General features: G+C 68.3%; 60 protein-coding genes (2 of these 60 running past the window's edge). 35 read left to right on the plus strand and 25 right to left on the minus strand.

Features of this window, described 5'->3' with window-relative positions; translation table 11 throughout:
* Nucleotides 1–1368, plus strand: partial view of a ribosome biogenesis GTPase Der gene (gene der / locus BMX96_RS02455; RefSeq protein ID WP_091843916.1) — the 3' portion only. The gene continues 96 nt to the left of window position 1, outside the view; the window shows 1368 of its 1464 coding nt (coding positions 97–1464); the start codon falls outside the window, past its left edge; it ends in the stop codon at nt 1366–1368.
* A gap of 145 nt (nt 1369–1513) precedes the next feature.
* On the opposite strand, the gene BMX96_RS02460 is transcribed toward der, so the two are convergent.
* Genes BMX96_RS02460 through serS form a run of 4 tightly spaced genes read right to left on the minus strand, consistent with a single transcriptional unit; the run spans nt 1514 to nt 4879 of the window.
* Nucleotides 1514–2209, minus strand: a complete 696-nt coding sequence (locus BMX96_RS02460; RefSeq protein WP_091843918.1) for a tryptophan-rich sensory protein — start codon at nt 2207–2209, stop codon at nt 1514–1516.
* A gap of 2 nt (nt 2210–2211) precedes the next feature.
* Complete coding sequence (locus tag BMX96_RS19120) at nt 2212–2718, minus strand: SLATT domain-containing protein (protein WP_139209928.1); 507 nt, start codon at nt 2716–2718, stop codon at nt 2212–2214.
* A 3-nt stretch (nt 2719–2721) separates the two neighbouring features.
* Nucleotides 2722–3597 carry an SMODS domain-containing nucleotidyltransferase gene (locus BMX96_RS19125; RefSeq protein WP_139209930.1) on the minus strand — a complete coding sequence of 292 codons (876 nt, stop codon included), beginning with the start codon at nt 3595–3597 and terminating at the stop codon, nt 2722–2724.
* Nucleotides 3598–3610: 13 nt separating this feature from the next.
* Nucleotides 3611–4879, minus strand: coding sequence for a serine--tRNA ligase (gene serS / locus BMX96_RS02465; RefSeq protein ID WP_091843920.1), 1269 nt, complete (start codon nt 4877–4879; stop codon nt 3611–3613).
* Nucleotides 4880–5163: 284 nt separating this feature from the next.
* Here serS and yajC point away from each other — a divergent pair, with 284 nt between their 5' ends.
* The 10 genes from yajC to BMX96_RS02515 all read left to right on the plus strand — a co-directional run bounded on the left by yajC (nt 5164) and on the right by BMX96_RS02515 (nt 12061).
* Entirely contained in the window at nt 5164–5487 is a 324-nt protein-coding gene (yajC, locus tag BMX96_RS02470; protein WP_073126221.1) for a preprotein translocase subunit YajC, read from the plus strand.
* Nucleotides 5488–5532: 45 nt separating this feature from the next.
* The gene (gene secD, locus BMX96_RS02475) at nt 5533–7194 is read left to right on the plus strand and encodes a protein translocase subunit SecD (RefSeq protein WP_091843922.1); all 1662 of its coding nucleotides are present in this window, start codon (nt 5533–5535) and stop codon (nt 7192–7194) included.
* Between the two features lies 1 nt (nt 7195).
* On the plus strand, nt 7196–8164 hold the full coding sequence (secF, locus tag BMX96_RS02480; protein WP_091843924.1) for a protein translocase subunit SecF: 969 nt from the start codon (nt 7196–7198) through the stop codon (nt 8162–8164).
* A gap of 7 nt (nt 8165–8171) precedes the next feature.
* Nucleotides 8172–8924: a TSUP family transporter gene (locus BMX96_RS02485; protein WP_091843926.1), complete on the plus strand. Its 753-nt coding sequence runs from the start codon at nt 8172–8174 to the stop codon at nt 8922–8924.
* A gap of 13 nt (nt 8925–8937) precedes the next feature.
* Nucleotides 8938–9294: an Mth938-like domain-containing protein gene (locus tag BMX96_RS02490; protein ID WP_073126213.1), complete on the plus strand. Its 357-nt coding sequence runs from the start codon at nt 8938–8940 to the stop codon at nt 9292–9294.
* Complete coding sequence (ccmA, locus tag BMX96_RS02495) at nt 9291–9926, plus strand: heme ABC exporter ATP-binding protein CcmA (protein ID WP_091843928.1); 636 nt, start codon at nt 9291–9293, stop codon at nt 9924–9926. The genes BMX96_RS02490 and ccmA overlap by 4 nt, the downstream gene beginning before the upstream one ends.
* Nucleotides 9923–10579, plus strand: coding sequence for a heme exporter protein CcmB (gene ccmB, locus BMX96_RS02500; RefSeq protein WP_073126209.1), 657 nt, complete (start codon nt 9923–9925; stop codon nt 10577–10579). Before ccmA ends, ccmB begins: the two co-directional genes overlap by 4 nt.
* 72 nt (nt 10580–10651) lie before the next feature.
* Complete coding sequence (locus tag BMX96_RS02505; protein WP_091844384.1) at nt 10652–11380, plus strand: heme ABC transporter permease; 729 nt, start codon at nt 10652–10654, stop codon at nt 11378–11380.
* Complete coding sequence (ccmD, locus tag BMX96_RS02510; RefSeq protein ID WP_407944646.1) at nt 11380–11529, plus strand: heme exporter protein CcmD; 150 nt, start codon at nt 11380–11382, stop codon at nt 11527–11529. Before BMX96_RS02505 ends, ccmD begins: the two co-directional genes overlap by 1 nt.
* On the plus strand, nt 11522–12061 hold the full coding sequence (locus BMX96_RS02515) for a DsbE family thiol:disulfide interchange protein (protein ID WP_091843932.1): 540 nt from the start codon (nt 11522–11524) through the stop codon (nt 12059–12061). Before ccmD ends, BMX96_RS02515 begins: the two co-directional genes overlap by 8 nt.
* Nucleotides 12062–12863: 802 nt before the next feature.
* Here BMX96_RS02515 and BMX96_RS02520 read toward each other — a convergent pair.
* The 3 genes from BMX96_RS02520 to BMX96_RS02530 are packed head-to-tail and all read right to left on the minus strand — an operon-like array spanning nt 12864 to nt 14924.
* On the minus strand, nt 12864–13658 hold the full coding sequence (locus BMX96_RS02520) for a metal ABC transporter permease (RefSeq protein ID WP_091843934.1): 795 nt from the start codon (nt 13656–13658) through the stop codon (nt 12864–12866).
* Entirely contained in the window at nt 13658–14458 is an 801-nt protein-coding gene (locus BMX96_RS02525) for a metal ABC transporter ATP-binding protein (protein WP_091843936.1), read from the minus strand. The genes BMX96_RS02520 and BMX96_RS02525 overlap by 1 nt, the downstream gene beginning before the upstream one ends.
* A complete protein-coding gene (locus BMX96_RS02530; RefSeq protein ID WP_091843938.1) occupies nt 14448–14924 on the minus strand; it encodes a Fur family transcriptional regulator in 477 nt (158 codons plus the stop codon). The genes BMX96_RS02525 and BMX96_RS02530 overlap by 11 nt, the downstream gene beginning before the upstream one ends.
* Nucleotides 14925–15008: 84 nt before the next feature.
* Here BMX96_RS02530 and BMX96_RS02535 point away from each other — a divergent pair, with 84 nt between their 5' ends.
* Nucleotides 15009–16055, plus strand: coding sequence for a zinc ABC transporter substrate-binding protein (locus BMX96_RS02535; protein WP_091843940.1), 1047 nt, complete (start codon nt 15009–15011; stop codon nt 16053–16055).
* A 29-nt stretch (nt 16056–16084) separates the two neighbouring features.
* On the opposite strand, the gene BMX96_RS02540 is transcribed toward BMX96_RS02535, so the two are convergent.
* The 3 genes from BMX96_RS02540 to BMX96_RS02550 are packed head-to-tail and all read right to left on the minus strand — an operon-like array spanning nt 16085 to nt 19174.
* Nucleotides 16085–17161, minus strand: a complete 1077-nt coding sequence (locus BMX96_RS02540; RefSeq protein WP_091843942.1) for an ABC transporter substrate-binding protein — start codon at nt 17159–17161, stop codon at nt 16085–16087.
* Complete coding sequence (locus BMX96_RS02545) at nt 17158–18510, minus strand: sensor histidine kinase (protein WP_091843944.1); 1353 nt, start codon at nt 18508–18510, stop codon at nt 17158–17160. Before BMX96_RS02545 ends, BMX96_RS02540 begins: the two co-directional genes overlap by 4 nt.
* Entirely contained in the window at nt 18503–19174 is a 672-nt protein-coding gene (locus tag BMX96_RS02550; RefSeq protein WP_091843946.1) for a response regulator transcription factor, read from the minus strand. Before BMX96_RS02550 ends, BMX96_RS02545 begins: the two co-directional genes overlap by 8 nt.
* Nucleotides 19175–19325: 151 nt before the next feature.
* On the opposite strand from BMX96_RS02550, the gene BMX96_RS02555 reads away from it, so the two are divergent.
* From BMX96_RS02555 to BMX96_RS02565, 3 genes are all read left to right on the plus strand, one after another.
* Nucleotides 19326–20318, plus strand: coding sequence for a Bug family tripartite tricarboxylate transporter substrate binding protein (locus BMX96_RS02555; protein ID WP_091843948.1), 993 nt, complete (start codon nt 19326–19328; stop codon nt 20316–20318).
* Between the two features lie 63 nt (nt 20319–20381).
* On the plus strand, nt 20382–20891 hold the full coding sequence (locus tag BMX96_RS02560; protein WP_091843950.1) for a tripartite tricarboxylate transporter TctB family protein: 510 nt from the start codon (nt 20382–20384) through the stop codon (nt 20889–20891).
* 1 nt (nt 20892) lies between these two features.
* Nucleotides 20893–22434, plus strand: coding sequence for a tripartite tricarboxylate transporter permease (locus tag BMX96_RS02565; protein WP_091843952.1), 1542 nt, complete (start codon nt 20893–20895; stop codon nt 22432–22434).
* A gap of 69 nt (nt 22435–22503) precedes the next feature.
* On the opposite strand, the gene BMX96_RS02570 is transcribed toward BMX96_RS02565, so the two are convergent.
* Complete coding sequence (locus BMX96_RS02570; protein ID WP_139209931.1) at nt 22504–24354, minus strand: hypothetical protein; 1851 nt, start codon at nt 24352–24354, stop codon at nt 22504–22506.
* 1331 nt (nt 24355–25685) lie between these two features.
* Between BMX96_RS02570 and BMX96_RS02575 the strand changes: the two genes are divergently transcribed.
* From BMX96_RS02575 to BMX96_RS02610, 8 genes are read left to right on the plus strand one after another with little or no spacing between them, the layout of a single operon-like run.
* On the plus strand, nt 25686–26021 hold the full coding sequence (locus BMX96_RS02575; RefSeq protein ID WP_236736930.1) for an NADH-quinone oxidoreductase subunit A: 336 nt from the start codon (nt 25686–25688) through the stop codon (nt 26019–26021).
* On the plus strand, nt 26012–26920 hold the full coding sequence (locus tag BMX96_RS02580; RefSeq protein WP_091843959.1) for a condensation domain-containing protein: 909 nt from the start codon (nt 26012–26014) through the stop codon (nt 26918–26920). Before BMX96_RS02575 ends, BMX96_RS02580 begins: the two co-directional genes overlap by 10 nt.
* Complete coding sequence (locus BMX96_RS02585; protein WP_091843961.1) at nt 26917–27780, plus strand: complex I subunit 1 family protein; 864 nt, start codon at nt 26917–26919, stop codon at nt 27778–27780. Before BMX96_RS02580 ends, BMX96_RS02585 begins: the two co-directional genes overlap by 4 nt.
* On the plus strand, nt 27777–28388 hold the full coding sequence (locus tag BMX96_RS02590; RefSeq protein ID WP_214606823.1) for an NADH-quinone oxidoreductase subunit J family protein: 612 nt from the start codon (nt 27777–27779) through the stop codon (nt 28386–28388). The genes BMX96_RS02585 and BMX96_RS02590 overlap by 4 nt, the downstream gene beginning before the upstream one ends.
* Nucleotides 28385–28690 (plus strand): NADH-quinone oxidoreductase subunit NuoK, encoded by a 306-nt coding sequence (gene nuoK, locus BMX96_RS02595; RefSeq protein WP_091843965.1) that lies wholly within the window; start codon nt 28385–28387, stop codon nt 28688–28690. Before BMX96_RS02590 ends, nuoK begins: the two co-directional genes overlap by 4 nt.
* Nucleotides 28687–30591, plus strand: coding sequence for an NADH-quinone oxidoreductase subunit 5 family protein (locus BMX96_RS02600; protein ID WP_091843967.1), 1905 nt, complete (start codon nt 28687–28689; stop codon nt 30589–30591). The genes nuoK and BMX96_RS02600 overlap by 4 nt, the downstream gene beginning before the upstream one ends.
* A 4-nt stretch (nt 30592–30595) precedes the next feature.
* Entirely contained in the window at nt 30596–32068 is a 1473-nt protein-coding gene (locus BMX96_RS02605) for a complex I subunit 4 family protein (RefSeq protein WP_091843970.1), read from the plus strand.
* A gap of 1 nt (nt 32069) precedes the next feature.
* Nucleotides 32070–33461 (plus strand): NADH-quinone oxidoreductase subunit N, encoded by a 1392-nt coding sequence (locus tag BMX96_RS02610; RefSeq protein WP_091843972.1) that lies wholly within the window; start codon nt 32070–32072, stop codon nt 33459–33461.
* A gap of 53 nt (nt 33462–33514) precedes the next feature.
* Here the strand turns inward: BMX96_RS02610 and BMX96_RS19830 are convergent, their stop codons facing one another.
* From BMX96_RS19830 to BMX96_RS19840, 9 genes are all read right to left on the minus strand, one after another.
* On the minus strand, nt 33515–33793 hold the full coding sequence (locus BMX96_RS19830; protein WP_091843974.1) for a copper-binding protein: 279 nt from the start codon (nt 33791–33793) through the stop codon (nt 33515–33517).
* A 16-nt stretch (nt 33794–33809) separates the two neighbouring features.
* A complete protein-coding gene (locus BMX96_RS19835) occupies nt 33810–34289 on the minus strand; it encodes a cupredoxin domain-containing protein (RefSeq protein ID WP_091843976.1) in 480 nt (159 codons plus the stop codon).
* Between the two features lie 31 nt (nt 34290–34320).
* Nucleotides 34321–35691 (minus strand): multicopper oxidase family protein, encoded by a 1371-nt coding sequence (locus BMX96_RS02625; RefSeq protein WP_091843978.1) that lies wholly within the window; start codon nt 35689–35691, stop codon nt 34321–34323.
* Nucleotides 35688–37100 carry a TolC family protein gene (locus BMX96_RS02630; protein ID WP_091843982.1) on the minus strand — a complete coding sequence of 471 codons (1413 nt, stop codon included), beginning with the start codon at nt 37098–37100 and terminating at the stop codon, nt 35688–35690. Before BMX96_RS02630 ends, BMX96_RS02625 begins: the two co-directional genes overlap by 4 nt.
* The gene (locus tag BMX96_RS02635) at nt 37097–37315 is read right to left on the minus strand and encodes a hypothetical protein (protein ID WP_091843984.1); all 219 of its coding nucleotides are present in this window, start codon (nt 37313–37315) and stop codon (nt 37097–37099) included. Before BMX96_RS02635 ends, BMX96_RS02630 begins: the two co-directional genes overlap by 4 nt.
* Nucleotides 37316–37370: 55 nt before the next feature.
* On the minus strand, nt 37371–37748 hold the full coding sequence (locus tag BMX96_RS02640; RefSeq protein WP_091843986.1) for a hypothetical protein: 378 nt from the start codon (nt 37746–37748) through the stop codon (nt 37371–37373).
* Nucleotides 37749–37878: 130 nt separating this feature from the next.
* Nucleotides 37879–38580 (minus strand): TVP38/TMEM64 family protein, encoded by a 702-nt coding sequence (locus BMX96_RS02645; protein ID WP_091843989.1) that lies wholly within the window; start codon nt 38578–38580, stop codon nt 37879–37881.
* Nucleotides 38577–39011 carry an ion channel gene (locus BMX96_RS02650; RefSeq protein ID WP_073126158.1) on the minus strand — a complete coding sequence of 145 codons (435 nt, stop codon included), beginning with the start codon at nt 39009–39011 and terminating at the stop codon, nt 38577–38579. Before BMX96_RS02650 ends, BMX96_RS02645 begins: the two co-directional genes overlap by 4 nt.
* 179 nt (nt 39012–39190) lie before the next feature.
* Nucleotides 39191–39742 carry an EF-hand domain-containing protein gene (locus BMX96_RS19840; RefSeq protein WP_091843991.1) on the minus strand — a complete coding sequence of 184 codons (552 nt, stop codon included), beginning with the start codon at nt 39740–39742 and terminating at the stop codon, nt 39191–39193.
* A gap of 170 nt (nt 39743–39912) precedes the next feature.
* On the opposite strand from BMX96_RS19840, the gene BMX96_RS02660 reads away from it, so the two are divergent.
* From BMX96_RS02660 to BMX96_RS02670, 3 genes are all read left to right on the plus strand, one after another.
* Nucleotides 39913–40632 (plus strand): response regulator, encoded by a 720-nt coding sequence (locus BMX96_RS02660; RefSeq protein ID WP_091843993.1) that lies wholly within the window; start codon nt 39913–39915, stop codon nt 40630–40632.
* The gene (locus BMX96_RS02665; protein ID WP_091843995.1) at nt 40632–42041 is read left to right on the plus strand and encodes an ATP-binding protein; all 1410 of its coding nucleotides are present in this window, start codon (nt 40632–40634) and stop codon (nt 42039–42041) included. Before BMX96_RS02660 ends, BMX96_RS02665 begins: the two co-directional genes overlap by 1 nt.
* 106 nt (nt 42042–42147) lie before the next feature.
* On the plus strand, nt 42148–42339 hold the full coding sequence (locus BMX96_RS02670; protein ID WP_236736931.1) for an SHOCT domain-containing protein: 192 nt from the start codon (nt 42148–42150) through the stop codon (nt 42337–42339).
* Between the two features lie 37 nt (nt 42340–42376).
* On the opposite strand, the gene BMX96_RS02675 is transcribed toward BMX96_RS02670, so the two are convergent.
* The 3 genes from BMX96_RS02675 to BMX96_RS02685 are packed head-to-tail and all read right to left on the minus strand — an operon-like array spanning nt 42377 to nt 45649.
* Nucleotides 42377–44497: a protein-disulfide reductase DsbD family protein gene (locus BMX96_RS02675; RefSeq protein ID WP_091843999.1), complete on the minus strand. Its 2121-nt coding sequence runs from the start codon at nt 44495–44497 to the stop codon at nt 42377–42379.
* On the minus strand, nt 44491–45261 hold the full coding sequence (locus BMX96_RS02680; RefSeq protein WP_091844001.1) for a DsbA family protein: 771 nt from the start codon (nt 45259–45261) through the stop codon (nt 44491–44493). The genes BMX96_RS02675 and BMX96_RS02680 overlap by 7 nt, the downstream gene beginning before the upstream one ends.
* Before the next feature lie 58 nt (nt 45262–45319).
* On the minus strand, nt 45320–45649 hold the full coding sequence (locus tag BMX96_RS02685; RefSeq protein ID WP_091844003.1) for a DUF2933 domain-containing protein: 330 nt from the start codon (nt 45647–45649) through the stop codon (nt 45320–45322).
* 257 nt (nt 45650–45906) lie between these two features.
* On the opposite strand from BMX96_RS02685, the gene BMX96_RS02690 reads away from it, so the two are divergent.
* The 9 genes from BMX96_RS02690 (at nt 45907) to cueR (ending at nt 53888) form a co-directional block, all read left to right on the plus strand.
* Nucleotides 45907–46365 carry a c-type cytochrome gene (locus BMX96_RS02690; protein WP_091844005.1) on the plus strand — a complete coding sequence of 153 codons (459 nt, stop codon included), beginning with the start codon at nt 45907–45909 and terminating at the stop codon, nt 46363–46365.
* Between the two features lie 26 nt (nt 46366–46391).
* Nucleotides 46392–46706 (plus strand): hypothetical protein, encoded by a 315-nt coding sequence (locus tag BMX96_RS02695; protein ID WP_139209933.1) that lies wholly within the window; start codon nt 46392–46394, stop codon nt 46704–46706.
* 43 nt (nt 46707–46749) lie between these two features.
* Entirely contained in the window at nt 46750–47340 is a 591-nt protein-coding gene (locus tag BMX96_RS02700; RefSeq protein WP_091844009.1) for a c-type cytochrome, read from the plus strand.
* Nucleotides 47341–47342: 2 nt separating this feature from the next.
* On the plus strand, nt 47343–48296 hold the full coding sequence (locus BMX96_RS02705; RefSeq protein WP_091844011.1) for a c-type cytochrome: 954 nt from the start codon (nt 47343–47345) through the stop codon (nt 48294–48296).
* Between the two features lie 56 nt (nt 48297–48352).
* Entirely contained in the window at nt 48353–49753 is a 1401-nt protein-coding gene (locus BMX96_RS02710; RefSeq protein WP_091844013.1) for a multicopper oxidase family protein, read from the plus strand.
* A gap of 56 nt (nt 49754–49809) precedes the next feature.
* Nucleotides 49810–50217: a c-type cytochrome gene (locus BMX96_RS02715; RefSeq protein ID WP_236736953.1), complete on the plus strand. Its 408-nt coding sequence runs from the start codon at nt 49810–49812 to the stop codon at nt 50215–50217.
* A 43-nt stretch (nt 50218–50260) separates the two neighbouring features.
* Nucleotides 50261–50569 carry a hypothetical protein gene (locus BMX96_RS02720; protein WP_091844017.1) on the plus strand — a complete coding sequence of 103 codons (309 nt, stop codon included), beginning with the start codon at nt 50261–50263 and terminating at the stop codon, nt 50567–50569.
* A gap of 375 nt (nt 50570–50944) precedes the next feature.
* The gene (locus BMX96_RS02725; protein ID WP_091844019.1) at nt 50945–53449 is read left to right on the plus strand and encodes a heavy metal translocating P-type ATPase; all 2505 of its coding nucleotides are present in this window, start codon (nt 50945–50947) and stop codon (nt 53447–53449) included.
* A 13-nt stretch (nt 53450–53462) separates the two neighbouring features.
* Nucleotides 53463–53888, plus strand: coding sequence for a Cu(I)-responsive transcriptional regulator (gene cueR / locus BMX96_RS02730; RefSeq protein ID WP_091844021.1), 426 nt, complete (start codon nt 53463–53465; stop codon nt 53886–53888).
* A 125-nt stretch (nt 53889–54013) separates the two neighbouring features.
* Here the strand turns inward: cueR and BMX96_RS02735 are convergent, their stop codons facing one another.
* Both BMX96_RS02735 and BMX96_RS02740 read right to left on the minus strand, forming a co-directional pair.
* On the minus strand, nt 54014–54688 hold the full coding sequence (locus BMX96_RS02735) for a hypothetical protein (protein ID WP_091844023.1): 675 nt from the start codon (nt 54686–54688) through the stop codon (nt 54014–54016).
* Nucleotides 54689–54799: 111 nt separating this feature from the next.
* Nucleotides 54800–55194 carry the 3' end of a DEAD/DEAH box helicase family protein gene (locus tag BMX96_RS02740; protein ID WP_175481636.1) on the minus strand. The gene runs 1774 nt beyond the window's last position, so 395 of the gene's 2169 nt are visible here — the last part of the coding sequence; its start codon lies beyond the right edge, outside the window; the stop codon is at nt 54800–54802.

Below are 55194 nucleotides of genomic sequence, written 5' to 3' on the forward strand. Positions count from 1 at the left end.
CAGCCCGGCGTGACCCGCGACCTGCGGGAAGGCGACGCGCGGCTGGGCGACCTGCGCTTCACCGTGATCGACACCGCGGGGCTCGAGGATGCCACGGACGATACGCTTCAGGGCCGCATGCGGCGCCTGACCGAGCGTGCGGTCGACATGGCCGACGTTTGCCTCATGCTGATCGATGCGCGGACGGGCGTCACGCCAGTGGACGAGACGGTGGCCGATATCCTGCGCAAGCGGGGGCGGCACGTGATTCTCGCCGCGAACAAGGCCGAGGGGCGCGCGGCGGATGCGGGGATCATCGAGGCCTATGGGCTGGGGCTGGGCGAGCCGATCCGGCTGTCGGCCGAGCATGGCGAGGGGCTGAACGATCTTTACGGCCAGCTTTTGCCGCTGTCCGAGGAATTCGCGGCGCGGACTCGATCGGATACGCCCGAGACGGATATCACGGTCGACGAGGAGGACGCCGACGCGGATGCCGTGCGCGTGCCCACCCGCGACAAGCCGTTGCAGGTGGCGGTGGTCGGGCGGCCCAACGCCGGAAAATCCACGCTGATCAACAAGTTGCTGGGCGAGGATCGGCTGCTGACCGGGCCCGAGGCGGGGATCACGCGCGACGCGATCTCGGTGCAGATGGACTGGGACGGGTTGCCGGTGCGGATCTTCGACACGGCGGGGATGCGGAAGAAGGCCAAGGTCCAGGAAAAGCTGGAGAAACTGAGCGTCAGCGACGGGCTTCGTGCGGTGAAGTTCGCCGAGGTCGTGGTCGTGCTGCTGGACGCGGCGATTCCCTTTGAACAACAAGACCTTAGGATCGCGGACCTGGCCGAGCGCGAGGGGCGCGCGGTGGTGATCGCGGTCAACAAGTGGGATGCCGAGGAAGAAAAGTCCGAGAAAATCAAGATGTTGCGCGAGGAATGCGCGCGTCTACTGCCGCAGCTTCGGGGCGTGCCGCTGGTGACGGTGTCCGCGCTGACCGGAAAAGGGCTCGACCGGCTACGGCAAGCCATTGAAAAGGCGTACGAAACCTGGAACCGACGGGTGACGACGGCGAAGCTGAACCAGTGGCTGTCGGGCATGGTCGAGGCGCATCCGCCCCCCGCGCCCGGAGGGCGGCGGATCAAGCTGCGCTACATGACGCAGGCCAAGACGCGGCCACCGGGATTCGTGGTCATGTGTTCCAACCCCGAGAAGATGAGCGACGCGTATTCCCGCTATCTTGTCAACGGGTTACGCGACACGTTCGACATGCCGGGCACGCCCGTGCGGCTGTGGATGCGGTCGCAATCCGAGGCGAATCCCTACAAGAATCGCACGAAATCCACGCCCTCGCGGCTGCGCAAACACCTGGGCAAGGGCCGCGCGGACGAATAGGCGGCGGACCGTGCACGGGGCGTCCCCGCCGCGTCGGCGCGGCGTACACCGGGCGTGCAGCGCGGGTGCACGGACCGGCACCAGGGGTCGGACGACCGGTGCACGGTGTCGGCGCGGCGTGCACGGCGCGTCGGACGGGATGTGATCAGGCCGTTTTCGGCCCGCGCAGCCCCTTCACCGACCAGAACGCGAAGCCGAGCGCGGCGGCGCCCGAGATCACCATGAGGCCCGGCGCCAGCCCCGCGTTCTGCGACGCGATGCCCACCAGCGCCCAGGCGATGCCCGCCGGGTAGCCCGCGCCGGGGCGGCGCCACTGCACCAGCGCGCCGATCCCCAGCGCGAGGCACAGGGCGACATAGGCGGCGAGCAGGGCGCCCAGCACGCCGTAGCCCGCCAGCAGCAGCCCGACCGAGACCGAGGAGGCCGCCGTCAGCCACCCGGCGTAAAGCCCCACGGGCCCCTGCGCGAAGCCCCGGTCGCGCCTGGGGGTGCGCAGGTAGGCGATGATGGCGGTGACCAGCATGACCCAGATGAGGACGGTGGCCCAGACGGGCGACCGCTCGGCCACCGAAAGCCAGACGGTGCCCACGGCCAGGCTGAGGCAGAGCGGCGCGCGGTAGGCCTGCCAGGACGGGGCATCGCGCTTCTTCCACAGCCCGACACCGGCCCCGAGGATGAGCCACAGGTAGATCGGCCCCCAGATCGCGAAGGCCCACCCCGCCGGCTGCACCGGCGGGTTGCGCTGCGGCACCGGGTAGAGATTCGGGTCGAATCCGTCGAAGGGAACGAAGACCGGGGCCGCTGCGAAGGCGAGGGCGAGGAGGAGGAGGAGGTGGGGCATGATCAACGCTTGTTAACTTCGTCCACGCGGAAAGAGTAATTACCTTTTCTAATATCTCTTTGAGCTATACTGAAGAATTTCGTTGGAAGAGGCGGCGAGTTTGTTCTGGCCGAATCCATCCGATCCATTAATTGTTCAAATGTAGCCGTGACCGTTTCTACCTCGGAATCTTTTCCGAGGTTTGCCAGTTGGCGAAATCTGTCCCGCAGGTTTGTAAACTCAACCGCCGATGTTGTAATCTCTCGAACCCTCATGTCCATCCCAAGGGAGACGTAGATTGCAGGAAAGAATCCTGAAAGTATCACGAGCGCAGTAGAAATTAACTTGAGGAAGTCATTTGGATCGCCAATTGCAATAATTGACGCCGCGCCGCTCAGGATGATTGGCGTGATAATGAACCCTGTGCGCCACTTTGAAGCTCTTTTTTGCCACTCGTACAACCCAGCAGCGGTATAAGCGCAGGATTCCTCTTGGCGCTTACACTCTTTCACAAGCTCCTCAATGTCCATCACTTAGACCTTTGATGGGATATCTGTTCCGAAAATATCCTGCCAATAAAGACCTGCAAGTATTTCATTCGAGCCCTCATGAGAACAGGCTGTGTCAGCTGCGCTAGCCGCTGCTTTCGCTTTGGTAAGCCACGCATTGGAAATGTAGTGCATATCGTAAGTCCCAGGAGAGTAAAGATATGAGTTCGCCTTGCTACAAAGGAAATGGAGGAAGTCTCGACACATCCAGTCATAGTACATGGCTCCCTTGGCTCTATGCTCCCAGCCGCGCATAAATTGGACTGCAAGAAGTTCGATCCAAAATGACTTCAGCTGTACTGAGCAATACGCCTGCCAGCGTTTGGAAAATTTAACCAATTTTCTTGTTGCTCCACTCGATTGACTGTCGCTTGTCTTTATTATTTCGAACTCCGTGTCGTAATCAATTTCTTTGAATCTCCCACCATTGGTTGTTTCGCATATCCAGTATTTGTTGTTATTTAGCTTAAAAGCGGGAACCATTTCCGCTTTGTAGCCGGAAAAGGGTACCGAGACAATCGGCCCTGATCCCTTTATGCTGGTTGATGGATAGCTTGCTAGAAGTGCTGATCGAACCTCTTGTAATATTTGAGATTGGATGTTTCCTGTCCGGCCTATGAAGCGCGTATATGTCGAATATGGGAGTTCGTATAGAATATCGACGTCTCTCGGTGGTCGGACTCGTGTAAATTTACCCCAAGAGCCGATAAACTTCGAGTTACCTTCGCTGCTTCCGGAAGAATAATATTTTTTGTTGAGAACTGTAACTATTGATCTTCTACTCTGCCTGCCGGCCTCACGCTGCGCTTCGGTTAAGGAAATATTGCTGTGGAATTGGTTAAATCTTTTCGCAACAGACATAGGATTGCTTCCGTCAAATCTTCTCCACACCCCCCATATACCCCCGCAGCACCTCCGGCACCACCACGAAGCCGTCGGCCTGCTGGTAGTTCTCCAGCACGGCGATGAGGGCGCGGCCGACGGCGAGGCCGGAGCCGTTGAGGGTGTGGACGAATTGCGGTTTGCCGCCGCCCGCGGGCTTGAAGCGGGCGTTCATGCGGCGGGCCTGGAAATCGCCCGTGGTCGAGACCGAGCTGATCTCGCGGTAGCGGTCCTGGCCGGGCAGCCAGACCTCGATATCGAAGGTGCGGCGGGCGCCGAAGCCGGTGTCGCCCGAGCAGAGCTTCACGGTGCGGTAGGGCAGGCCCAGCGCCTCGAGCACGCCCTCGGCGCAGCCCAGCATGCGCATCTGCTCGTCCTCCGACGCGTCGGGACGGGTGACCGACACCATCTCGACCTTCTCGAACTGGTGCTGGCGCAGCATGCCCGCGGTGTCCTTGCCCGCGCTGCCGGCCTCGGAGCGGAAGCACAGCGTGTGGGCCACGTAGCGGCGCGGCAGATAGTCCTCGTCGACGGTGTGGCCGGCGACGATGTTGGTGAGCGTGACCTCGGCCGTGGGGATCAGCCACCAGCCGTTGGTGGTGCGATAGCTGTCCTCGGCGAATTTCGGCAGCTGCCCGGTGCCCAGCATCGCCTCGTCCCGGACGAGCACGGGGGTCATGGTCTCGGTCAGCCCGTTTTGCGTGACGTGGTGGTCGAGCATGAACTGCGCCAGCGCCCGGTGGAGCCGCGCGACCGGCCCCGACAGCACGGCGAAGCGCGAGCCCGAGAGCTTGGCGGCGGTTTCGAAGTCGAGCCCGTCGGCGGCGGGGATCTGGTAGTGCTCGAGCGGCTGGAAGTCGAAGGCGGGGGGCGTGCCGTGGCGCTTGACCTCGACATTGTCGTCCTCGTCGGCGCCGTCGGGCACGTCGTCGGCCAGGATGTTGGGCAGCCCCATGAGCAGGTCGGTGAGCTGGGCGTCGAGATCCTTGGCCTCGGCCTCGGCCTCGCCGATCCGCTGCTTGGCCTGGGCGAGCTCGGCGCGCAGGCGCTCGAACCCGGCCTCGTCGCCCTTGGCCTTGGCGGCGCCCACCTGTTTCGAGGCGGCGTTCTGGGCGGCCCTGGCGGTCTCGGCCGCGTGGATGGCGGCGCGGCGGGCGTCGTCGAGCTTGAGGATGGGGGTCGAGGCGTCCGGGAGGCCCCGGCGGGCCATGGCGGCGTCGAAGCCGGCGGGGTCGTCGCGGATCAGGCGGATGTCGTGCATGGGGGCCTCCGGGGAATTTGTCGCGACCGGATATGCAACAGGTTCGGGGCGGGGGGAAGGGTAGTGGCCGGGGAAGAGGTATTTTTGGAAAGATGAAGCGCCGCGGGCGGCCCTGGCCGTGTGCGAGGGGGCCGCGCGGTCACATCACGCCCCGTGAAATCCCCGTCACCCTGACGCAGGTCCCCTTGCTGGACAAGGCCCGCCCCCACAGATAAGGGTCTGGCCGACCAAAGGGGGCGCCGCCCGCGCGCGTGCGCCCCGATCCCACGACCGAGGAAGTCCACATGCTTGTCACCCCTGCCTATGCCCAGGCCGCCGGCGGCGCCGGAGGCGCGTTCGCCAGCTTCGTGCCGCTGATCCTGATCTTCGCCATCATGTATTTCCTGCTGATCCGCCCGCAGCAGAAGAAGGTGAAAGAGCACCAAAAGATGGTCGAGGCGCTGCGCCGGGGCGACCAGGTGGTCACCGCCGGGGGGCTCGTGGGCAAGGTCGTGAAGGTGGACGAGGGCGAGGCCACGGTCGAACTGGCCGAGAACGTGAAAGTCCGCGTCATCAAGTCGACCATCGCGCAGGTGCGCAGCAAGACCGAGCCTTCGGACGCCTCCTGAGCGTTCCCCTGACCCCCTGACACCGCGCCCGGAGGCGCCGCCGACATGCTGCAGATCCCGACCTGGAAGCGGATCTTCATCTGGGCCGTCGTGGCCTGCGGGCTGATCCTGGCGCTGCCCAACGCCTTCTATTCCCGCGTGGAGCAGGCCAACGACGCCCGCGCCGCGATCGAGCAGTCCGGCGCCACCGCCGCGCTCGAGGAGCAGGCGGCGGGCTGGCCCGATTTCCTGCCCTCGGGGCTGGTGAACCTGGGGCTGGACCTGCGGGGCGGTGCCCACCTGCTGGCCGAGGTGCAGGTCGAGGATGTCTATGCCAGCCGCATGGACGGCATCTGGCCCGAGCTGCGCGACGCCCTGCGCGACGCCCGCGACGAGGTGGGCACCATCCGCCGGGTGGACGAGGGCGGCGACCAGCTGATCGTGGCGCTGTCCGATCCCGCGGGCCTGCCCCGCGCCATGGAGATCGCGCGGGGGCTGGCGCGGCCGGTCTCGACCATCTCGGGCGTGGGCGCGCAGGACCTGAGCGTCGAGGGCCGCGATGGCCAGCTGATCGTCCAGCTGTCGCCCGAGGAACAATCGGCCACCGACGACCGCACCATCCGCCAGAGCCTGGAGATCATCCGCCGCCGCGTGGACGAGGTGGGCACCCGCGAACCCACGATCCAGCGCCAGGGCGAGGACCGGATCCTGATCCAGGTGCCCGGCATCGGCTCGGCCGAGGAGCTGAAGGCGCTGATCGGCACCACCGCGCAGCTGACCTTCAATCCCGTGATCTCGCGCGGGGGGGACCCGGACGCGGCGACGTCGTCGCGGCAGGTGGTCTATCCGCTGCTGGACGAGCCCGAGACCTATTACACGCTGGAGCGCACACCGGTCGTGTCGGGCGAGGACCTGGTGGACGCGCAGCCGTCCTTCGACCAGAACGGCCGGCCCGCCGTCACCTTCCGCTTCAACCCCACCGGCGCGCGGGCCTTCGGCGACTACACCGCCGAGAATATCGGGTCGCCCTTCGCGATCGTGCTGGACGAGGAAGTGATCAGCGCGCCCGTGATCCAGAGCCACATCCCCGGCGGCAGCGGCATCATCACCGGCAACTTCACGGTCGAGGAATCGACCCAGCTGGCCGTGCTGCTGCGCGCGGGCGCGCTGCCGGCCGAGCTGACCTTCCTGGAAGAACGCACCATCGGCCCCGAGCTGGGTCAGGACAGCATCGAGGCCGGGCAGATCGCCTGCCTCGTCGCCTTCGTGGCGGTTCTGGTCTTCATGGCGCTGAGTTACGGGCTGTTCGGCATCTTCGCCAATATCGCGCTGCTTCTGAACGTGGCGCTGCTGTTCGGGCTGCTGAGCCTGATCGGCGCCACGCTGACCCTGCCGGGCATCGCGGGGATCGTGCTGACCATCGGCATGGCGGTGGACGCCAACGTGCTGGTGTTCGAGCGCATTCGCGAGGAGCTCAAGACCGCGCGGGGGCCGAGCCGCGCGATCTCGCAGGGGTACGAGCGGGCGCTGAGCGCCATCGTCGACGCCAACATCACCACCTTCATCATCGCGGCGATCCTGTTCACGCTGGGATCGGGTCCGGTGCGCGGCTTTGCCGTGACGCTGGGACTGGGCATCATCACGTCCGTCTTCACGGCGATCTTCGTCACCCGGCTGCTGATCGTGACGTGGTTCGACCGCCGCCGCCCCAAAACCATCGAGGTCTGAGATGCGTCTGAAACTGGTTCCGGACGACACGAATATCGACTTCTTCAAGCACGCGAAGGCGACCTTCGGTGCGTCCTGCGTGGCGATGGTGCTGAGCCTTGTCGTCTGGCTGATGCTGGGGCTGAACTTCGGCATCGATTTCCGCGGCGGCACGACGATCCGCACCGAGGGAACCGCACAGGTCGACGTGGCGGCCTACCGTGCGGCGATCGAGCCGCTGGAGCTGGGCGACGTGGTGATCTCGGAGGTCTTCGACCCCAGCTTCGGCGACGACCGCAACGTGGCCATGGTGCGTATCCAGGCCCAAGAGGGACAGGAGAGCGTGGCCTCGGACACCGTCGCGGCGGTCGAAGCGGCGTTGAGCGAGGTGGACCCCTCGATCACCTTCCCGTCGGTGGAATCGGTGGGGCCCAAGGTCTCGGGCGAGCTGATCAACACGGCGCTTCTGGCCGTGGGCGCGGCACTGGCGGCGATGCTGTTCTACATCTGGCTGCGGTTCGAGTGGCAGTTCGCCGTGGGCGCGGTGGGCGCGCTGGTGCACGACATCCTGCTGACCATCGGGATCTTCTCGCTGTTCCAGATCCGGTTCGACGTGGCGACCATCGCCGCGCTGCTGACGGTGCTGGGCTATTCGATCAACGACACCGTGGTGATCTTCGACCGGCTGCGCGAGAACCTGATCAAGTGGAAGCAGCGCGAGTTGCGCGATGTCATGAACCTGAGCGTAAACGAGACCCTCAGCCGCACGGTGATGACCAGCGGCACGACGCTGCTGGCGCTGATCGCGCTGCTGGTTCTGGGCGGCGACGTGATCCGGGGCTTCGTCTTCGCCATCACCTGGGGCGTGATTGTCGGCACCTATTCGTCGGTCTTCGTGGCCAAGAACATCGTTCTGTTCCTGGGCGTGAAGCGCGACTGGTCCAAGCCCGACAAGACCGACGGCAACCAGTTCGCCAATATCGACAGCTGACGCGGCCATGCCGGCGCTGATCGACGCGGCGCTGGCACAGCCCGGCCTGTGGCCCATGGTCCTGGCGGCGGTGATGGCCGGGATCGTGCGTGGCTTTTCGGGCTTCGGCACCGCCATGGTGTTCCTGCCCGTCGCCGGGCAATACCTGCCACCCGTCGCCGCCCTGAGCGTGCTGCTGGCCATGGACCTGCTGGGACCGCTGCCGAACGTGCCCGCCGCGTGGCGGTCGGCCGAGCGGCGCGACCTGGGCCGCCTGACGCTGGGTCTGCTGCTGGGGCTGCCTCTGGGCCTGGGTCTGCTGGTGGTGATCGCGCCCGAGGTCTTCCGTTATGCCGTGTCGATCACCGCGCTGGTGCTGCTGGCGCTCCTGGCCGCCGGGGTCCGCTATCGCGGGACGATGACGCCCACGATTGTCACCGGTGCGGGCCTTGTCGGCGGCGTCTTCGGCGGCGCGGCGGGAATCGGCGGGCCGCCCGTCATCCTTCTTTACATGGCGTCGACCAAGCCGGTTGCCGTGATCCGCGCCAACCTGCTGCTGTTCCTGGTGATCGTCGACATCGCGTCGCTGGTCCTTCTGGGGATCTGGGGGCGGCTGCAGCCTGGGCCGGTGGTGCTGGGGCTGGCTTTGACGCTGCCCTACCTGCTGGCGAATATTGCCGGAGCGGCTATGTTCCGGCCCGAACGGGCGCGCCTCTATCGCGGCGTGGCCCAGGCGATCATCGCGGCATCGGCCATTCTGGGCCTGCCGCTCCTGGACTGAGGAAAGGACCCCTATGGAACTGCACGAAGTCCCCTTCGAGGGCGAGCGTCCGGTCGACGGCTACGGCCCCAATTTCTTCCGCGTGGGCGGCAAGGTGCACGAGGGCGCCATCGCCGTGCTGCCGGGCGGCGTGGCCGCCTGGGGCGGGTTCGAGGACACCGAGACGGTCCTGCAGGCCGCCGAGCGGATGGACGTGGTCTTCGTCGGCACCGGCGCCGAGATCGCCCATGCCCCCGCGGGGTTCCGCAGCGCCCTGGAAGACGCTGGGCTGGGCGTCGAGGTCATGGCCTCGCCCGCCGCCTGCCGCACCTACAACGTCCTGCTGAGCGAAGGCCGCCGCATCGGCGCGGTTCTGCTGCCCGTCACGTGAGCGGCCTTGTCGCAAGCGACCTGGCCGTGGCGCGCGGCGGTGTGCCGCTGCTGGCGGGCGTCAGTTTCGACGTGGCGCCGGGCCGCGCGCTGATCCTGACGGGGCGCAACGGCATCGGAAAGACGACGCTTCTGCGCACGCTCGCCGGGTTGCAGCCGCCGCTGGCGGGCCGCGTCGCGCCGGGGGGCGAGCGCAGCGCCTACGGCGCCCACGCGGACGGGATGAAGGCCACGCTGTCGGTGGCCGAGAACCTGGGCTTCTGGGCCACGTTGCACGGGGCCGGGGACATCGCGCCCGCGCTTGCGGCGTTCGACCTGGACGACCTGCGCGGCCGCGCGGCGCAGCACCTGTCGGCGGGGCAGCGGCGGCGGCTGGGCCTTGCACGGATGCTGCTGACGGGGCGCGACATCTGGCTGCTGGACGAGCCCACCGTGTCGCTGGACCGCGCCAGCGTCGCCCGGTTCGCCGACGCGGTGCGCGCGCATCTGGGTCGCGGCGGGATCGCGGTGCTGGCAACCCACGTGGAGCTGGGGATCGAGGCCGAGGCGCTGGATCTCGAACGCTACCGTGTGACCGGGGCGACAGCCGGGCAGGGCGGCGGCGACATCTTCGCCGAAGGGGCCGTGGAATGATCCGCATCCTGTCGCGCGACGTGGCTCTGGCGGTGCGCGCGGGCGGCGGCTTCGGCCTGAGCCTGGCGTTCTTCCTGATCGTCGTGGTGCTGGTGCCCTTCGGCGTCGGCCCGGAAACGGCCGTGCTGGCCCCCATCGCACCGGGCATCCTGTGGCTGGGCGCGCTTCTGGCCTGCCTGCTGTCGCTGGACCGGGTCTTCGCGCTGGACCGCGAGGACGGGGCGCTGGACCTGCTGGCCACCGCGCCTGTGCCGTTGGAAGGCGTTGCGCTGGCCAAGGCCGGGGCCCATTGGCTGACCACCGGCCTGCCGCTGTCGCTGGCCGCGCCGTTCCTTGCCGTGCTGCTGGGCCTGCCCGCGCCGGGGCATCTGTGGCTGGCGGTGTCGCTGCTGGTGGGCACCCCGGCGCTGAGCCTGATCGGCACCTTCGGCGCGGCGCTGACCGTGGGGCTGAAGCGCGGCGGCTTGCTGCTGTCGCTGCTGGTGCTGCCGCTTTATGTGCCCACGCTGATCTTCGGGGCCGACGTGGCGCGGCGCGGGGCCGAGGGGCTGGCGCTGGGGCCGCCGCTGGCGCTGTTGGGGGCGGTCACGGCGGGCTGCGTCGCGCTGCTGCCCTTCGCCACGGCGGCGGCGCTGCGGGTGTCGCTGCGCTAGGGCGTGCCTGCGGCGTCACGACCCCGTCAAGGCGCCTTGAGGCGCCGCGCGGGCGCATATATGCAAACCGAGATGTCCTTGTGGTCCTACGCAAATCCCACGCGCTTCATGGCGACGACCCGGCCGCTGCTGCCGTGGCTGTCGGCGTTGGCGGCCGCGTGCCTGGTGGTGGGGCTGGTCTGGGGGTTCTTCTTCACGCCAGATGACTACCGCCAGGGATCGACGGTCAAGATCATCTACCTGCACGTGCCATCGGCCCTGATGGCGATCAACGCGTGGTTCATGATGCTGGTGGCGTCGCTGATCTGGCTGATCCGCCGCCACCACGTGAGCGCGCTGGCCGCCAAGGCGGCGGCGCCGGTGGGCGTGACGATGACGCTGGTGGCGCTGGTCACCGGCGCGGTCTGGGGCAGCCCCATGTGGGGGACCTGGTGGGCCTGGGACCCGCGGCTGACATCGTTCCTGATCCTGTTCCTGTTCTACCTGGGATACATGGCACTGTGGGCCGCGATCGAGGACCCGGATACCGCCGCCGACCTGACGAGCGTGCTGTGCCTTGTCGGTTCGGTCTTCGCGGTGCTGTCGCGCTATGCCGTGAACTTCTGGAACCAGGGACTGCACCAGGGCGCGTCGCTGTCGCTGGACAAGGAAGAGAACGTGGCGGACGTGTTCTACATTCCGCTGCTGGTCTGCATCGCGGGCTTCGTGCTCCTGTTCGTGGCGCTGGTTCTGGCGCGCACGCGGACCGAGATCCGGGCACGCCGCCTGCACGCCCTGCAACTGCGCGAAAGGATGGCGTGATGCCGGACCTGGGCAAATACGCGGTCGAGGTGGGCGCGGCCTACGGGCTGAGCGCCGTGCTGATCGTCGGGCTGGTGGCCGTGACGCTGTGGCGCGGCAAGCGGGTCAAGCGCGCGCTGGACGCCGCGGAGGGCCGGCGAAATGCCTAGGATCCCCGTGCTTGCCATCGTGCCGCCCGTGGTCTTCGCCGCGCTGGCGGGCCTGTTCTTCGCGGGGATGCAGCGCGAGGATCCCGACGCGCTGCCCACGACTTTTGCGGGCAAGGCCGCGCCGGCGATCGAGGCGACGCCGTTCAACGAGTTCGAGGGCTTCGACCGCTCCGTGCTGGAAGAGCCGGGCGTGAAGCTGGTGAACTTCTGGGCCAGCTGGTGCGGCCCGTGCCGGGTGGAGCATCCGAATCTCGAGGCGCTGGCCGACGAGGGAATCCCGATCTACGGTGTCAACTTCAAGGACCGGCCCGACAACGCGTCATCCTTCCTCGCGGAGCTCGGCAATCCCTATGACGCGGTCGGTGCCGACGGCGAGGGGCGCATCGCGCGCGACTGGGGCGTCTACGGCGTGCCCGAGACCTACGTGATCGACGGGCAGGGCCGCGTGATCGAGCGGCTGGCCGGCCCCATCACCCAGCGTACACTGGAAGGCCAGATCCGCCCGGCGATCGACGCAGCCACCGACGACTGACCAGACCGGTCAGTTCAGGATAATGATGTAGACCAGTGCCAGAAGACACAGACCGAATTCCAATCGGGGAAAGGGGTTGGTCTGTCGCTTGAGCTTGTGAAAAAAATATCTGATCGGCATTCTGCCCTCAAAATGATTGTGGCTCAGATCACTTCTATTGAAACGATGCTCGTAAGGGGTGAGCGGACCAACGGACGCTAAAATACGGAAATAAGGGTCATCTAAAGTTCGGGATCGTCGTAACGAAATTTTTGCCCGACGGCTACTTGGGCCAGTTTCCGCCGAGCTTTCTCTGATGCCGAGCGAAAAATCGCATCCACCAGACCGTCGGCGCGATGCCTACCCGTGAACAGCCAGGTAGATCAGCATCAGGACGCACAAGCCGGACTCGAGCAGCGGCAGTGGATAGGAGACCTTTCTCGCAAGCGCGGTTATCGGTGTCATCATTTTCATTGCCCCCCAGCAATACTGCCATCAAGTTAACGAGGTCTTGCCGCAATGCGAGGAAACAATGCGTTTCACGCACATGTCGCACAGCCTGATCGCGCCGCGGGCGACCGGTTTGGAACCGAATTCGGGCGCGAAAATGCCCGATTCCGGTCACAAACCTGAAGAAATTCCGATCCGTGCAATGTCCGTGGCCTTCAACCTTTCTGATTGCAGAGCCCAACGTCGCCCGCGGCAGAGCGGATCCATGCCGATGCCAATGCCCGTCGCTGGCGGGAATTGGTTCCTATCGGGCAACAATGGTCTCGTTCGGGCGCGGATGGATTCGCACAGTCCTGTCCCCTATCGGCCGCACCTAGGACGATGGCCGCAGGGTAGAGGGCACGGTCGACAGGCTGAACAGCACCGCCGCCACGCAGACGATGGTGGGGCCGGTCGGCGTGTCGAGCGCAAAGGACGCCCGCAGCCCGATCCAGGCCGAGGCCATGCCCACGATCGCGGCCAGCACGCCCATCCGCTCGGGCGTGGTCGCGAAGGGGCGCACGGTGGCGGCCGGGATGATCAGCAGCGCGGTGATCAGAAGCACGCCCACCACTTTGATCGCCATGGCCACCACCACGGCCAGGGCGAGCGTCAGGACCAGCTGTTCGCGCCTGGGGTCGATGCCGGCGGCGCGGGCCAGGTCGGCGTTCAGCGTGGCGGTGAGCAGCGCCGACCAGCGCCAGCCGATCAGTCCCAGGACCAGGACCGCACCGCCCCAGATCACCGCGAGGTCCGCGCGGGACACCGCCAGGATGTCACCGAAGAGATAGGCCATCAGGTCGATGCGCACGCCGTCGATGAAGGTCACGCCCACCAGCCCGAAGGCCAGCGCCGAGTGGGCCATGACGCCCAGCAGCGTGTCCATGGCATAGCCGCGCCCCGAGATCAGCGTCACCACCGTGGCCATCACCAGCGCGACGACCAGCGCGCCCGCGACCACCGGCAGCGACAGGGCCAGCGACAGCGCGACGCCGAGGATCGCGGCATGGGCGGTGGCGTCACCGAAATAGGCCATCCGGCGCCAGACCACGAAACAGCCCAGCGGCGCGGCGGCCAGCCCCGTGCCGATCCCGGCCAGCGCGGCGCGGGTCATGAAATCGTCCAGCATCAGTGAGGGGCGTCCTTGGAATGGTCGTGATCGTGGCCATGGTGGTGCGCGTGGCCGGCCGCGTGATCGTGGAAATGCGTGTGGTCGTGGTGGTGCCGATAGAGCGCCAGCGCCCCGCGCGTGCCTTCGCCGAACAGGCGGCGGTAGTCGGGGGCGTTGGCGACCACCTCGGGCGTGCCCTCGCAGCAGACATGGCCGTTGAGGCAGATCACGCGGTCCGAGGCGCTCATCACCACGTGCAGGTCGTGGCTGACCATCAGCACACCGCAGCCGGTTTCGCGGCGCACGTCCTCGATGCGGCGATAGAAGGCGGCGGCGCCCGGCTGGTCCAGACCCGCTGTCGCCTCGTCGAGGATCAGGAGCTGCGGCTCTTCCAGGATGGCGCGGGCCAGCAGCGCGCGCTGGAACTGGCCCCCGGACAGGTCGGCCATCTGCCGCCCGGCGATGTCGGGCACACCGGCCTGCGCCAGCGCCGCGGGCACCCGTGCGGCGGACGCGCGGCGGGGCAGGGACAGGAACCGCGCGACCGTCATGGGCAGGGTCGGATCCAGCACCAGCCGTTGCGGGACGTAGCCGATCCGCAGCCTGGCCGCCCGTTCCACCCGGCCGCGGCTGGGCCGCACGCCGCCGAGAATCGCGGCGATGAGCGTCGACTTGCCCGACCCGTTCGGACCGACCAGCGTCACGATCTCGCCCGCGTTCACCTGCAAGTCCACATCGTGCAGCACGGTGGTGTCGCCGAAGCGGACGGTCAGGTCGCGGGCCGTGATCAGCGGGGCGGTGACGGTATCACGCGGCATCGGCACACTCGGGGCACAGGCCCTCGGCTTCGCGCACGGCGCGTTCAATGACGAAGCCAGACTGCTGGGCGGCGCGGCCGATCTCGCCCTTGGTGGGGTCGGATTCGGCCTCGACCACGCGGTTGCAGGACCGGCAGATCAGGAAGATTGGCGCATGCGGGTCGTTCAGGTGCGAGCAGGCGATGAAGGCGTTCAGACGCTCGATCCGGTGGGCGAATCCGTGCTTGGTCAGGAATTCCAGCGCGCGGTAGGCCACAGGCGGCTGCGAGCCCAGCCCCTCGGCGCGAAGCACGTCCAGTATCTCGTAGGCACCCATGGCTTTGTGATCGGACAGCAGGATCTCGAGCACCCGTTGCCGCACCTTGGTGAGTTGCAGTTTGCGCGCGGCGCAGGATTGCGCGGCCGCCGCGACACCGTCGGCGATGCAGCTTTTGTGGTCATGTGCCTGGAACGCCTGCTGGGTCATGGGAACTCCGCGCCTCGGGGTATTGATGTGTTATACTATACGGTATATCGGACACGAGATGTTATATAATCACAGGGTTCCCCGATGTCCATGAAGCTTGGCCTGCCAGTGTCCGGTGTCGTTCTGTCCGCGCTCCTTGCCACCGGCGCGGCGGCGGAGGTGCCCCGGGTCGCGGCCGATATCGCGCCGGTTCACGGGCTGGTGGCGCGCGTGATGGAGGGGCTGGGCACGCCCGAGATGATCGTCGAGGCCGGTGCGTCGCCGCACGGCTATTCCATGCGGCCCTCGGAGGCGCGCGCGTTGGAGAGCGCGGAGGCGGTGTTCTGGGTCGGATCCGCGCTCGAGCCGTGGCTGGAGGGTGCGATCGAGACATTGGCCGAGGGGGCGGCGGTGATCGAATTGCTCGACGCGCCCGAAACACGGACCCTGTCGTTTCGCGAGGGGGCCCGCTTCGACGCGCACGCCCACGGGGACGATGAGCATGACGGCGGCGACGACCACGGCCACGACGCGCACGACGAGGACGGCCACGCGGACCATGACGATCACGCCGAGGCCGAGGATCACGCCGGAGAAGAGAGCCATGCCGACCACGAGGGGCACGATCACGACGGCATCGACCCCCATGCCTGGCTGGACCCCGAGAACGGCAAGGCCTGGCTGGGCGTCATCGCGGACACGCTCGCCGACCTGGACCCGGAGAACGCCGAGACCTATCGCGCGAACGCTGAAGCCGGTCAAAGCGAGATCGACGCGGCCATGGCGGACGTGCGGGACATGCTGGCGGGGGCGGAGGGGATCAGCTTCATCGTGTTCCACGACGCCTTCCAGTATTTCGAAAGCCGCGTCGACATCGCGGCGGCGGGCGCGATTTCGCTGAGCGACGCGTCCGACCCCGGCCCCGCGCGCATCGCCGAGGTGCAGGAGACCGTGCGCGACCTTGGCGTGACCTGCGTTCTGGCCGAGCCGCAGTTCAACCGGCAGCTGGTGGACACGGTGACCGAGGGGACCGAGGCGCGGGCCGCGGTGCTGGACCCTCTGGGCGTGGACCTGGAGGCCGGGCCGGGGTTCTATCCCGCGCTGATCCGGGCGCTGGGATCCGGCATCGCCGGCTGTGCGAATGCCCCGTGACGGGCGGGTGATCGGACGGCCGCCGGCGCTCAGTCGGCGTCGCCGGCGTCGCCCGCTCCCAGCGTGCCGCGCCAGGTGTCGATGAACGCCGCGCGCGTTTGCGCGTCCATGGCGACCAGCATCGCCAGGGAAAGGGGAATATACCGTGACGCGGCACTGGTGTCGGACGGCACCTCGAGCGTGTCGCCTTCCTGCGCGTCGAGTTCGGCCCAGAGCCGGGCCTGCGCAAGCGCGCGCCGCCCGGCATCCGACAGGAGATAATCCAGAAGCTGGCGCGCGCCGGCCGTATTGGCGGCACCGCTTGGGATCATCGCGGCGCGCGACAGCAGCAGGGTGTAATCGCTGGGCGCGACGATGCCCAGGCGTGGCTCGGTCGCGGCGCGGCCCAGCGCGTAGGAGCCCAGCACGTTGTAGGCCACCAGGTAATCGCCGCGCACCACGCCGTCGATGATCTCGGCCGAGCAGCAGGTCGCCACCGCGTTGCTGCCCCCGAACCCTTCGAGCAGGCCGCCGAAGGTCGTCGCCTCGAGCGAGTCGGCGAAGGCCAGGAGAAAGCCGAGGCCCGACTCCTCGATATCGTAGGTCGCGACACGGCCCCGGAAGCGGCTGTTGTCGGGGCGCATGAGGTCCAGCAGGTCGAAGCGCGAGCGCGGCACGTCCCAGGCCGGAACCAGGTCGCGATTGTAGACCATCACCACGGGTTCGCGGGTCAGCCCGAAGAGCTCGTCGCGCCAGATCAGGTCCCGCTCCAACCGCTGGGTCTGGGGCGAGGCGTGCGGGCTGGCGCAGCCGTCATTGACCAGCGCGACCATGTGATGGACGGCCGAGCTGATGACCAGGTCCGCCCCGGGCGTATCCGCGGCGCAATCCGCGCGCGTCAGCCGCAGCAGGTCGTTCGAGCCCCATTGTTCATAGCGGATCGCAAGCGGACCGGCGTCACCGAGATAAGCTTCGAGCACGGGGGCGAGCACGTCGAAATCGGTCGTGGTGCGCAGGGTGACGACGGGCGCGCCCGGGTCCATGCTGCCGAGCGTGGCCTCGAACTCGGCGGCCGAGGCGGGCAGGGCGACGCACGCGAGACAGGCGATGAGGCGGGGCCGGATCATGGAAACTCCAGCGACGCGCGGAACCCGCCGGGGCGGTGGGCAAAGCGCAGTGCGCCGGAATGGGCGCGCGCCACGTCATGGGCGATGGCAAGGCCGAGCCCGCCCGAGGGCCGTCCGCCCGCGTGGCGCGTGGCGAGAAGCTGGGGGTCTTCGGACGGGCCGCGGCCGCTGTCCTCGACGAAGATCGCGGCGGGCGATTGCGACACGCCGATGCGGATGGGTGGGCGCCCGTGCTGAAGGGCATTGGTCAAAAGGTTCTTGCCCGCTTCGGTGAGCGACAGCATGTCGCCTTCGACCGGCACGGGCGCTTCGGGCAGGCGCAGCTGAACGCGGCCTTCATCGGGCGCGACCAGGTCGTCGCAGGCTTCGAGCACCTCGATGGCCACGTCGCGCAGATCCACGGTTTCGCGCAGGACGGCGTCGGCGCGGTGGTTCACCATGGCGTGGGCCAGCATCTGGTCGAGCAGCCGGTTCAGCGCCTCGGTCCGACGCTCGGCCCGGTCCAGCGCGGCGCGCCTGTCCTCGGGCCCGGGCGCATCGGCGGCCAGTTGCAGCTGCGCCCGGATCGCGGCCACGGGCGAGCGCAACTGGTGCGCGGTGTCCGCGATCAGCTTGCCGCTGGCCTCGGCCTGGCGGCTGAGACGATCCATGAAGGCGTTGAGCGAGGTTTGCACGGCGGCGATTTCCCATGGGGACGCGCCCGAGACCGGGGTGAGGTCGGTGGGGGCGCGTTCGGCCAGGCCGGCGCTGAGGCGCGAGAGGGGCGTCATCGCCCGGGCCACGGCGATCCAGGCCAGCGCCGAGATCCCGATGCCCGCCAGCGTGAGGCCCAGCAGGGCGTTGCGCGCGATCCGCCACGCCAGCGCCTGCCGCGCGCGCAGGGTCTGGCCGACGATCACGCGCACGGGGCCCGAGAAGCTGCGCTCGGCGAAGCGGCGGGTGAGCGCGACGTAGCGGGCGGGCTCGGTGCCGAAGGCGGCGTCGTAGAAGACCGGCCCCGCGGCGCTGCGACGGGGGCGGGGCGTCTGCGCGTCGCCGGTGACGGGTGTCCCGTCGGGAGCCACGATCAGGTAGCGCACGCGGTCGTCGGGGGCCTGGCCCAGCAGCTCGAAGGCGGAAACCGGCAGCACGACGCCGGGGGCGCCTTCGCGGATGAAGATGGCCTCGGCGATGTCGCTGGCGGCGCCGACGAGGATGCCGTCATAGACCTCTTGCGCCGCTTGGCGCCCGTAGAGAAACGTCGCGACCAGCACCACCGCGCCGCCGAGCGCCAGCACGGTGGCGACCGCCGCGGCGACGCGCAGCCTGAGCGACAGCGTGGGCCGGATCGCGGCGGTTGTGTCAGCCATCGGGCACCGTGAGCTGGTAGCCGAGCCCGCGATGGGTCACGATGGCGACGCTGGACGCGGCGAGCTTCTTTCGCAGCCGCGCGACGTAGAGCTCGACCGTGTTCAGCCCCACGTCCTCGTCCATCGAGAACAGGCTTTCGAGGATCTTTTCCTTCGCGATGATCCGGTCCCGACGGGCGACGAACAGGCCCAGCAGCGAGATCTCGCGCCGCGTCAGCGCGACCGGCGCGCCCGCGACATGGGCGGTTTGCGCGGCGGGGTCGAATTCGAGGTCGCCCAGGGCGATGCGCGCGCTGGCGGCGCCCGCGCCGCGCCGCGCCAGAACGCGGATCCGCGCCTCGAGCTCGCGCAAATCGAACGGTTTCACGAGATAGTCGTCGGCCCCGGCATCCAGCGCGTCGACCCGGGCCGAGACGTTGAACTCGGCCGTCAGCATCAGGACCGGCGTGCGGTTCTTGTCACGCCGCAGCTCGGACAGGATCTGGCGGCCGTCGCCATCGGGCAGGTGAATGTCGAGCACGATCACGTCGTAGCTTTCCGCCGACAGGAAATGCCGCGCGTCGCTGGCCGTCGACGCGCGGTCGCAGGCCATCCCGCGCCGCCCGAGCGCCGCAAGGATCGCCTCGGCGACGTCGGCGGTATCCTCGACGATCAGTATCCGCATCCTCCGGGACCCTCCCTGTCCCGGCATGAAGCGTAGTCCGGCGGGCGGGAGAACGAAAGTTCGCACATGACAGGTTGGTGACAGCTTCGGGTGTTAGCCCCTTCCCAGTTCCGCGGCGGGAGGCGGCGGACGTACCATTGGGAGGACATCCATGTCTTTTGAATCGATCCGCCGCGGCATGGCGGCGGCCACCGTTGTCGTCGCGGCCCCCTTCGCCGGTGTCGCGCAGGACTTCACCCCCGACAACCCCGAATGCATCGCGCCGGCCAACCCCGGCGGCGGCTGGGACTTCACCTGCCGCCAGGTCGGAAAGTCGCTGCAGGATGCGGGCCTGATCCCGTCGACCATGCAGGTCGTGAACCTGTCGGGCGGCGGCGGTGGCGTGGCCTTCGCCGAGGTCGTCAACAAGCGAGCCGACGACGACGACCTGATCGTCGCCGCCTCGTCGGCCACCGCGACCCGCCTGGCCCAGGGCGCCTATCCGGGCAACTCCATGGACCAGGTCCGCTGGCTGGGCTCGATCGGCGCGGATTACGGCGTGATCGCCGTGGCCGCCGACAGCGAGATCGACACGCTGCCCGAGCTGCTGGAGCAGGTGCAGGAAAACCCGTCCGAAGTGAACTTCGGCGGCGGCTCGGCCGTGGGCGGCTGGGACCACCTGAAGGTGCTGATCGCCGCGCAGGAAGCCGGCGTCGAGGACGTGCGCGACGTGAAATACATCGCCTTCGCGGGCGGCGGCGAGGCGGTGACCCAGCTGCTGGCCGGATCGCTCCAGGCGTTCACGGGCGATCTGTCCGAAGCCCAGGGCTTCGTCGAGTCGGGCGACATCAAGGTGCTGGCCGTGCTGGCCCCCGAGCGCCTGTCGGGCGAATTCTCGGAGATGCCGACCGCGCGCGAGCAGGGCATCGACGCCATCGGCGCCAACTGGCGTGGCTTCTACGCCCCGGGCGACATGTCGGACGCGGCCTATGACTACTGGGTCGGCCAGCTCGACACGCTTTACGACAGCGACGAATGGAAGGCCGTGATGGAGGCCAACGGCCTCGCGCCGCTCGACCTGCACGGCGCGGAATTCGAAAGCTTCGTGGCCGAGAGCGTCTCGAACATCGAGAACCTGAGCCGCGAAATCGGCATCCTTCAGTAAGCCACATCACGACCCCGGCGGCCGCTGTCGCCGGGGTCTTTCCAGTTTCCTTGGGAGGGGACCATGAGCGACCGCATCTTCGGCGGCATCGGCCTTGTCTTGGCGATCATCTACGCCTGGGCCGCCGCGGGCATCCAGGAGAGCTTCCTGACCGACGAGGTCGGGCCGAAGGTCTTTCCGTGGATCATCGCCGTGATCCTTGGCCTATCGTCCGTCTGGTTCCTGCTGAAGCCGGACCCCGATCCCGAATGGCCCAGCTGGGGGCGCATCGCCGAGATCGGCCTGGCCGCGCTGGTGCTGGCGATCTACGCCGAGGCGCTGCCGGTCTTCGGCTTCCTGCTGCCCACCGCGCTGGCCTCGGCCTACCTGACCTGGCGGCTGGGGTCGCGTCCGCTGGAAAGCGTCGTGATCGGCGTGCTGACCGCCCTGGGCATCTACCTGATCTTCCGCTCGCTTCTCGGCTTGAGTCTGCCCCGCGAGGGCGTGGAGCTGGCCATCGACGCGTTCTTCTCGACCATCGGCGACCTGTTCGGAAACGAGCCCGCCCCCGCAACCGCACCGCAGGGAGACTGACATGGAATTGCTCGGCAATCTTGGCGACGGCTTCCTGATCGCGCTGACGTGGGAAAACCTGTTCCTGGCGCTCATGGGCTGCTTCCTGGGCACGATCATGGGCGCGCTGCCCGGGCTCGGGCCCTCGAACGGCGTGGCGATCCTGATCCCGCTGGCCTTCACCCTCGGCCTCGGCGCGACGCCGTCGCTGATCCTGCTGACCTCGGTCTATTACGGGGCGATGTACGGGGGTCGGATCTCGTCGATCCTACTGAATATCCCGGGCGACGAGCCGGCGATGATGACCTGTCTCGACGGCTATCCCATGGCGCAGGCCGGTCGCGCGGGCGAGGCGCTGGCGCTGTCGGGCATCGCGTCCTTCGTCGGCGCGTTCTTCGCCACCTGGGGGCTTGTCCTGCTGGCGCCGCAGCTGGTGAAGGTGGCGCTGCTGTTCGGTCCGGCCGAATATTTCGCGCTGTTCACGCTAGCCTTCGCCACGCTGGGCGGCATCGCGGCGACGAACCAGGCCAAATCCGCCTTCGCCGCCGCGCTTGGCCTCGGCCTCGCCATGATCGGCGTCGACACACAGACCGGCGTGCCGCGCCTGACCTTCGGCGAGGTGCACCTGTATGACGGGATCGACTTCCTAATCGCGATCGTCGGCCTTTTCGCGCTGTCCGAGGTCTTCGTCTTCCTCGAGCATCGGGGCACCGACCGCGACATCTCGACCAAGCCTCCGACCGCCGTGGGTCGCATCGTGCCGTCGTGGTCGCTGATCCGGTCTTGCATCCCGACCATGGGCCGCACCACGGTGCTGGGCTTCATCGCGGGCGTGCTGCCGGGGGCAGGGGCGTCGCTGGGGTCCTTCATCTCGTACTCGATGGAGAAGCGGCTGGTGGACAAGGACAAGACCTTCGGCACCGGCGATCCGCGCGGCGTCGCGGCGCCCGAGGCCGGCAACAACGCCGCCGCCGGGGGCGCGCTGGTCCCGATGCTGGCGCTTGGCGTGCCGGGCTCGGGCACGACCGCGGTGCTGCTGGCCGTGCTGCTGGCGCTGAACATCACGCCGGGGCCGCTTCTGTTCACGCAGAACCCGGACGTGGTCTGGGGCCTGATCGCCGCGCTGTTCATCGGCAACGTGATGCTGCTGGCCATGAACATCCCCATGGTGGGCCTGTTCACCCGGGTCCTGCTGGTGCCGCCGCGGATCCTGATGCCGGTGGTCGCGATGATCTCGTTTGTGGGCATCTACGGCATCTCGGGCTCGCCCTTCGAGCTTCTGATGATGGTCGGCTTCGGCCTGCTGGGCTGGGTGCTGCGCAAGCTCGACGTGCCGCTGGTGCCGGTGATCCTGGGCACGCTCCTGGGCAACGAGATGGAGGTGAACTTCCGCCGCGCGGTCGAGATCTCGAACGGTGACTACTCGGTCCTCGTGGGCTCGCCGCTGGCCATCGGGCTCTGGACAGTCGCCATCGTGGGCTTCGTCCTGCCGATCGTCGTCGGCGGCCGGATCAAGCGCCGCATGCACATGGCCCGCGACGAGGAAAGCGCGATCTCGGACTGAGACCCCTGCGCCGGGGGAAGCGGGTCGGTCGGGCTGACGGCAAGTTGGCCCCTTGGGGTGAATTGCCTCTTAGACCGTCAGGTCGAAGACCTGCCCGCCGAGGCTCAGGTTGATGGCATCCTGCCCGTCGCCGTCCACCAGCGCCCAGAGGATCTGGCCCGTGGGGCGGTAGATCACGAAGGCCTCCTGCACGGCGTCCGCCCCGGCGGTGGGTGTCGTGGTGACGTTCACCTGGAACTGGCTGCGCGTGGCGGTGCCGCCGTAGACCAGCAGGTCGCCCTCCGCCGCGCTGTAATCCTGGATCCAGTCGCTGCCATGTCCGAAGACGCCCACGTGAAAGAACCGATCGGCCCCCGTGCCGCCGTTGACGCGGTCGCTGCCGAACCCGCCATTGATGAAATCGAACCCGTCGCCGCCGAAGATCAGGTCCGAGAAGGCGCTGCCCGTCAGCGTGTCGTTGCCGCCATTGCCGATCACCGTGTCGACGCCGAACCCTCCCTCGATGTTGTCGTCGCCTGCGCCGCCGTTCAACTCGTCGTTGCCGTGGCCGCCCAGGATGCGGTCGTTGCCCGCCCCGCCGAAGACCACGTCGCGCAGATCGGCGTCGGTCGTGCCGCCCACGAGGCGGTCATCGCCATCGCCGCCCACCAGCGTGTCCCGTCCGTCGCCGCCCCCGAGCGTGTCGTTGCCGGCGAAGCCGCGCAGCACGTCGTCGCCGCCAAGGCCGCGGATCACGTCGTTCCCCGGGCCGCCATCCAGGATATCGCCACCGTCGGTGCCCAGCACCGCCGGCAGCCACGCGCCGTAGCCGTCGACCAGGTAGGCCGATCCGTAGGCCGGGTCGCGAAAGTCGAGGACGTCCGACAGCTGGGCCGTCAGCAGCAGGGCCGTGCCATCGTCGGACAGCGACAGGCTGACCCCGTTGTACCGCGAGGCAAGCGTCCCGTCCTCGGGATCCGTTCCGATCCGCGTCAGCGCACCGGTGTTCATGTCCCGAACGAAGACATCCACATCCTGCGGCGTTGCATCGTCCGAGGGATCGTCGGGCGTGAGGTCCGGCTGACCCGTCGCGAAAGCCACGTAGCGTCCGTCATCCGAGACCGAGAAATCAACGGTGCCAAACGTGCTTTCGAAAACGTAGTCGACCGACCCATCGTCGATACCGATCCGCACCAGTCCGTAGGGCCGTTCGCTGAAGGCGTTGCTGGCGTAGAAGAACAGGTATTGTCCGTTCCCGGACATTATCGGTTTCCCGGCCCCCAGGGTGAAGCCGTCGGCGATGTCCTCGAGATCGGTGAAGGCGCCCGTGTCGCGGTCCCAGATCCCCTGGGTCTGGAAGCCCCAGACCGCCACCCGTGATCCGTCGTCCGAGATCGCCGCGTAGGTGTTGCGGTTGAACCGGTCGAGCGCGAGCCCCGCCGCCTCGAAGGCCGGCAACAGGTTGGTCTGGTCCCCGCCATCGGTCCGCGCCAGCACCAGGCCATCGCGGCCCGACGACAGGACCGCCCAGTTGCCGTCCCCCGACAGTGCCAGCAGCGCCACATCTTCATTGCGGGGGCGGCCAGCCGGTTCAACAAGGGCCACGCCGCCATCCTGCGACAGGACGTATACGTCCCTTGCGCCGTCGATATCTCCGGCGACCAGGGCTTCGGACGTGACCACGGCAAGGCGGGACACGCTGTCGTCTGCGAAGCTGTCGGCCAGCACCCAACTCGGAAGCGATGCGAGTTGCAAAGCGGGCGCGAAGGCCGAGAAGGTCCCGGTGGTCGTGTCGAACGTGTAGAGACGCGACTGCAGGCCCGCCACGGCTGGCAGAACGAAGGCCATCTCGTCGCCGTCCGCCGAGATGGCGATGGCGTCCGGAAAGGATTGAACGTCTGTCAGCGTCTGCCAGGGAAAAGGCATGAATTGCAGTGTCATTTGAAGGCACTCCCTCGGGGCGGCTCACGCTGCCCGGTCAAATATCCGTTTGGCTGAATGCGTTTTGAAAGGTCCCGCCGATGCCACTCGGCCGGTGGTTCGGAGGGATCCGGGCCCAGCCAAGCGGAAGCGCGGTGGGGCATCGCGGACCGGACGAGGGCCGCATTGCCGCCGCCGACCGGAATGTCGCGCGTCTCAGCCCAATTGTCACCGAACCGGTCCGTCCCCATGGCTTGGACATCGCGCCCGCGAAGACCGCCGCGCCCGGATGGCGCGATATCCCGGGCTTTTTGCACCGGGTGGGATTCCGGGGTCCGATGCCAGCTCGCCGGGGCCGAACGGCAGGCATCGTCAGGACGCGCTGAATGAGAGTGGCGCGCGGCCGCGCGGAAAAAGTCTCGGCAAGATCTCGGCCCCCCACAGGCTCTTCGAGAGAAAGGCTAGCCGCAGCGCGGTGACCGATCAAATTGAATCGCACTGTACCCATTCCCTTCAGGCGTGCGCCGCGACGAAACTGGACCGCGTCACATGCCGGTTTCCCGCGCGATGGATTTGTGGGAAGAGGCGGCAAAGCCCCGAGCCAAGACGGCGGCCACGGCCGCTTCATGGCAAATCCTGAATTGCCGCCCATCTTTCGAGACTGTCGACGATGAATATTGATCAACACGCCAGATTGTCCGTCGCCCCCATGATGGACTGGAGAAACACTTGAGAAATCATTCTAAATCATCGGCTTGAGGATCATCCCACCGCTTTGTAGCAGATCCGTAGCATACTTCCAGCCTTGGTAGGTCGAGGGAGCGTCTGCGTATGCGGGCCACGGTGGAGCGGGCAACCCGGCTCATTGAACTATTCTGTCTGTAACATACAGGCTGGCAGCGACTGCGGTGGTCACGGTCGATTCGATTGAGCCCGAGGTAGAGGCGATCCCCAGGAACGGTATCAACGGCGTCAGGCACACGATCGGCATCTGCGGCATCTATAGTCACCGCCGACTGAGAAGGAAGCACGCAAACCTCGGGTCCTGAAGATAGATCGGATTGCGCCACTGACTGGCCGGATCACGACCGCATCGAGATGCTCGTCCGATCTCTTCGCAAAGGTTGCTGATTTTGCCACGATAGCGCCGGCGCCGCCCAGTCTCGGCAGATTTGACCACGCTGAATCGCCTTTGAGGCAAGGCAAAGTCCCGTTGTTAGTTATGTTCCATGCGACTGAAGGACCGGAATCTGGAACTGTCTCGCGATTGGACGCCTTTTTTCACCGAGTATCGGGAAACTTGACCGTAATCGGAACAGAAGTCGGATGACCGGAAACGGAGGACGCAGATCGTGGTGACATTTGCCGTCATCCTTGGATGGACTGCCCTGGCGGTCCTCTTCGCCATCGCGCTTTCGCCGTCCGCGACGGCCTCGGCCCCACAGGCGATGCCCTTCCTTGGCGGCGGGTCGGCCGAGACCCATGCCTGGCAGCGCTTCCACTTTCGCCCCTACACCATGTCGCTGCTGTTCATCGCCTTTGAGATGGAGATGATGTTCATGTATCCGTGGGCAGTGGTCTTCGTGTCCGAGGGCATCAAGGCGCTGGCCGAAATGGGCATGTTCCTCGCGATCCTGTCGGTCGGTATCCTCTATGGCTGGCGCGAGGGGATCTTCCGGTGGCAGTGATCGGCGATACCCTGGCTGCGCGCGCGCCCGCAGCGGTCTTCGCCGCCATCGGGCCGGGGCGGCAGGCCGGGACGGAGCGGCTGTTCGCGCGGCGCGATATGCGCCGTGCCTCGACACCGCGCGATGCCTCGATCCTGCTTGTCGCCGGTGATATTCCGTCTGAAGCGTCCGAGGCGCTGGCCCGCGTCCACGACCAGATCCCGCCACCGCGCGCGACCGTGCAGTGGCAGGGCGAGGACCCGGACCGGATCGTCGCGCGCGTGATGGAGACCCTCAAGGATCTTCGCGTGTCCGCAACAGGCGAGGAGAATCGCCTGCCGGACGCGCCGCCGAACGAATGGAAGGGGATCGGCCCACACGGTCAGGGCGGCAAGGGCATGATGGGCGGCACGCCCTACGGACGCCCCATGGCGATGACCGGCCCCGACATCCGCGACGGGTTGCAGCTGGACCGCTATTCCGCCCGGATCGGCCCCTTCGCGCCGATGCTGCCGCCCGGCCTGACGCTGGAAGTGACGCTTCAGGGCGATGTGATCTGCGACGTGAGCATCGACAGCCCGCCCTTCGCGCAGCCCGCCGATGCCGATGCGCCCGATCTGTGCCTGGCGCGGGTCCTGCGCCTGCTGGGCCTGGACCGCGCGGCCGACCGCGTGCTGGGGGGCAAGCGGCCGGGCGCGCTGTGGGTGCAGGGTGCCATTTCGCGCGGGCTGGGCCGGATCGACGGCACCGACATGCGGGACAGGGTGGCCGCGTGGCGAAAGGGCGAGGCGGCACCGCTCGGCCCCTTCGATCTGCCACGGCTTCTGATCGGCGCCGAGTGGAGCGAGGCCATGCTGATCCTCGCGTCCCTGCCGCCCTCGGCCCTCATCCGCGCCGCGCGGGCACCGGAGGCGGCATGACGGTTCTGCTTCTTGTCCTGGCCGTGTGCGCCACGCTTCTTGCCGGCGTCGTGCTGGCCGCCCTTCTGGACCGGGCGCTGCCCGAGCTGGCCGGCACGCTGAGCCGCCAGCGGATCGAGACCGAGGCGCCGGACCGGATGAACCGCGACCTGGCGCCGGCCTTCTACCTTGCGCTCGCGGCGGTGGGCCTTTCGGTGGTGCCCTTCGCGCCGGGACTGGCGCTGATCGACAGCCCGGTGGGCGTGGTCATCTGGGGCACCTGCGAGGCGCTGACGATAATCGTCGTCTTCCTGCATGGCTGGTCGCCGAACGCGCCGTTCCCGCTGATCGGGGCCTATCGCTATGCCGCCATCGGGCTGCCGGTGATGCTGCCCTCGATGTTCGTGCTGATCGCGGCGGCCCTGCCCGCCGAAAGCCTGTCGCTGGTGGCCATCGTGGACAGCCAGCGCGAGGTCTGGAACGTCCTGCGGCAGCCGCTGGGCCTGCCGCTGTTCCTGGTGGTCGCGCTGACGCTCACGTTGCGGGGGCCGATGGATTTCGCCGACGCGGCCGACATCGCGGGCGGCACATCGGCCGAGGACAGCGGCGCCGGCCGGGCGCTGTGGCAGGTCGCGCGGCTGGCCATGCTGGTGTCGGTCTCGGCCGTGGCGGCGACGGTGTTCCTGGGCGGCCCGCTGGGGCCGGTCCTGCCGGGGCCGGTGTGGTTGTGGCTGAAGACGGCCGCGCTGATGGCGGTGCTGGTCTGGCTCGGCAACCGCGTCGCGCGCACCACGCCCAGCCGGATGCTGACGATCCTGTGGGTCGTGCTGCTGCCGCTGTCATGCGCCGACCTGGTCATTTCGGGGGTGGTGGCGCTGTGACCGATCTGTGGGTGGCCCTTCTTTCACTCTTCGCCGTCTGGACCGGCTGGCGCGTGTTCCGCGTGGACAGCATGGTGCGCGCGTCGTTTTCGCTGATGCTGTCCTTCATCGCGGTGGGGGCCATCGGGGTGCTTCTGTCCGCGCCCTATATCGGCGTCGCGACGGTGTTCATGATGGCGGTCGAGATGATGGTGATGGCCATCTTCATGGTCATGTTCATGATGAACCCGGCGGGGCTGAACCCGATGGTCATGGTGCACCAGCACCGCCTGTCCATCGGCGCGGGCGTCGTGGCCGCCCTGTCTCTGGGGGCCGCCGTGCTGTTCTCGCGCCCGCCCGAGGACGCGGTGCGCGCCGAGGCCGACGTGGTGGCCGAGCTGGGCCACGAGCTGCTGGGCCCCTCGATGCTGATCTTCGAGACGGCGGGCGTCACGCTGCTGGCCACCATGGTCGGCGCGGTGATCCTGTCGTCGCGGCAGGGCCGGTTCGGCGCGGCGGACGAGGGATCGCGCCCACCGGGCCTGAGCGACGGCGGCGCGCCCGCGGGTCGACAGCCCGAGGGCGGCGGCGGACATCATCACCACCATCACCACGGGGGCCATGGATGACCCTGACCATCGTTCTTCTGGGCGCCGCGGCGCTGATCGGCATCGGGCTTTACGGCGCGCTGAGCCAGCAAAGCTTCGTCATGCTGATGATGGGGCTGGAGCTGATGCTGAACGGCGCGCTGCTGGCCGTCATCGGTTTCTGGTCGCTGTCGCTGGGCGGCATGCCCGAGGGGCAGCTTCTGGCGATCATCGTCATGGCCGTGATGGCGGTCGAGATGGCCATCGGTTTCGCGCTGGTGGTGGCCGTCTACCGCAAGCGGCAGGCCGACATGACCGAAAGCATCGGGACGCTGAAAGGGTGATCTGGTCGCTGGCATATCTTCCGGCGCTGGCCGGGCTGGCGATCTGGGCCCTGGGTGGCCCGCGCGGACGGGTCGCGATCCTGGCGCTTGGCGCTGCGGCGGTCACGCTGGCGCTGGCGGTCGCGATGGGCGGCAGAACGGGCGCGTTCGCGTGGTCGGATGCGATCGCGTTGCAGGCCGCGCTGCCCCCGCTGGCGCAGGCGGTCGCGATCCTCGTTCCGGCTGTCTTGGGGCCGATCATCCTGTTCGCCGCGTCGCACGAGGACGCGGCCGGGCTGCCGCGCCTCCTGGGCCTGATGCTGGTCTTCACCGGCGGGATGGAGCTGATCGTCATCGCCGCCGACCTGGTCACGCTGCTGATCGGGTGGGAGATCGTCGGCGCCTGTTCCTGGGCGCTGATCGGACACAAGTGGCGGCAGCAGGCGCCGGGACTCTCGGCGAATTTCGCCTTCGTGATGACCCGCGCGGGCGACTTGGGCCTGTTCCTGGCCGTGATGGCGACCTTCGCGGGGGCCGGGCGTGTCGGCTACGACGCGCTTGGTGCGCTGGACGGGTGGGCGCAGGCGCTCGCCGCGTTCGGGTTGCTTCTGGCGGCGGCGTCGAAGGCGGGGCAGGTGCCCTTCGCGCCGTGGCTGTTCCGCGCCATGGACGGGCCGACGCCTGTTTCGGCGCTGCTGCACTCGGCCACCATGGTCGCGGCGGGAGTCTATATCCTCGCGCGGCTGCATCCGCAGCTGTCGGGCGCGCCGGGCTTCGGTGCGACGGCCATGGTCGTGGGGCTTGGCACCGCGATCCTCGGCGGCGCGGTCGCGCTACGGCAGGGCCACGCGAAGAAGCTGCTGGCCGGATCGACCTCGGCGCAGATGGGGCTGATGATCGCCACCGTCGGCGCGGGCTATCCGGTGGTCGCCGTCCTGCACCTGATCGTCCACGCCACGACCAAGTCCGCGCTGTTCTGCGCCGCGGGCCTGGCGCAGGGGGTAACGGGCAGTTTCGATCTGAAGGACATGCGCCTGGGCCGCCGGGTACCGGTGGCGGCCGCGCTGGCGGGCGTGGCGGCGCTGTCGCTGGCCGCCGTGCCGCCGCTGGCGGGCGGGTGGAGCAAGGAGGAGATGGTCAAGGCCGTCGAGCATGCCGGTCCCTTCTGGACGACGGCGATGGTGATCGCGGGCGGGCTGGGCGCGGCCTATGCGACCCGGTTCTGGGTGGCGGCGTTCGGCCCCGGTGACGACGACGCGGCCCAGGTGCCGAAGGCAGAGATCGCCGCGCTGGCCGCGCTGTCACTCGCCACGCTGGCGCTGTCGGCGCTGTGGCTTCCGGCGGTGCACGACCCGGTCGCAAGCTGGTTCGGAATCGCCCTGCCCGAAGGCTCGATCCTGGGGCTGGTCGCGTCGCTGACCGCAGTTGCCATCGGCGTGCTGGCCGGGCTGCGGCTGGCGCGCACGGGCCTCGAAGCCCCGTCGCGCGACTGGTTGGGCCTGCCGGAGCTTTACCAGCGCGGCGTCATCGAGCCGTTCCACGCGCTGGCCAACACCATGGCGCGGATCGACGACGCGATCGTCGACCTGATCCCGCGCGGCGTGGCCGGGATCGGCTTTGCCGCCTCGGGCCGGCTGTCGCGCGCCGATGACGACGCCATCGATGGGCTGGCGCCCGGAGCCGCGCGCCGGGTCGGACGGGGCGCGGTCGCCGTGGCGGTCCGGGCCACCGAGGCGCTGGCGTCACTGGGCGCCGGGATAGGCGAGCGGCTGAGCGACCTGATCCCCACCGCCAGCGGGCGGCTGACCGGCATGGCCGGGGCCGACCTGCGCGGCCTGCAAACGGGCCTTGCCCACCATTATTACACCATCCTTACGGTCGGCATCGCGCTGGCCGTGGGCCTCATGATCTTCGGAGGCTGATCCCGTGCTGACACTTGCCGTTCTCATCCCGCTTCTTGCCGCCGCCGTGCTGGCGTTGGCGCCCGTCGGCGCAGGCGCCGCCCGCTGGACGGCTACGGGCGCGCCCGCGCTGTCGCTGCTGGCGCTGATCGCCGTCTGGGCCGGCGGGGGCGAGGGGTTCCGCGCGGTGGCCGAGGCGCCGTGGATACCGACGCTGGGCATTGCCTGGCGCGTGGGCGTAGACGGCATGTCGCTGGCGCTGGCGCTGATGAGCGCGCTGATCTTCGTGGCAGCCTCGGCCTGGCCGATGGAGGTGCACCACCCGCGCAGCTACTACGCGTGGATGGCGTTCCTCGCCGGGGTCTCGATCGGGCTGTTCGTGACCCTGGACCTGATCGTCTTCTACGTGTTCTTCGATCTGAGCCTCGTGGGAATGTATTTCCTCATCGGGCGCTGGGGCCACGGCGAGGCGCAGCACGCAGCGCTGAAGTTCTTCATCTACACGCTGGCCGGGTCGCTTCTGATCCTGATCGGCATCATCGTGCTGGCGCTGAACATGCCGCAGATGACTTTCGACATGCGCGCCATCATCGACAGCCCGCCGCTGGCCGCCGCTGGCATGGTGCCGGGGCTGATCTTTCTGGCCTTCGTCGTCGGGTTCGGGATCAAGACGCCGGTCTTTCCGGTCCATACCTGGCTTCCGCCCGCCCACGTGAACGCGCCGGGGCCGGCCTCGGCGATCCTGGCGGGGGTGCTTCTGAAGATGGGGACCTACGGGCTGATCCGGATGCCGATGCAGATGATGCCCGAGACCTTCGCGCGGTGGGCGCTGCCGCTGGCCGTGGTCGGGGTCATCTCGATCCTGTGGGGCAGCATCGTCGCCTTCGCGCAGGACAACTTGAAACGGCGCATCGCCTACACCTCGGTCAACCACATGGGATACACCGTGCTGGGCATCGCGGTGGCGGGATCGGCGCTGGGGTCCGAGGCCGCGCGGCAGATGGCGCTGACCGGCGCGGTGGTCGAGATGATCGCCCATGGCCTGATCACCGGCGCGCTGTTCCTGGTGGCGGGCGCGGTCTGGCAGCGGGCGGGCGACTATCACCTGCCCAATTTTGGCGGGCTGGCGGGACCCGCGCCGCGCCTGACGGGGGCCGCGACGCTGGCGGCCTTCGCGTCGCTGGGGCTGCCGGGCCTGGCCGGATTCGTGGCCGAGCTGCATATCTTCCTCGGCACCTTCGCCGTCTATCCGTGGCTTGGGGCGATCGGCCTTCTGGGCATCCTGATCACCGCCGCGCTGTTCTTGCGGATGATCCGGCAGATGTTCTTCGGCGACATGCCGAAGGAGCGGGCGGGCTTCACCGACCTGACCGGGACCGAGACGGCGCTTCTGGCGGGGCTTCTGGCGCTGGTGGTGCTGATCGGCATCTGGCCCGCCTGGCTTCTTGAGCTGATCGACGCGGCGGCGCTGATCCCCGTGCTTGGCCCGGGGGGCTGACATGCCCATCGGCGATCTCGCCCCGGAACTGGCGGTCCTGCTGACGGCGGTGGCCGTGTTGCTGCTGGCGATGGTGCTGCCGCAGCGGCGCCATGGCTGGTGCGCCGGGCTGGCCGTTCTGGGCCTTGGCCTGTCCATGGCGCTTGCGCTGGGGCAGGCGGGGGCCGAGCGGCTGACCTTTTCGGGCACCTATGCCCTGGACCCGGCGACGACATGGGCGCGGCTGGCGATCCCGGGTCTTGCGATCCTCTGCGCGGGGCTTGCGCCGCGCTGGCTGGCCACCGACCGGCGGCACGGGGAATTCTACGCCATGCTGCTGTTCTCGACCCTGGGCGCGCTGGCCATGGCGGGCGCGGCAGACCTCATGCAGCTGGTCATGGGCGTGCTGCTGTCGTCGGTCACGGGATACGTGCTGGCCGCCTACCACCGCGACTGGGAGATATCGCTGGAAGCGGGGATGAAATACTTCCTCGTGGGCGCGCTGGCGAACGCCTTCCTGGTCATCGGCGTCGTCTTCGTCATGGGGATCGCCGGGAGCACCGATTACGCGACGCTGTCGGGAGGGATCCCCGAGGACCCGCTGGCGCTGATCGGTCTGACGCTGGTGCTGACGGGGCTGTTCTTCAAGCTCGGCGCCGTGCCAGTGCACACCTGGGTGCCCGACGTGGCCGAGGGCGCGCCGGTCCCGGCCGCGGCGTTCCTGACGGTGGTCCCGAAACTGGCCGGGGCGGTCGCGCTTTACCGGCTGGTGCACCTGGCGCCGGGGCTTGCGGCCCTGCCGCTGCTGATTGCGCTGGTCGCGGCGGCGACCATGACGGTGGGCAATCTCACCGCGATCTGGCAGGACGACCTGCGCCGGCTGATCGGCTGGTCCTCGGTCAGCCAGACCGGCTATGCGCTGATGGCCGTCGCGGTGGTCGGCGTGGCGCCCATGGCGCTTCCCGCGCTGCTGGGCTTCATGACGGTCTATGGCCTGGCCAACGTCGTGGCCTTCGCCGTGGTGGCCGAGCTGCGCGGGCGCACGCGGATCGCCGATTACCGCGGGCTGTTGCGGGCGCGTCCCGGCGCCGTGGTGGCCCTGACGCTGGCCTTCCTGTCGCTGGTGGGCATCCCGCCGCTGGCCGGGTTCCTGGGCAAGTTCGCACTGTTTTCCGCAACGCTCGGCACCGGGTTCGGCTGGCTGGCGGTCGTCGCGGTCGCCAACACGGTCGTGTCGCTGTTCTACTACCTGCGGGTCATCGCGCCCGCGGTCTTCGCGGCGCCCGAGGGCCCGGTCGAGACGCTGGGCGGCTCGGCGCGGGCGGTGCTGTGGATCTCGGTCGCGATCCTGGTTGGCGCGACGGTCCTGTGGGCGCCCTTCTGGGCGTCGCTGGGGCAGGGGCTGCTGCCCTGAGCCGTCTGCGCGCGTGACCGGCCCGGCCTTGGGGGCCGGACCGGTCGGGCGGGTTACTTGGCCATCTCGACCACGGTGAGCTTGCCGTTCACCCGGTCTGCCGCGAAGGAAATCCGGTCACCTTCCGCAAGGTCGTCGATGGCGACGCTGTCCGAGACCTCGAAGACCATCTTCATGGCGGGCATGTCGAGATTGGCCAGCGGGCCGTGGTCGATGGTCAGCTTGTTCCACTGCCGGTCGATCTTGGTGATCGTGCCGTCGGCGAAATGCCCGTCGGCCAGGGCAGGGGCAGCCGCCAGGGCCAGCGCGGCGGCGAAGACGAAGTGTTTCATGTGAGATGTCCTTGGTTCAGTTGACGATGAGGGGGCCGTGCATGCCGGCGTCGTAGTGGCCGGGGATGAGGCAGGCGAACTGGAAGGTGCCCGCCTCGGCGAAGGTCCACAGGATCTCGCCGCTTTCGCCCGGTTCGAGATGCACGGCGTTGGGGTCGTCGTGCTCCATCTCGGGGAAGCGCTCCATCAGGGCCTTGTGCTCTTCGACGTTGGGCAGGGTATCCATGACGAATTCGTGGGGAAGCGCGCCGGTATTCGTGATCGCCAGCCGCACGGTTTCGCCTTCCGAGACGTCCAGCGATGCGGGCTCGAAAATCATCCGGCCGTCCTCGGTCTCGGCCATTCGGATCTCGATGGTGCGCGTGGGCTCGCTCTCGGCGGGGCTGCCGATGGCCATGGCCGCGTGGCCATGTCCGCCGGCATGGGTGCCCGCGGCCATCAGGCCGGTGGGCAATGCCGCGGCAACCAGCGCCAGGGCAAGGAAAGGTCCGTTCATTCGAGTGTCCTTCGTGTCAAAGAGGATCTTCTCATCCGTTGCCATGTCCGCCGTGCCCGCCATGGGCCCGCGGCGTGACGATGGTTTCGGGGGAGCTCTGGCGGGCGTGGTCCGGCAGTTCGCCGGTCCATTCCCAGGCTTCGGTGCCGGGCGGGTTCTGATACCAGCCGGGATCGGTGTAGTCGCCGGGCGCGATGCCGTCGCGCACCTTCACGACCGAGAACATGCCGCCCATCTCGAGCGGGCCGTGCGGGCCCCAGCCCGTCATCATCGGGATCGTGTTGTCCGGGATCTCCATCGACATCTCGGCCATGTCGGCCATCCCGGCCGTGCCCATGGGCATGTAGCCGGGGGTCTGGCGGCGGATCATCTGCGTCAGCCGCGACTTGTCGGCCCCGATGAAGGTCGGCAGGTCGTGGCCCATGGCGTTCATCGTGTGGTGCGACTTGTGGCAGTGGATCGCCCAGTCGCCCTCGTGCACGGCGTCGAATTCGTAGGCGCGCATGGCGCCCACGGGGATGTCGATGCTGACCTCGGGCCAGCGCGCCGTCTCCGGCACCCAGCCGCCATCTGTGCAGGTGACCTCGAAATCGTAGCCGTGCATGTGGATCGGGTGGTTGGTCATCGTCAGGTTGCCGCAGCGCACGCGCACCCGGTCGCCCTTTGCCACCACCAGCGGGTCGATGTCCGGGAAGATCCGGCTGTTCCAGGTCCACATGTTGAAGTTCGTCATCTCGGCCACGCGGGGGATGTAGGTGCCCGGGTCGATGTCGTAGGCCGCCAGCAGGAAGGCGAAGTCGCGGTCGACGGGCATGAAGTCCGGGTCGCGCGGATGCACGATGAAGAGGCCCATCATCCCCATGGCCATCTGCACCATCTCGTCGGCGTGGGGGTGATACATGAAGGTGCCGGATTTCGTCAGGTCGAACTCGTAGACGAAGGTCTTGCCGGGCGGGATCGCGGGGTGCGACAGGCCGCCCACGCCATCCATGCCCGATGGCAGTATCAGCCCGTGCCAGTGCACCGACGTGTGTTCGGGCAGGCGGTTGGTCACGTAGATGCGCACCCTTTCGCCCTCGACCGCCTCGATCGTCGGGCCGGTGGACTGGCCGTTATAGCCCCACAGCCGCGCGATCATGCCGTTGGCCATGACCCGTTCCACCGGCTCGGCCACGAGGTGGAATTCCTTTACGTTGCCGTTCATCCGCCAAGGCAGCGACCAGCCGTTCAGCGTGACCACGGGGTTGTAGTCGGGGCCCTGGCCCGGGCGCGGCGGAACCTGCGTCGCCGCGTCGTTCACGACGGCCAGTTCCGGCAGGTCGCGGAACCGGGTCTGGGCGGTGGCGGCCGAGGCCAGGACGGCGCCGGCCCCGGCGGTGAGCATCTGTCTGCGGTTGATCATTCGGTGTCTCCTTCTGCGGCGCCGCCCCAGATCGCCGCCGAAACGGCAACCTCGGCGCGCCAGTAATCCGCCTTGGCCTCGGCCGCGCCCAGCTCGGCCTCGAGGGCTTCGCGCGCATCCGCGATCAGCTCGAAGGTCGAGGTGAGCATGCCGTTGTAGCTTTTGAGCGCTTCCTCATCGATGGTGCGGCGCAGCGGCAGCACCTGGTCGCGCCAGTGCCGCGCGATGTCGTAGCGGCCCTCAACGGCGGCATGGGCCGCGCGCGCCTCGGCCCGCGCGTCGATGGCCGTCTGCGCCAGCGCGTTGGCGGCGTGAAGATAGGCCATCTGTCCCCGCCGGCCCTTCAACGCGGCGGTGTCATAAAGCGGGATCTCGAACCCGATCTCGAGCACCGGGGTGGTCTCGGTCTCGCGGCCCGCGTCGCCGTCGGTCCGCTCGACCTCGACCCCCGCGGCCAGCGCGATGTCCGAGATCATGCGCGTCTGTCCGTCGAGCCGGTATTCCCGGGCCACGCGGTCCAGCGCGAGGCGACCGGCCGCGATGTCCACGCGGTGCTCCAGCGCCATGCGTTCCACGTTGGCGCGGCCCGGTCGGCGGCCGGGTAGGGATGGCAGGCGGTCGGGCACGTAGAAGGTGGCTTCGGGACCGCTGAGCCCCATGAGCCGCGCCAGCCTTTCCTTGGCCAGCCGCGCCTCGAGCCGGGCCTCGGCGCGTTCGGCGGCCAGCGCGGCGGTGAAGGCGTATTCGCGCGCCTGGTCCGACGCGCTCAGGGCACCGGTGCGGCCCAGCTCGGCCGCCAGTTCCGACGCGGCGTCGGCCGTGCCCTGCGCGCGTCCCACGAGGGCGGCGGCCTCGAAGGCCGCGACCGCGTCGATCCACGCCAGCCTCGTCTCCCACGCGAGCGCAAGCGTCGCCGCCAGGACGTTGAGCTGGGCGATCTGGAAATCGGTCATCGCCAAGGCACCGCGCTGCTTGCGCGTGGCGAGATCCAGGAGCGAGCCGACGATGACGGCCTCGAAGGCATCGGCGATGCCGACCTCGCCGATCCCGCTGATCCCGACGGCCAGCGCCGGGTTGGGGCCAAGCCCGGTTTCCCAGACATCGGCGGCGGCGAAGCCGAGATCGGCGAAGGCCGCCTGCAAGCCGCGGTTGTTCATCAGCGCGACCTGCACGGCGGTATCGGGCCCGATGGTCTTGCCGGCGATCAGCGCCTTGACCCGTGCCTCGTTCGCGGCCAGCTCGGCGCTGTTCTGCGCCCAGGTCGGGCTGGCGCCCGTCGCATCGCGCGATTTCGAACTCAGAAGCGCGAAGCCCGGCCGCGGGTCCGAGCCGGCGCCGACCAGCGCGGTGTCCGCGCAGGCGGCCAGCAGGGCGGGGAGGGCGAGCGCCGTTACGGATAGCAGTCTCATGATCCGCCCCCCGGGGCCTGGCGGTCGTTCAGCCGCCGCCAGTCGGCGGGCGCCTCGACCCGACGTGGCTGGTAGGACAGGACCGGTTCGGTCGGTGCGGTCCCGGTGGCGCGCGTGTCGGCCGGTCCGATGAAGGCCGCGCTTTGCGGAAGGTCCGGCAGCGGCGCGCAGCCGGCCAGAAGAAACGGCACGGTGGCCGCGAGTCGGAAAGTCATGAATTGCCTCTGGGTCCAAGTAACGTTCGCGCCGGGCGGGGCCGGCAGGACGCGCTCAGGCCTTCGGAGGCCGTCTCAGCCCGGTCGGGTCGATGAGGTTCGCCCCGGCGGCGACCATGGGATCATGCTCGGCCATGGTCAGACGGGATGCGGCGGTAGCGATGCTTGGCAGAATTTCGGTGGCGATCCCGAAGGTCCCGATGCAGCACATGCCCGAGGCGGTCTGCTGCGTGTCGGAGTCCGGCAGCGCGGCGTCGGCGCCATGCATCCCCGCGTGATGGGCTGCGTGCGCCGCATCCGACAGGGTGCCGACGGCCACGGTTGGCGCCATGCAGTCAACCGAGTTTGCCCGCGCCAACGCTGGCTCGATGCCCAAGACCAGCAAGGCCAGGGCAAAGGTCAATCGGGTAAGGAAGGCGCGAACTACGGTCATATCGGCCGCCAGATTGCCGGCTTCCGGGCATCTGGCAAGATGTATTCGTGAGGGCGGGCGAAAGGCGCCGTCACTTGCGCGTGATGCCGCCGGTGCCCGGCCTGCCTTTTCTTCCGGCGATGGGCCGCGCTCATTCGGGACCTTCCGGGCCGCCCCCTTCGCGCCGGTCTTTCCTGCGGCGCAGGGCCAGGACGACCAGCGGCAGGGCGGTCAGCAGGCCGAGCCCGATGGCGAGCCATTCGGCCGCCCCGGCATCCCCGTCCATGGCGATGCTTCCGAAATGCGCCAGCACGAAGCTTGCCGGCAGGATACCGGCCAGCGTGGCCAGCGCGAACCGCCAGAAATGCAGGCGGCTGAGCCCGGCCGCGTAGCTCATGGCGTCGAAGGACACGAAGGGCAGCAGGCGGCTGGCGAAGACCGTCAGCGTCAGCGCGTTCTGCGAGCCCAGCAGACCGTAATCGGCCTTGTCGCCCAGGATGCGTTCGACCGTCCGGCGCCCCACGAACCGGGCGATCAGGAAGGCGGTGATGGCCCCGATCTCGGAGCCGATGGCGACATAGGCCGCGCCCGCGTAATGGCCGTAGGCGGCGCCCGCCGCCAGGGCGATCGGCGCGCTGGGGATCGGGCTGGCCACCACCGCGGCCGTCATCAGGCCGATCACCGCGACCGGCCCCCAGGGTCCGGCCGCGTCCACCCAGCGGGTGATGGTGGTCCTGTCGATGCCGGTGGGCAGCCAATCCATCAGCCATGCCAAGAGCAGCCCGGCGAGCAGCAGGGCGCCCACGCCCGCGGCGACGCGGCGCGCCGTCAGCCCTGCGGCGGCCCGCGTCATTCCTGCTCGGCCTCGCGCCAGCTTTGGCGGCAGACGCTGAACAGGTAGGTGGCCGACCATGTCAGCAGCATGAGCCCCCCGAGCGACTGAAGCATGGTGACGATCCGGATGTCGCCCGTCAGGTTGATGCGGGCAAGCCCCAGCGTGGTGAAGTTCACGCCGGTCAGGTAGATCACGTCGGCCCAGTCCAGCGGACCGGACGTGGTGCCCCCCAGGGCCTCCCAGCGCAGGAGCCACCGGTTCACCAGCGCGAAGACCAGGATCTCGGCCAGGTGAAGCAGCAGAAGGCCAAGGAAGGTGACGTGCACCGCGCGCGACGAGCCGGCTTGTGGGTTCGGCGCCAGCCGCCCCAGCGTGGTCAACGCGTGGTGGTGCACATGCCCCATGGCCGCGACAAGGCAGGTCCCGATGAGCAGCGCGGCGAGGGTCATGGCCGGGCCCTTTCCGCCCGATCCAGCGGACCACGATCGGTCGGGCCGTGCGTGTGCGTCGGAGTGGATGTCGGCGTGTCTGAGCCGGGATGAGAATGCTGGCGCATCTGGGATGTCCCCCTGTTTCGATCTGGCCCGGCCGCGCGGGCCGGTCCACCCTGCAACGCGCCGTCGCCGGATCAGTTCTGATCGGCCGTGTCTCCCATCGGGCGGCCGTCCCGCATGGCGCCCTGCATCCAGCCCGCGCGCCCGGCGAAGTTGTCCACCTCGTCCGGGGTCACCGTCCCGTCGCCGTCGGAGTCGAGATGCTGGAACCGGTCGACCGTGCGCTCGCGCATCATCGCGGCGTGCCATCCCGCGAATTCGTCGAGGCTTAGCGCGCCGTCGTCGTTCGCGTCGTATTCGTCGAGCCGGCCACGCAAGCTTTCGGCGCTCATGCCCTGTGGCATGCCATCCATCGTGCCCTGGCCCATCATCGTCATCATATCGCGATCCATCATCGCGCCCGCATCGCCACCGGCGCCGCCCATCGTGCCCGCGCCGTGCATCCGCTGCATCATGTGCCGCATGCCCTGCATCATGTCGTGGGGCGCGCCGTCCATGGCGATGCCGCCACCTTGGCTGCCGGCGCCACCGGCATTGTCGCCATGATTGTGGCTTGCGGCCGCGGCGGCCCCGGCGGTCAGCGCCGTGATGGCAAGAATTCCAGCGGTTCGTGCGAGTGTGGGCATCAGTATCTCCATTGCGTTCGGCTTGGTGATCGCCAGATGGTCCGCCCGCGACAGAGGAAAACCCGTCGCGCCGCTGAGAATTGTATCGGTCTGTCGCAGACCCGGTGGATGATACACACCGCGACAAAATTCGTTGTGACCCCGAGGTGTTTCGTCCGATATGAGGCCGCATGGCACAGCCGCCGCATATCCTTGTCGTGGACGACCACGCGCAGATCCGCGAAAGCGTGACGCGCTATCTCGAACGCAACGGGATGCGGGCCACGGCTGCGAAGGACGCCGCCGAGATGGACGCGAAACTGGCGGCTGGGCAGTTCGACCTTGTGGTGCTGGACGTGATGATGCCGGGCGAGGACGGCCTGTCCGCCTGCCGCAGGCTGAGCGCCGAGGCGACGGTTCCGATCATCATGCTGACCGCGCTCGACGGCGAGACGGATCGCATCGTCGGGCTCGAGACCGGGGCGGACGATTACCTTGCCAAACCCTTCAACCCCCGCGAATTGCTGGCGCGGATCAGGTCCGTCCTGCGGCGCAGCACCCGCGACGACCGGCTTGCGGGTCGCCTGGCGGGGCAGCGGGTGCGGTTCGGGCACCTGACGCTCGACACCGACCGGCAGACCCTGTCGGGCGCCGCGCGGGGGGAGATCCCCCTGACCGATTCCGAGTTCCGCCTTCTGGTCGTGCTGCTGGAGCGCGCGCGGCTGGTTCTGAGCCGCGACCAGCTTCTTGACCTGACGGCGGGCCGTTCGGCGGGGCCCATGGACCGGACCATCGACAACCAGATCAGCCGCCTGCGCCGCAAGATCGAACCCGACGTGCTGCGCCCCACGATCATCAAGACGGTGCGCAACGGCGGCTATTGCCTGGCCGTGGATGTCGCGCCCGTCTGATGACGCTCGGGCGCCCTACATCCCTGAGGGTCCAGCTGATCCTGCTGGTGGTGGCCGCCCTGGCCGCGGCGCAGGGTGTGAGCCTTCTGCTTTTCGCCGATGAACGCAGTCTCGCTATCCGGGCCGCGCTGGGGTTCGAAGCCGCCGGGCGGGCGGCGAATGTCGCGCGCCTGATCGAGGAGGCGCCGCCCGATCTGCACGGCTCGATCATTCGCGCGGCGAACTCGCCCCTCGTGCGCTTCGAGCTGTCGGACACGGCCGAGGTCCGGCACATGGATCACTCGGCCGGCGGGGTCGTCGAAGCCCGGATACGGACGTTGCTGGATGACGGGTTCAGCCGCGATATCCGCGTCGAGCTGCACCAAGTCGAAGGGCAGCTCATGCCGCTGCCGAACCTGTCGCCCGAGATGACCGACATGCACGCGGCCATGATGCGCGGCGAGCTGACGGCGGTCGAGATGAACCTGTCCATTGCACTCGCGGGTGGCGGCTGGCTGAATGTCGGGACGCGGTTCGAGCGACCGCCGATCCAGTGGCCCCTCCACGCGCCCCTGACCTTCGCTATTTCGGCGGCGGTGCTGCTGGTCGCCGTGATCTGGTTCGTGATGGCGCGGCTGACCGGTCCGCTCAGGCGATTGGCGGGGGCGGCCGACAGGCTCGGGCGGGGCGAGGATGTCGGCGCGTTGCCCGTGGCCGGTCCGACCGAGGTGCGCGACCTGACCGTCGCGTTCAACCGGATGCAGGACCGGCTGACCCGGTTCGTCGGCGACCGGACCCGGATGCTGGCCGCCTTGGGCCATGATCTGCGCTCGCCGCTCACTGCGTTGCGGGTGCGCGCCGAGATGGTCGACGACGACGAAACGCGCGACAGCCTCGTCGCGTCGGTGGAAGAGATGCAGGGCATGGTCGACGCGACCCTGACATTCGCCCGCGGCCTGACCGGCTCGGAGCCGCCCGAGAGCGTGGACCTGCGCGCCTTCCTCGATGGCCTGCGCCACGACATGCACGGCGCTTTCGAGATCGCTCCGGGCCCGGCCGTCACCCTGCGCCTGCGGCCCGCGGCCCTGCGCCGGGCGCTGCGCAACCTGATCGAAAACGCCCGACGATATGGCGGTGGCGCTATGGTCGGCTGGTCGCGGCAGGACGACGCCGTGATCGTGACTGTGGACGACGCGGGGCCTGGCATTCCTGCCGTCCAGCTCGAACAGGTTTTCGATCCGTTCTACCGGCTCGAATCCTCGCGGTCGCGCGAGACCGGGGGACATGGCCTGGGCCTGTCCATCGCGCGCACGATCGTCCGAGCCCACGGTGGCGACATCACGCTTCGCAACCTCAAAGGGGGCGGCCTGCGCGCCGCGGTCTTTATCCCGATTGCGGTATCGACAGCGGACGCCGTGACGCCAATTTGACATCTTTATTTTGGAATATGATATGCTGCCGCAACGGCTCAATTCGCATGCGGAGGGATAGCAGATGATGTGGGGTAGCGGGCACGGGATATTCGGTGGGCTTTGGATGATCCTGTTCTGGGGGATCATCATCGCCCTGATTGTCTGGGCGGTCATGGCCCTGCGCGGAAAAGGGGGCAATGGCGGGCCCGACGCGACGGGGCGGCCCGACGCGCTGGAGACCCTTCGCGAGCGGCTGGCCAAGGGCGAGATCGACGAAGAGGAGTTCCGTCGCCGCAAGGCCGCGCTGGACGAATGACCCGACATTCGGGCCCAGGCCGCGCGGCCCGGATGCGTCACTCGGTCGACGCGGTCCGGTCCTTGGCAGGTTCGCCGTCGCCGGTGGCAGAGCGGAGCGCCGCAAGCACGGCATCGGCGGACAGGATTTCCGACAGCACGATCCCGTCCGGCGCGCCAGGACCATAGACGGCGCTGAACGGGATGCCGTAGCGTCCGAAACGCTCGAGGTAGCGCGCGATACCATCGTCGGGCCGGGTCCAGTCCGCCTGCATCGCGACGACCCCGTCGGCTTGCAGCGCCGTTCGCACCGGGTCGCGGTCAATGACCAGCGCCTTGTTCGCCTTGCAGGTCAGGCACCAATCCGCCGTCACGTCCAAGAAGACGACGCGCCCTTGGGACACGTTGCGCGCGATGTCCGCCCGGTCGAACGTGTTCCAGTCCAGCGACGCGCGCGCGGCGGACGGGGCAGGGGCCTCCTGCAAACGCGGGGCCGTGGCCAGCGCCAGCGCGGCACAGACCGCGACCACGGGCCAGCGGGCCACCGGAGGCAGGCGGCGGACCGACAGGGCCAACACCAGCAGGGCCGACAGCCCGCCGACGGCCAGCGCGGCGGCCGGCCCGGCGACCCCGACCATCACGAACAGGAGCCACGCGACGGTCCCCGCCAGCAGCGCGCCGAGGACCAGCTTCAGCCCCGTCATCCAACGGCCGGGTTTCGGCATCCAGGCGACCGCGCGGGGGAACGCGGCGACGGCAAGATACGGCACGGCCAGCCCGACCCCCAGCCCGGTGAAGACGATGAAGATGTCGACGCCGCGCCCGGCCAGTGCGAAGGTGATCGCGGTGCCCAGGAACGGTGCCGAGCACGGGGTCGCCATGACCGCGCCGAAGAGTCCGGTCAGGAAATCGGCCGCGCGGCCCTGGCTGCCCCCGGCATTCGCAAGCCAGGTCTGGAGACGCGACGGCAGGACCACCTCGAACCCGCCGAGCATGTTCGTCGCGAAGACCGACAGGATCAGGATCATCAGCGCCAGGAAAACCGGGCTCTGGAATTGCAGCCCCCAACCCACCGTGACACCGGCGCGTTGCAGCAGGAACAGGACCAGCGCCAGAACCCACATGAAGCTGAGCACCCCCAGCGCGGCGGCGAGGAACCCGGCGCGCACGTCCCACCGGTCGCGGGCGCCGTGCCTGACCACCGACGACAGCTTGATCGACAGGACTGGCAGGACGCAGGGCATGGCGTTCAGGATCAGACCGCCCAGGAACGCCACAAGGGCGATCGACACCAGCGTCCCCATGGCGGGACCGGCAACCGACGACGTGAACGGCGGGGCAGGGGCCGTTTCAACCCGGTCCGGTTCCAGCGTGACGGCGCGGTCCAGCCCGTCGGTGACAGTCAGCATCGCCTCTTCTACCGTCGCCTCGCCTCCTGACAGGACCGGAAACGTCGCCCAGAGGTCGCGCCCGCCATCGCCCAGACGGATATCGGGTGTGCCGAAGGCGGTGCCGGTGCCGAGTTCGGGAAAGATGTCGGGGCTGCGAAAGGCGGTCGCGCCGCGCAGCGCGACGGTCAGGGTCGTGGCGTCCGCGTCCAGGTAATAGGCGGCCGAAGCGATGCCGCTCTCGGGGCCGGGCACGGGCACCCGAGCGGCGAACGCGGCGATACGAGTTGCGGCCTCGGTGTCGATCCCGGCGCCGCGCGGCAGCGACAGGCTCAGCTCGAAATCCTGCGGCACGCAGATGTCCGAGCACACCAGCAGCGACACAAGCGCCTTCAGCCGTGCGGGCGCGCCCGGCCGGTCGAGCGCGATGCGAAGCGGAAACACGACCTCGTCGCGATAGCCAAAATTCTCGATTCCGAATGCGGTGAACCGTTCGGGTGCGGGCCAGAGAAAGCTGACCCCGGCGATGTTCTCGGACCCCGCCCAGTCGATCGACGGGGGAATGCCGACCTCGCCCGGGGAGCGCCAGTAGGTTTTCCAGCCGTCGCCCAGCTTCAGGTCCAGCCCGGCGGACAAGGTTCCGGCCCCTTCGGGAACGCCGTCCTGTGCCGTGATCAGCCGCGCGGTCACGGCCGGGGATGTCTGGGGGTCCGAGGATGCGGCCATCCCGCCCTCGGGCAGGCCCGCCACGGCCAGCGCGAGGAACAGCGCGCGCCAAAGCCGGATCAGCATACCGAAGTCCAGCCTTCGGCGCGTTCCAGCGCGACGATCTTCTCCAGCACGTTTGTGTCGATCTGGCCTTGGATGACGGTCTTGCCGATCACCAGCGCGGGGGTTCCCACAAAGCCGAAGATTTGCGCCAGCGCCGCCGAGGTCCGGATCTCTTCCAGGACGTCCGCACTATTCATGTCCGCCACCAATTGCCGGTGGTCCAGGCCCACCGACTCGGACAGGGCCTCGAGGTAGCCGTCGGTCGCCCGGAACGGGGACGAGATCAGATGTTCCTGGAAGCGGACATAGGCCCCTTGCCTCTTGGCGGCGAGCGCGGCTTTCGCCGCCAGACGGGAGGTATCCCCCAGCAACGGCAATTCGTGCCAGACGACGCGGACGTCGTCGTCCAGCCAGTCGGCGAGGCTTGCGATCTCTTTCGTCTGAACCCGGCAATAGGGGCAGTAGAAATCCGAAAATGACGCGATCGGGACCGTGTCCGGGTCATCATTTGCATCGCCGTAAAGCGCCGGGCAGATCGCGCCGCGCACGTGTGTGATCGGTAGCTCGGCATCCATGTCCGAGGGGCCGTCGAGACCCACGAAGGCCGCACCCGCCAGGCTGCTCGATCCGGCGGCCATCCGGCGGAAGCCGGGCGGGTCCGCCATGGGCCGAAATTCGGGCAGGGGGGTGAAGCGGTCGATTAGGTCGCGCGCCACGGGCACGGCGCCCGCGACCAGCGCGACGCCGCCGGCGGCCATTAAACGCCTGCGCGCCAGATTGATCATGGCTCAGCCATTTGGGGAAAGGCGGTTGGCGCGGTTGGGATATGCGCGGCCATGGCGATCAGTCGGGGGCCGCGCGCAGGAGGACCTCGGCCGCATCACCGCGGTCGGCCGGGCCCTGTCGCGCCTTATCGCTCGTGACGCTATACCTGACGGTGGGCGCGTCCGCTCCGTGACAGGATTTTTCCTTGACGCGGTGCAGAAGCAGATGCGCACCGACACACAACACCAGCGGCGCGAATAGGCCCGCATTGCGCCACAGCCCGTCGGCCCCGCCGCCGGAAAGGAAAAAGGCCGCCACCGGCGCGAGCATTACCGCGCAACAGGCTATCATTCCGTATGTCATCAGCTTGCGCTGCTTCGGGGCCGTTCCAGGTGCGTCCATGGCCATTATCGATCCTTCCAAATCCGCCGCCATATGCCGTTTTACCGCCGGGGAAGGTCAAGGATACAAAGCTTTACATTTCTCGCGGTTTTGTCAGGTGGATCGCGGCGGGTTCTCGGGTAGTTACCCTGTCGACCGTGACCAAGGGGCGAGATCGAAGAGCAGACGACCCTTCCGGGCGCCGGAGGTGCAAGGAGATGGAATTCGGGACGTGCCCGCCGCAGCATCCGCCCATGATCCCGCGATGAGACGAAGGACGACGCATGGACAAGTTGACCGTTGTGGTGGCGGGCGTGCTGATTGCCGGGATCGGTGCCGTCGGCTGGCAGATGTTCGCCGCGGGGCCGCAGGGGGCGGGCCATTCGATGGCACCGCCGGACACGACCGCCCTGGCCGAGGGCGCGCCGATCGTCGAGGTGCGACTGCCCGATGAGCTTTCGGGCAACGCCGAGCTGGGGAAATCGATCTTCGAGGCCAAGTGCGCCACGTGCCACGGCCAGAACGCTGCGGGACAGAACGGTGTCGCGCCGCCGCTGGTCCACCAGATTTACGAACCCGGGCATCATTCCGACATGGCCTTCGTGATGGCAGCCCAGAACGGAGTGCGGGCGCATCACTGGCGCTTCGGCAACATGCCGCCCGTTGACGGCGTCACGCAGGGTGACGTCAAGATGGTGACAGCTTACGTTCGGGAATTACAGCGGGCCAACGGGATCGAGTGATGATAGCGCGGTATGCGGTAGTCCTGTTGAACGCGTTCGTTCTTGGCGCCTTGCTGCTGTTCGCGGCCGAGGCAAAGGCCGGGATCGGGCATGGTGACGACCTAACCGTTGCGGCCCACCTCACGGCTTCGACCGACGCCCATGCGGGCGACCATACCCACGACGACCGCATCGACCATTGCCACCCGGGCCTCGATTGCTTCAGCCCCGTGGTCTTCAGCCTTCGGGTCGGTGTGCATCCGCCGGAAGCGGTGACCGCCGCCGATTACCTCTCCACCTGCCACGCCTATGACGGCATATCGCCGGGGCTGGACGTTCCGCCACCGCGCCTCCGGGCCTGATCTTGGACCACACCGAAATCAGACCTTGCGGAGACGAGAAACAATGAAGATCACCACTACCCTGGCAGCGATTGCCATGACCGGAACGACCGTGGCCGCGCTGGCCCATAGCGGCGCGACCGGCATCGTGAAAGAGCGTATGGACGGCATGAAGGCCATGGGCGATGCCGTGAAATCCGTCGCGCCGATGATGCGCGGCGAGATGGAATACGACGCCGACACCATGCGCGCGGCCGCCCGCACGTTCCAGCAGCACGCGGGCGAGGCCATGACCGAGCTGTTCCCCGAAGGCTCGGGCGGGATGCCGTCCGAGGCGAAGGATGCCGTCTGGGAGGACTGGGACGCGTTCGCAGACCTTGCCGATCGGTTGGCCGTCTATGCCGAGGGGCTGGAAGGCGCCGCCGGAAACGGCATGGGGCAGGGCGGCCAGATGGGCACCGGGTCGATGATGGGCGGCGGGTCCATGACGGGCGACGCCTCGGGCATGATGGGCGGCAGCGCGATGATGGGCGCCGGCGGATCTGACATGATGACCGCCGAGCACATCGCCGAGATGCCGGTTGATGCAGCCTTCACCATGACCACCGAGGTCTGCTCGGCCTGCCATTCGCGGTTCCGAGCGGAAGACGGCTGACCATGGGCAGGATCGTCTTGTGGACGGCCGGCGCGGCGGCATTCGGTGTCGCCGCGCTGAGCGCCGTGATCGCCTGGCCCGTGGGAAGCGCGCCCGGACCCATCGGGCTTCAGGGCAACGCCCAGCGGGGCGCCTATCTCGCGCGCGCGAGCGGATGCATCGCGTGCCATTCGAATTTCGAGGACGGCGGTGCTCCCCTCGCGGGCGGGGCGCCCCTGCAAACCGATTTCGGGACCTTCTATCCGCCGAACCTGACCACCGATCCCGATCACGGGATCGGCGACTGGACGGCCGAATCCTTTGCCAAGGCCGTCCGGCAGGGCGTGGCCCCGGATGGCGACCCCTATTACCCGTCCTTCCCCTATCCGTTCTACGCCGAGTTCTCGGACCAGCAGATGGCCGACCTATGGGCCGCGTTCCAGACCGTCGCTCCGGTGGCCGAGTCGGCGCCCGACCACGATGTCGGCTTCCCCTTCGATCAGCGCTGGGGGCTGAAGCTGTGGCGCGCAGCCTTCTTCTACGACCCGATGACCGACCCGGTGCCGGGGCGCAGCGAGGCGTGGAACCGCGGGCGCGAACTGGTGCGCGGCGCCGCCCATTGCGGGGCCTGCCACACCCCGCGCAACCTGGCCGGGGGCCGTGACCTGGGGGCGGTCTTCGCGGGCAATCCCGCGCTTCCCGGCGAGGGCAAGGCGCCGTCGATCCGGCCCGGCGCGCTGGCCGAGGGCGGCTGGACGGTGTCGTCGCTGTCCTACGCGCTGAAATCCGGCCTCACGCCGTCGGGCGACGCCTTCGGCGGCAGCATGGCCGAGGTCGTGCGCGAGGGGACGCGATTCCTGTCCGACGCCGATCGCGACGCCATGGCGACCTACCTGCTGGAAGGCGAGGACGGCGGGCGCGAGCGCCTGGCCCAACGCGGCCCGGACGCGGCCAGTGCCACCGGGAAACCCGAATGATCAGATCGCGGGATGTGCGCACACGAAGCGCCCCGCGTAGCAGATGGAGCGACAAGATGATGTTTGGCAGACGCGATGTCCTGCGCATGGCCACGGCCGCGGGACTTGGATCGGCCTTGCCGGGCGGCGGGCTTGCGGCCGCGACCGATGCGGGGATCGAGGAACTCCGGGCGCGGGTGACACCGTTCCGGCTGTTGCCCGACGACTATCCGATGACCGAGATCTGGGGCTATGGCCCGACCGCGCCCGGCCCCGAGATCCGGGTGCGGCAGGGGGACCGGGTCGCCCGCCGTTTCGTCAACGACCTGCCGCAGGGCAGCTCGATCCACTGGCATGGCATCCGCATCGCCAACGGCATGGACGGTGTCTCGGGCCTTACGCAGGAGCCGGTCGCGCCGGGTATGCGCTTCGACTACGATTTCGAGGCGCCCGATGCGGGCACCTACTGGTATCACGCGCATAACCGGTCGTGGGAGCAGGTCGCGCGGGGCCTGCACGGCGCGTTGATCGTCGAGGAAGCCACCCCGCCCGACGTGGACCGCGAAGAGGTCATGGTGTTGGGTGACTGGCTGCTGAACCCGGAAACCGGGCAGATCGACGACAATTTCGACCACCCGATGATGATGAGCCACGGCGGGCGGATCGGGAACTATATCACCGTCAACGGCCGCTCGGACCTGACGCTGCCCGCCCGCCGGCACGAGCGGCTACGCCTGCGGCTGATCAACGCCTCGAACGCGCGGATCTTCCCGCTGACCCTTCCGGGCCTGGCGGGCTGGGTCGTGGCGCTGGACGGCATGCCGCTGGACGCGCCCGAGCCGATCGGGGACGTGCTGGTTTTGGGGCCCGCGCAACGGGCCGACCTGATCGTCGATGTCGTTGCGGACGCGGGCGGGCAGGCGGGCCTGGACCAGGTGGAGGAGGACGGTGACTACTTCCTGGCGGCGTTCGACGTCACCGGCACGGCGGCGCAGACCCGGCGCGGCACGCCCGCGCCCCTGCCGCCCAACCCGAATACCGGCTTGCCCGACCTGTCCGCCGCGACCCCGCTGCGCCTTGTCATGGCGGGCGGCGCCATGGGCCGCATGCAATCGGCCGTTCTGAACGGCACGCGCATGGGCTTTCGCGAGCTGATCGCCGAGGGGCGGTTCTGGGCGCTTAACGACATGGCCGCCATGACCGATACACCGCTGGCCGAGCTGGGCCTGGGCGAGCCTGTGCGACTGGAGATCGTGAACGAGACGGTCTTCCCGCACGCGATGCACCTGCACGGCATGCATTTCCGCGAAGTCACCGCCGACGGCGCGCTGGGGCCGTTGCGCGATACCCTCCTGGTGGGCGGGCAGGAAACGCGCGAGATCGCGTTCACGGCCGACAATCCCGGCGACTGGCTGTTCCATTGCCACATGCTGAGCCACGCGGCGTCGGGCATGACGACCTGGCTGCGGGTCACGTGAGGATCGCGGTTCTCTACGGGATCGCGGCCCTGATCGCCGGGATCGGCGTCTGGGCTCTGCTGGGGCGCGGCGGGGCGGAGGCCACCGCTGCCGGTCCGGTTGACCTGGCGCGAGGCAGGGCGCTTTACGAAGAGAACTGCTCGTCGTGCCATGGGTCCGAACTCCAAGGGCAACCCGACTGGCAAAGCCCGGGGCCGGACGGCCGCCTGCCCGCGCCGCCCCATGACGAGACCGGGCACACATGGCACCACCCCGACACCGTGCTGTTTGACTATACCAAGCTCGGCGGCAACGCGCTGATGGCGCAGCAGGGCGTCGATTTCGACAGTGGGATGCCGGGCTTCGGGGACATCCTGACCGACCGGCAGATCCGCGACGTGCTGGCCTTCATTCGCTCAACCTGGCCCGAGCGTATCAGGGACATTCAGGCGGACCGAACGCTGGCCCAGGACGGGGCCGGCTGATCGGTGCCCGGCACGCACGCTGGCCAAGACCTTCGCGGAATTCATGGCGCATTCGCTCGAGACCGGAGCCCGGCGCGACCGGCACGGCTGGAGGGCGGCCTGGAAGCATAGCTTCCCGACGCTGGCCGTCGCGAACGTTCCGACGCTGTTGTTCCTGGTCGCTGCAAGCGGCTTCCTGACGGTCGAGTCCACCGTCGGCTTGTCCCAAATCTTCTGCGTCGCGCTTCTCGCAATTCTGGGTGCACGCACCGGATGGAAGGTCGATGCAAGCGCAAGGTCGGCGCTGCTCGGAGCTTTTTTCGCCGGGGGCGTAGGTCTTGCGCTCGCCTTTCTGAAATTCGCCATTCACTGAAGCATCTCCACTCTCGGTTATCAGTGAGTTTCGGATCAAACGCGCACCTATCGTTTCCGACCCAGGGGCGGTCAGGTTAACGAACGCTTTTCTGCTGAGAGAAACTCGGTTGAACGGAACTCGGTGATCCTCGCAGCGAACTTCCGCTTTCCGCCCATCTTGCTGCCTGGCTCGCCATCGCAGATAAGGTATGCTGTCCGCCCGATGATCACATCCCTGCGCCGCATACCTTTACCCGAGTCAAATAGCGCTCGGCGGAAGCGCTCCTGACACAGCCCAGCCCGCGCTCGCACGAGAAAAAACCGACGGCCCTCCTTGACCTTCCAGTGACTGGAGGCCCCGTGTCGGGCGTGTCACCGATCCCAGGAAGTTGCCATGCCCGATCCCAAGACCATCACGCTGTCCGTCGACGGCATGTCCTGCGCGTCCTGCGTGGGGCGGGTGGACAGGGGCCTGTCGGTGCTGGAGGGCGTCGGCGATGTCTCGGTGAACCTCGCCTCCGAAACCGCGCGGCTGATCGTCGACCGGCCGAACCGGGTCGCCGACGTGGTCGCCGCGCTGAGTGACCTCGGATACCCGGCGCGCACCTCCAGCGTGACGCTGAACGTCGACGCCATGTCCTGCGCGTCCTGTGTGGGGCGGGTGGACCGGGCGCTGGCCGCCGTGCCGGGCGTGCTCGACGTGAACACGAACCTCGCCGCCGAGACGGCGAGCGTGCGCTTCGCCGAAGGCGCGGTGAGCACGGCGGACCTGGTCGAGGCCAGCCGCGCGGCAGGATATCCCGCGACGGCGGCCGAGGGCGCTGGTCGCTCCCATCGCAAGGCCGACGAGGCGCGCGCGCTGGCGCGCCGCACCGCGCTTGCCGCAGCGCTCGCGCTGCCGGTCTTCCTGGTCGAGATGGGTGGCCACGCCATCCCGGCCTTCCACCACTGGATCAACGCCACAATCGGCCAGCAGACCAGCTGGCTTCTGCAATTCGCGCTGACGACCGCCGTGCTGGCCGGGCCGGGGCGGATGTTCTTCACCAAGGGCCTCCCCGCGCTGATGAAGGGCGCGCCCGACATGAACAGCCTCGTCGCCGTGGGCACGGGGGCGGCCTATCTCTATTCGGTCGTCGCGACCTTCCTGCCGGACCGGCTGCCGGACTCCGTGCGCGCCGTCTATTTCGAAGCGGCGGCGGTGATCGTCGTGCTGATCTTGGTGGGCCGGTTCCTCGAGGCGCGGGCCAAGGGCCGCACCGGCGCCGCGATCCAGAAGCTCCTGGGATTGCAGCCCCGCACCGCCCGCGTGCTGCGCGACGGCGACAGCGTCGAGGTCGCGGTCGACGACATCGTGCGCGGCGACATCGTCGTGGTGCGGCCGGGCGAACGCATCGCCGTGGACGGCGAAGTGGTCGACGGCACCTCGCGCCTGGACGAAAGCATGCTGACGGGCGAGCCGGTGCCGGCCGAGAAGGGGGCCGGCGACGCGGTCACCGGCGGCACCGTGAACGGTGCGGGCAGCCTGACCTTCCGCGCCACCCGGGTGGGCGGCGACACGACGCTGTCGCAGATCATCCGCATGGTGGAAGAGGCGCAGGGCGCCAAGCTGCCGATCCAGGGACTGGTCGACCGCATCACCCTGTGGTTCGTGCCCGCCGTCATGGGCATCGCCGCGCTGACCGTGCTGGTTTGGCTGGTGGTCGGGCCGTCCCCGGCGCTGACGCTGGCGCTGGTCGCGGGCGTTTCGGTGCTGATTATCGCCTGTCCCTGCGCCATGGGGCTGGCCACGCCGACCTCGATCATGGTGGGCACCGGGCGGGCGGCCGACATGGGCGTGCTGTTCCGCAAGGGCGACGCGCTCCAGCAGCTCGACAGCGTCACGGTGGTGGCGCTCGACAAGACCGGCACGGCGACCGAGGGCCGGCCCGAGCTGACCGACCTCGAGCTGGGCGACGGCTTCGACCGCGCCGACGTGTTGTCGAAGCTGGCCGCGGTCGAGGACCGGTCCGAACACCCCATCGCCGATGCCATCGTCCGCGCCGCCCGCGCCGAGGGCGCGCGCCACGCCGAGGCCGGGAATTTCCAGTCGGTCACGGGCCATGGCGTGCGCGCCACTGTCGACGGCGCCGAGGTGTTGGTGGGGGCCGAGCGGATGATGACGCGCGAGGGCGTGGATATCGCCCCGCTGGCCGCACGGGCCACCGCGATCGCCGGTCGCGGCCGCACGGCGTTGTTCGCCGCCATCGACGGGCGGCTGGCCGCCGTCATCGGCGTGGCCGACCCAGTGAAGCCCGCCAGCCGCGCGGCCATCTCGGCCCTGCACGACAAGGGCCTGAAAGTGGCGATGATCACCGGCGACCGCCGAGAGACTGCCGAGGCCATCGCCCGCGAGACGGGCATCGACCACGTCATCGCCGGGGTGCTGCCCGACGGCAAGGTGGCGGCGCTGGACGACCTTCGCGGCGCGGACGGAGTGGTGGCCTTCGTCGGCGACGGCATCAACGACGCGCTTGCGCTGGCCCATGCCGATGTGGGCATCGCCATCGGCACAGGCACCGACGTGGCCATCGAAAGCGCCGACGTGGTGCTGATGTCGGGCGACCTGGCGGGCGTGGTCAACGCCTTCGCAGTGTCGCGGGCGACCATGCGCAACATCCGCCAGAACCTGTTCTGGGCCTTCGGCTACAACATCGCGCTGATCCCGGTGGCGGCGGGCGTGCTCTATCCGGCCTTCGGGGTGCTGCTATCGCCGGTGCTGGCTGCCGGCGCCATGGCGCTGTCGTCGGTTTTCGTCCTCACCAACGCGCTGCGCCTGCGCCGCGTCGCCCCGGCCATGGCCGAGCGGTCGGGGCAGACCGCGGCCGCCAAGGCGGCGCCGGTTGCGGCGCCCGCGGAATAGGAGGGAGAGAGCTATGAACATCGGGGACGTGTCCCGCCGGTCGGGCCTGCCCGCCAAAACGATCCGCTATTACGAAGACATCGGCCTGATCCGGCCAAAGCGCGGCGACAACGGCTATCGCCACTTCGCCGAGCGGGACTTGCACATGCTGGTCTTCCTGGCGGGGGCGCGCGCCTTGGGCTTCACCATCGACGATTGCCGGACCCTTCTGGCGCTTTATGAGGACCAGGGCCGCGAAAGCGCGCAGGTCAAGCAGATCGCCGGAGAGCACCTGGCGCAGATCGACGACAAGATCGCGCAGCTCAGGAGCATGCGCGCGACGCTGGACCGGCTGGTGCATGCGTGCGCCGGCGATCACCGCCCGGATTGCCCGATCCTCGAAAACCTCGCGCAGGATGCCTCCGACGAGACTGCCGACACCAAGGAACGGGCCCGGTAACGGACCCAAAGCCGCCCGGCTTCGAGGCGTGTATTTCCGGCCGTCCCAGGTGGAGGAAACCCTCGTTCAGAACGCAAAGCGGCTGCCGTGAGGGGCGACCGAGTTCTTCTTTCGCTGGTATCTGTTCATTTAGTGCTCTGGCGTAGGGAATTCTGAATGATATCAGTAAGCAGGTCCCGTATGTGATCCTGCATAGACGGGTCTCGCAGCCCCGAAAAAAGACGCTCCATTTCGTTCGGTCTCTCGGACAGCTTCTCGATTTCGGCCTTCGCGGCATGGAGCTCGTTTCGAGCTTCAAGCAGGTCAGCGGCGAGCTTCGTGCGGTCGTGCTCGAGCTGGTGGACTTCCTCCGATTTCGTTGCGAGCGTTCCCTCGAGTTCGGCTATGCGATGCTGCGCATTGCGCTTGTCAGCGCGGAGCTCTTCGCATTTCTGCTCGGAGATGACCTGGGAGGCGGAGTTTTGGCGGGCGACCACAAGCAGCAATTCCCGTTCGACTGCGGCCACGGCCGAGTTCACTTCCTCAGGAATTCCCTTGGGTAGCGCACTGAGAAGGGCCTGGTTCTCGGCCTCACGAATTTCGGCATGTGCGCCATCCACCAAGGCCTCGAGGGTCTCATGGCGGATAGAGCCTTTTACACCGTGCTCATCGCAGAGCTTCTCCTTAACGAAAGGAGCATCGAGTTCGGCAGCTGGAATCCCAGCACCCAGACCGGCTGAAATGATATCATGAACGAGATTTGGATCGTAGCTCAGCGGTCGGCCGCCGGCATTGGGCTTGGTGGTCTTATGGTTTGCCATGGCAGATTTGTCTTTGTGTTTGTCAAACCGGGTTAGACAAACCCGGTTTAGGTGTTGCGGATAGGGGGAAGGTTGGTTCGTTTACGGCAGGCGGAAGAGAAATTGTTGTCCTCAGGCCAGGAACGGCGTCAGGTCGGGCCAGAGCTCCTTGGCGTGATGCAGTGGGTCCCCGTGGGTTTCGAGGATAAACGCAGGGGTCGATTTTCCGCCGCCCGGGCGTTTGAGCGAGAGCGCCACCATCGGCCACCCGTTTGCCCTTGAGATACGCTCGCAGAGCGTCATCATGTGGTTCGACGTTCGCCCCTTTCGGAAACCCTTCGCCGCGTCCTCGGTTGGGAAGTCGAGCGGGAGATCCTCGGTGAGTCCTCTCGCGGATAGACGAGCGCCGCGAACCGGCCGCCCCATAGTCGCCCTCATAGCCTTTTCCATGCGTTCGAAGCCCGGCCAATCGGGCTCTTCATCAAGGCCTCGCACAAGTGCGGCGAATGGAACTACCCGAGTGATCG

This window comes from Palleronia pelagia (assembly GCF_900110115.1).
Classification (GTDB): domain Bacteria; phylum Pseudomonadota; class Alphaproteobacteria; order Rhodobacterales; family Rhodobacteraceae; genus Palleronia; species Palleronia pelagia.

Coding starts and splice junctions, on each gene's coding strand:
- BMX96_RS02460 (WP_091843918.1), bottom strand. CDS start 2,209: ATGCCCCACCTCCTCCTCCTCCTCGCCCTCGCCTTCGCAGCGGCCCCG.
- BMX96_RS19120 (WP_139209928.1), bottom strand. CDS start 2,718: ATGGACATTGAGGAGCTTGTGAAAGAGTGTAAGCGCCAAGAGGAATCC.
- BMX96_RS19125 (WP_139209930.1), bottom strand. CDS start 3,597: ATGTCTGTTGCGAAAAGATTTAACCAATTCCACAGCAATATTTCCTTA.
- serS (WP_091843920.1), bottom strand. CDS start 4,879: ATGCACGACATCCGCCTGATCCGCGACGACCCCGCCGGCTTCGACGCC.
- yajC (WP_073126221.1), top strand. CDS start 5,164: ATGCTTGTCACCCCTGCCTATGCCCAGGCCGCCGGCGGCGCCGGAGGC.
- secD (WP_091843922.1), top strand. CDS start 5,533: ATGCTGCAGATCCCGACCTGGAAGCGGATCTTCATCTGGGCCGTCGTG.
- secF (WP_091843924.1), top strand. CDS start 7,196: ATGCGTCTGAAACTGGTTCCGGACGACACGAATATCGACTTCTTCAAG.
- BMX96_RS02485 (WP_091843926.1), top strand. CDS start 8,172: ATGCCGGCGCTGATCGACGCGGCGCTGGCACAGCCCGGCCTGTGGCCC.
- BMX96_RS02490 (WP_073126213.1), top strand. CDS start 8,938: ATGGAACTGCACGAAGTCCCCTTCGAGGGCGAGCGTCCGGTCGACGGC.
- ccmB (WP_073126209.1), top strand. CDS start 9,923: ATGATCCGCATCCTGTCGCGCGACGTGGCTCTGGCGGTGCGCGCGGGC.
- BMX96_RS02505 (WP_091844384.1), top strand. CDS start 10,652: ATGTCCTTGTGGTCCTACGCAAATCCCACGCGCTTCATGGCGACGACC.
- ccmD (WP_407944646.1), top strand. CDS start 11,380: ATGCCGGACCTGGGCAAATACGCGGTCGAGGTGGGCGCGGCCTACGGG.
- BMX96_RS02515 (WP_091843932.1), top strand. CDS start 11,522: ATGCCTAGGATCCCCGTGCTTGCCATCGTGCCGCCCGTGGTCTTCGCC.
- BMX96_RS02520 (WP_091843934.1), bottom strand. CDS start 13,658: ATGCTGGACGATTTCATGACCCGCGCCGCGCTGGCCGGGATCGGCACG.
- BMX96_RS02525 (WP_091843936.1), bottom strand. CDS start 14,458: ATGCCGCGTGATACCGTCACCGCCCCGCTGATCACGGCCCGCGACCTG.
- BMX96_RS02530 (WP_091843938.1), bottom strand. CDS start 14,924: ATGACCCAGCAGGCGTTCCAGGCACATGACCACAAAAGCTGCATCGCC.
- BMX96_RS02535 (WP_091843940.1), top strand. CDS start 15,009: ATGTCCATGAAGCTTGGCCTGCCAGTGTCCGGTGTCGTTCTGTCCGCG.
- BMX96_RS02540 (WP_091843942.1), bottom strand. CDS start 17,161: ATGATCCGGCCCCGCCTCATCGCCTGTCTCGCGTGCGTCGCCCTGCCC.
- BMX96_RS02545 (WP_091843944.1), bottom strand. CDS start 18,510: ATGGCTGACACAACCGCCGCGATCCGGCCCACGCTGTCGCTCAGGCTG.
- BMX96_RS02550 (WP_091843946.1), bottom strand. CDS start 19,174: ATGCGGATACTGATCGTCGAGGATACCGCCGACGTCGCCGAGGCGATC.
- BMX96_RS02555 (WP_091843948.1), top strand. CDS start 19,326: ATGTCTTTTGAATCGATCCGCCGCGGCATGGCGGCGGCCACCGTTGTC.
- BMX96_RS02560 (WP_091843950.1), top strand. CDS start 20,382: ATGAGCGACCGCATCTTCGGCGGCATCGGCCTTGTCTTGGCGATCATC.
- BMX96_RS02565 (WP_091843952.1), top strand. CDS start 20,893: ATGGAATTGCTCGGCAATCTTGGCGACGGCTTCCTGATCGCGCTGACG.
- BMX96_RS02570 (WP_139209931.1), bottom strand. CDS start 24,354: ATGACACTGCAATTCATGCCTTTTCCCTGGCAGACGCTGACAGACGTT.
- BMX96_RS02585 (WP_091843961.1), top strand. CDS start 26,917: ATGACGGTTCTGCTTCTTGTCCTGGCCGTGTGCGCCACGCTTCTTGCC.
- nuoK (WP_091843965.1), top strand. CDS start 28,385: ATGACCCTGACCATCGTTCTTCTGGGCGCCGCGGCGCTGATCGGCATC.
- BMX96_RS02610 (WP_091843972.1), top strand. CDS start 32,070: ATGCCCATCGGCGATCTCGCCCCGGAACTGGCGGTCCTGCTGACGGCG.
- BMX96_RS19830 (WP_091843974.1), bottom strand. CDS start 33,793: ATGAAACACTTCGTCTTCGCCGCCGCGCTGGCCCTGGCGGCTGCCCCT.
- BMX96_RS19835 (WP_091843976.1), bottom strand. CDS start 34,289: ATGAACGGACCTTTCCTTGCCCTGGCGCTGGTTGCCGCGGCATTGCCC.
- BMX96_RS02625 (WP_091843978.1), bottom strand. CDS start 35,691: ATGATCAACCGCAGACAGATGCTCACCGCCGGGGCCGGCGCCGTCCTG.
- BMX96_RS02630 (WP_091843982.1), bottom strand. CDS start 37,100: ATGAGACTGCTATCCGTAACGGCGCTCGCCCTCCCCGCCCTGCTGGCC.
- BMX96_RS02635 (WP_091843984.1), bottom strand. CDS start 37,315: ATGACTTTCCGACTCGCGGCCACCGTGCCGTTTCTTCTGGCCGGCTGC.
- BMX96_RS02640 (WP_091843986.1), bottom strand. CDS start 37,748: ATGACCGTAGTTCGCGCCTTCCTTACCCGATTGACCTTTGCCCTGGCC.
- BMX96_RS02645 (WP_091843989.1), bottom strand. CDS start 38,580: ATGACGCGGGCCGCCGCAGGGCTGACGGCGCGCCGCGTCGCCGCGGGC.
- BMX96_RS02650 (WP_073126158.1), bottom strand. CDS start 39,011: ATGACCCTCGCCGCGCTGCTCATCGGGACCTGCCTTGTCGCGGCCATG.
- BMX96_RS19840 (WP_091843991.1), bottom strand. CDS start 39,742: ATGCCCACACTCGCACGAACCGCTGGAATTCTTGCCATCACGGCGCTG.
- BMX96_RS02660 (WP_091843993.1), top strand. CDS start 39,913: ATGGCACAGCCGCCGCATATCCTTGTCGTGGACGACCACGCGCAGATC.
- BMX96_RS02665 (WP_091843995.1), top strand. CDS start 40,632: ATGACGCTCGGGCGCCCTACATCCCTGAGGGTCCAGCTGATCCTGCTG.
- BMX96_RS02670 (WP_236736931.1), top strand. CDS start 42,148: ATGATCCTGTTCTGGGGGATCATCATCGCCCTGATTGTCTGGGCGGTC.
- BMX96_RS02675 (WP_091843999.1), bottom strand. CDS start 44,497: ATGCTGATCCGGCTTTGGCGCGCGCTGTTCCTCGCGCTGGCCGTGGCG.
- BMX96_RS02680 (WP_091844001.1), bottom strand. CDS start 45,261: ATGATCAATCTGGCGCGCAGGCGTTTAATGGCCGCCGGCGGCGTCGCG.
- BMX96_RS02685 (WP_091844003.1), bottom strand. CDS start 45,649: ATGGCCATGGACGCACCTGGAACGGCCCCGAAGCAGCGCAAGCTGATG.
- BMX96_RS02690 (WP_091844005.1), top strand. CDS start 45,907: ATGGACAAGTTGACCGTTGTGGTGGCGGGCGTGCTGATTGCCGGGATC.
- BMX96_RS02700 (WP_091844009.1), top strand. CDS start 46,750: ATGAAGATCACCACTACCCTGGCAGCGATTGCCATGACCGGAACGACC.
- BMX96_RS02705 (WP_091844011.1), top strand. CDS start 47,343: ATGGGCAGGATCGTCTTGTGGACGGCCGGCGCGGCGGCATTCGGTGTC.
- BMX96_RS02710 (WP_091844013.1), top strand. CDS start 48,353: ATGATGTTTGGCAGACGCGATGTCCTGCGCATGGCCACGGCCGCGGGA.
- BMX96_RS02720 (WP_091844017.1), top strand. CDS start 50,261: ATGGCGCATTCGCTCGAGACCGGAGCCCGGCGCGACCGGCACGGCTGG.
- BMX96_RS02725 (WP_091844019.1), top strand. CDS start 50,945: ATGCCCGATCCCAAGACCATCACGCTGTCCGTCGACGGCATGTCCTGC.
- cueR (WP_091844021.1), top strand. CDS start 53,463: ATGAACATCGGGGACGTGTCCCGCCGGTCGGGCCTGCCCGCCAAAACG.
- BMX96_RS02735 (WP_091844023.1), bottom strand. CDS start 54,688: ATGGCAAACCATAAGACCACCAAGCCCAATGCCGGCGGCCGACCGCTG.